57 protein-coding genes and 1 tRNA gene (2 of these 58 cut by a window edge) are annotated in these 54,931 nt (G+C 68.4%); 34 read left to right on the forward strand and 24 right to left on the reverse strand.

Going from position 1 to position 54,931, the window contains the following annotated elements; genetic code table 11:
* On the forward strand, positions 1-671 hold the 3' portion of the coding sequence (locus tag PVT71_RS11230; protein WP_353471873.1) for a PQQ-binding-like beta-propeller repeat protein. It extends 652 nt beyond the left edge of the window; the window shows 671 of its 1,323 coding nt (coding positions 653-1,323); its start codon lies beyond the left edge, outside the window; its stop codon occupies positions 669-671.
* 78 nt (positions 672-749) lie between these two features.
* Here the strand turns inward: PVT71_RS11230 and PVT71_RS11235 are convergent, their stop codons facing one another.
* The 3 genes from PVT71_RS11235 to PVT71_RS11245 form a co-directional block, all read right to left on the reverse strand.
* Positions 750-1,754, reverse strand: coding sequence for a GntR family transcriptional regulator (locus PVT71_RS11235; RefSeq protein WP_353471874.1), 1,005 nt, complete (start codon positions 1,752-1,754; stop codon positions 750-752).
* A gap of 216 nt (positions 1,755-1,970) precedes the next feature.
* Complete coding sequence (locus PVT71_RS11240; protein WP_353471875.1) at positions 1,971-3,353, reverse strand: aspartate aminotransferase family protein; 1,383 nt, start codon at positions 3,351-3,353, stop codon at positions 1,971-1,973.
* 32 nt (positions 3,354-3,385) lie between these two features.
* Complete coding sequence (locus PVT71_RS11245) at positions 3,386-4,423, reverse strand: histone deacetylase family protein (RefSeq protein ID WP_353471876.1); 1,038 nt, start codon at positions 4,421-4,423, stop codon at positions 3,386-3,388.
* A gap of 236 nt (positions 4,424-4,659) precedes the next feature.
* On the opposite strand from PVT71_RS11245, the gene PVT71_RS11250 reads away from it, so the two are divergent.
* From PVT71_RS11250 to PVT71_RS11270, 5 genes are all read left to right on the forward strand, one after another.
* Entirely contained in the window at positions 4,660-5,298 is a 639-nt protein-coding gene (locus PVT71_RS11250; RefSeq protein ID WP_353473871.1) for a paraquat-inducible protein A, read from the forward strand.
* Complete coding sequence (locus PVT71_RS11255) at positions 5,268-5,900, forward strand: paraquat-inducible protein A (RefSeq protein WP_353471877.1); 633 nt, start codon at positions 5,268-5,270, stop codon at positions 5,898-5,900. Before PVT71_RS11250 ends, PVT71_RS11255 begins: the two co-directional genes overlap by 31 nt.
* Entirely contained in the window at positions 5,897-8,002 is a 2,106-nt protein-coding gene (locus PVT71_RS11260) for an MlaD family protein (RefSeq protein WP_353471878.1), read from the forward strand. Before PVT71_RS11255 ends, PVT71_RS11260 begins: the two co-directional genes overlap by 4 nt.
* A gap of 13 nt (positions 8,003-8,015) precedes the next feature.
* Positions 8,016-8,579 (forward strand): ABC-type transport auxiliary lipoprotein family protein, encoded by a 564-nt coding sequence (locus tag PVT71_RS11265; protein WP_353471879.1) that lies wholly within the window; start codon positions 8,016-8,018, stop codon positions 8,577-8,579.
* Positions 8,580-8,751: 172 nt separating this feature from the next.
* Positions 8,752-9,837, forward strand: coding sequence for an AbrB family transcriptional regulator (locus PVT71_RS11270; RefSeq protein WP_353471880.1), 1,086 nt, complete (start codon positions 8,752-8,754; stop codon positions 9,835-9,837).
* A gap of 62 nt (positions 9,838-9,899) precedes the next feature.
* Here the strand turns inward: PVT71_RS11270 and PVT71_RS11275 are convergent, their stop codons facing one another.
* Positions 9,900-11,732 (reverse strand): ABC-F family ATP-binding cassette domain-containing protein, encoded by a 1,833-nt coding sequence (locus PVT71_RS11275; protein WP_353471881.1) that lies wholly within the window; start codon positions 11,730-11,732, stop codon positions 9,900-9,902.
* A gap of 110 nt (positions 11,733-11,842) precedes the next feature.
* On the opposite strand from PVT71_RS11275, the gene PVT71_RS11280 reads away from it, so the two are divergent.
* Positions 11,843-12,700, forward strand: coding sequence for a helix-turn-helix domain-containing protein (locus tag PVT71_RS11280; RefSeq protein WP_353471882.1), 858 nt, complete (start codon positions 11,843-11,845; stop codon positions 12,698-12,700).
* Here the strand turns inward: PVT71_RS11280 and PVT71_RS11285 are convergent.
* The 7 genes from PVT71_RS11285 to acs form a co-directional block, all read right to left on the reverse strand.
* Entirely contained in the window at positions 12,600-14,006 is a 1,407-nt protein-coding gene (locus PVT71_RS11285) for an exonuclease domain-containing protein (RefSeq protein WP_353471883.1), read from the reverse strand. The genes PVT71_RS11280 and PVT71_RS11285 overlap by 101 nt on opposite strands.
* Positions 14,003-14,509, reverse strand: a complete 507-nt coding sequence (locus PVT71_RS11290; RefSeq protein ID WP_353471884.1) for a hypothetical protein — start codon at positions 14,507-14,509, stop codon at positions 14,003-14,005. Before PVT71_RS11290 ends, PVT71_RS11285 begins: the two co-directional genes overlap by 4 nt.
* Before the next feature lie 18 nt (positions 14,510-14,527).
* Entirely contained in the window at positions 14,528-16,351 is a 1,824-nt protein-coding gene (locus tag PVT71_RS11295) for a DUF294 nucleotidyltransferase-like domain-containing protein (protein WP_353471885.1), read from the reverse strand.
* 122 nt (positions 16,352-16,473) lie between these two features.
* Positions 16,474-18,255, reverse strand: a complete 1,782-nt coding sequence (locus PVT71_RS11300; RefSeq protein WP_353471886.1) for a sodium:solute symporter family protein — start codon at positions 18,253-18,255, stop codon at positions 16,474-16,476.
* Between the two features lie 6 nt (positions 18,256-18,261).
* On the reverse strand, positions 18,262-18,549 hold the full coding sequence (locus PVT71_RS11305) for a DUF4212 domain-containing protein (protein WP_353471887.1): 288 nt from the start codon (positions 18,547-18,549) through the stop codon (positions 18,262-18,264).
* Positions 18,550-18,606: 57 nt separating this feature from the next.
* Positions 18,607-19,290: an adenylate kinase gene (locus PVT71_RS11310; RefSeq protein WP_353471888.1), complete on the reverse strand. Its 684-nt coding sequence runs from the start codon at positions 19,288-19,290 to the stop codon at positions 18,607-18,609.
* Positions 19,291-19,295: 5 nt separating this feature from the next.
* A complete protein-coding gene (gene acs, locus PVT71_RS11315) occupies positions 19,296-21,266 on the reverse strand; it encodes an acetate--CoA ligase (protein WP_353471889.1) in 1,971 nt (656 codons plus the stop codon).
* 621 nt (positions 21,267-21,887) lie between these two features.
* Between acs and PVT71_RS11320 the strand changes: the two genes are divergently transcribed.
* Together PVT71_RS11320 and PVT71_RS11325 are read left to right on the forward strand one after the other, a co-directional pair.
* Positions 21,888-22,076: a PLD nuclease N-terminal domain-containing protein gene (locus PVT71_RS11320; protein WP_353471890.1), complete on the forward strand. Its 189-nt coding sequence runs from the start codon at positions 21,888-21,890 to the stop codon at positions 22,074-22,076.
* A gap of 31 nt (positions 22,077-22,107) precedes the next feature.
* Entirely contained in the window at positions 22,108-22,272 is a 165-nt protein-coding gene (locus PVT71_RS11325) for a DUF1328 domain-containing protein (RefSeq protein ID WP_194138119.1), read from the forward strand.
* A gap of 176 nt (positions 22,273-22,448) precedes the next feature.
* On the opposite strand, the gene PVT71_RS11330 is transcribed toward PVT71_RS11325, so the two are convergent.
* Positions 22,449-23,249, reverse strand: coding sequence for a response regulator (locus tag PVT71_RS11330; RefSeq protein WP_353471891.1), 801 nt, complete (start codon positions 23,247-23,249; stop codon positions 22,449-22,451).
* Between the two features lie 122 nt (positions 23,250-23,371).
* Here PVT71_RS11330 and PVT71_RS11335 point away from each other — a divergent pair, with 122 nt between their 5' ends.
* From PVT71_RS11335 to PVT71_RS11355, 5 genes are all read left to right on the forward strand, one after another.
* On the forward strand, positions 23,372-23,554 hold the full coding sequence (locus PVT71_RS11335; RefSeq protein ID WP_353471892.1) for a NepR family anti-sigma factor: 183 nt from the start codon (positions 23,372-23,374) through the stop codon (positions 23,552-23,554).
* Complete coding sequence (locus PVT71_RS11340) at positions 23,551-24,111, forward strand: RNA polymerase sigma factor (RefSeq protein ID WP_353471893.1); 561 nt, start codon at positions 23,551-23,553, stop codon at positions 24,109-24,111. Before PVT71_RS11335 ends, PVT71_RS11340 begins: the two co-directional genes overlap by 4 nt.
* 114 nt (positions 24,112-24,225) lie before the next feature.
* Positions 24,226-26,016: a sensor histidine kinase gene (locus PVT71_RS11345; RefSeq protein ID WP_353471894.1), complete on the forward strand. Its 1,791-nt coding sequence runs from the start codon at positions 24,226-24,228 to the stop codon at positions 26,014-26,016.
* Positions 26,000-26,977, forward strand: coding sequence for an amidoligase family protein (locus PVT71_RS11350; RefSeq protein ID WP_353471895.1), 978 nt, complete (start codon positions 26,000-26,002; stop codon positions 26,975-26,977). The genes PVT71_RS11345 and PVT71_RS11350 overlap by 17 nt, the downstream gene beginning before the upstream one ends.
* Entirely contained in the window at positions 26,965-27,696 is a 732-nt protein-coding gene (locus PVT71_RS11355) for a type 1 glutamine amidotransferase (RefSeq protein WP_353471896.1), read from the forward strand. Before PVT71_RS11350 ends, PVT71_RS11355 begins: the two co-directional genes overlap by 13 nt.
* A gap of 12 nt (positions 27,697-27,708) precedes the next feature.
* Here PVT71_RS11355 and PVT71_RS11360 read toward each other — a convergent pair whose 3' ends face one another.
* The gene (locus PVT71_RS11360; protein ID WP_353471897.1) at positions 27,709-28,374 is read right to left on the reverse strand and encodes a PRC-barrel domain-containing protein; all 666 of its coding nucleotides are present in this window, start codon (positions 28,372-28,374) and stop codon (positions 27,709-27,711) included.
* A 686-nt stretch (positions 28,375-29,060) separates the two neighbouring features.
* Between PVT71_RS11360 and PVT71_RS11365 the strand changes: the two genes are divergently transcribed.
* Both PVT71_RS11365 and der read left to right on the forward strand, forming a co-directional pair.
* A complete protein-coding gene (locus tag PVT71_RS11365) occupies positions 29,061-30,587 on the forward strand; it encodes an aldehyde dehydrogenase (NADP(+)) (protein ID WP_353471898.1) in 1,527 nt (508 codons plus the stop codon).
* Between the two features lie 256 nt (positions 30,588-30,843).
* A complete protein-coding gene (gene der / locus PVT71_RS11370) occupies positions 30,844-32,322 on the forward strand; it encodes a ribosome biogenesis GTPase Der (RefSeq protein WP_353471899.1) in 1,479 nt (492 codons plus the stop codon).
* A gap of 72 nt (positions 32,323-32,394) precedes the next feature.
* On the opposite strand, the gene PVT71_RS11375 is transcribed toward der, so the two are convergent.
* The 4 genes from PVT71_RS11375 to PVT71_RS11390 form a co-directional block, all read right to left on the reverse strand.
* Positions 32,395-32,817 (reverse strand): DoxX family protein, encoded by a 423-nt coding sequence (locus tag PVT71_RS11375; RefSeq protein WP_353471900.1) that lies wholly within the window; start codon positions 32,815-32,817, stop codon positions 32,395-32,397.
* Positions 32,818-33,079: 262 nt separating this feature from the next.
* On the reverse strand, positions 33,080-33,781 hold the full coding sequence (locus tag PVT71_RS11380; protein ID WP_353471901.1) for a hypothetical protein: 702 nt from the start codon (positions 33,779-33,781) through the stop codon (positions 33,080-33,082).
* A 16-nt stretch (positions 33,782-33,797) separates the two neighbouring features.
* Positions 33,798-35,090, reverse strand: coding sequence for a serine--tRNA ligase (gene serS, locus PVT71_RS11385; RefSeq protein WP_353471902.1), 1,293 nt, complete (start codon positions 35,088-35,090; stop codon positions 33,798-33,800).
* Between the two features lie 50 nt (positions 35,091-35,140).
* Complete coding sequence (locus PVT71_RS11390; RefSeq protein WP_353471903.1) at positions 35,141-35,842, reverse strand: serine protease; 702 nt, start codon at positions 35,840-35,842, stop codon at positions 35,141-35,143.
* Between the two features lie 189 nt (positions 35,843-36,031).
* Between PVT71_RS11390 and yajC the strand changes: the two genes are divergently transcribed.
* The 11 genes from yajC (at position 36,032) to PVT71_RS11445 (ending at position 43,974) form a co-directional block, all read left to right on the forward strand.
* The gene (yajC, locus tag PVT71_RS11395) at positions 36,032-36,319 is read left to right on the forward strand and encodes a preprotein translocase subunit YajC (RefSeq protein ID WP_353471904.1); all 288 of its coding nucleotides are present in this window, start codon (positions 36,032-36,034) and stop codon (positions 36,317-36,319) included.
* Between the two features lie 25 nt (positions 36,320-36,344).
* The gene (secD, locus tag PVT71_RS11400; RefSeq protein WP_353471905.1) at positions 36,345-38,006 is read left to right on the forward strand and encodes a protein translocase subunit SecD; all 1,662 of its coding nucleotides are present in this window, start codon (positions 36,345-36,347) and stop codon (positions 38,004-38,006) included.
* A 3-nt stretch (positions 38,007-38,009) separates the two neighbouring features.
* Complete coding sequence (secF, locus tag PVT71_RS11405) at positions 38,010-38,978, forward strand: protein translocase subunit SecF (protein ID WP_353471906.1); 969 nt, start codon at positions 38,010-38,012, stop codon at positions 38,976-38,978.
* Positions 38,979-39,332: 354 nt separating this feature from the next.
* On the forward strand, positions 39,333-39,686 hold the full coding sequence (locus tag PVT71_RS11410) for an Mth938-like domain-containing protein (protein ID WP_353471907.1): 354 nt from the start codon (positions 39,333-39,335) through the stop codon (positions 39,684-39,686).
* A 151-nt stretch (positions 39,687-39,837) separates the two neighbouring features.
* Complete coding sequence (gene ccmA / locus PVT71_RS11415; protein WP_353471908.1) at positions 39,838-40,452, forward strand: heme ABC exporter ATP-binding protein CcmA; 615 nt, start codon at positions 39,838-39,840, stop codon at positions 40,450-40,452.
* Positions 40,449-41,105 carry a heme exporter protein CcmB gene (gene ccmB / locus PVT71_RS11420; protein ID WP_353471909.1) on the forward strand — a complete coding sequence of 219 codons (657 nt, stop codon included), beginning with the start codon at positions 40,449-40,451 and terminating at the stop codon, positions 41,103-41,105. The genes ccmA and ccmB overlap by 4 nt, the downstream gene beginning before the upstream one ends.
* A gap of 77 nt (positions 41,106-41,182) precedes the next feature.
* Entirely contained in the window at positions 41,183-41,911 is a 729-nt protein-coding gene (locus PVT71_RS11425) for a heme ABC transporter permease (RefSeq protein WP_353471910.1), read from the forward strand.
* On the forward strand, positions 41,908-42,066 hold the full coding sequence (ccmD, locus tag PVT71_RS11430) for a heme exporter protein CcmD (RefSeq protein WP_353471911.1): 159 nt from the start codon (positions 41,908-41,910) through the stop codon (positions 42,064-42,066). The genes PVT71_RS11425 and ccmD overlap by 4 nt, the downstream gene beginning before the upstream one ends.
* Positions 42,059-42,610 (forward strand): DsbE family thiol:disulfide interchange protein, encoded by a 552-nt coding sequence (locus PVT71_RS11435; RefSeq protein ID WP_353471912.1) that lies wholly within the window; start codon positions 42,059-42,061, stop codon positions 42,608-42,610. Before ccmD ends, PVT71_RS11435 begins: the two co-directional genes overlap by 8 nt.
* An 87-nt stretch (positions 42,611-42,697) precedes the next feature.
* Positions 42,698-43,237: an NUDIX hydrolase gene (locus tag PVT71_RS11440; RefSeq protein WP_353471913.1), complete on the forward strand. Its 540-nt coding sequence runs from the start codon at positions 42,698-42,700 to the stop codon at positions 43,235-43,237.
* A gap of 5 nt (positions 43,238-43,242) precedes the next feature.
* Entirely contained in the window at positions 43,243-43,974 is a 732-nt protein-coding gene (locus tag PVT71_RS11445) for a DUF3445 domain-containing protein (protein ID WP_353473872.1), read from the forward strand.
* Here PVT71_RS11445 and PVT71_RS11450 read toward each other — a convergent pair.
* From PVT71_RS11450 to PVT71_RS11470, 5 genes are all read right to left on the reverse strand, one after another.
* Complete coding sequence (locus PVT71_RS11450; RefSeq protein WP_353471914.1) at positions 43,971-44,693, reverse strand: hypothetical protein; 723 nt, start codon at positions 44,691-44,693, stop codon at positions 43,971-43,973. The two genes, PVT71_RS11445 and PVT71_RS11450, sit on opposite strands and share 4 nt — an antisense overlap.
* Positions 44,694-44,824: 131 nt before the next feature.
* Positions 44,825-45,631, reverse strand: a complete 807-nt coding sequence (locus PVT71_RS11455; RefSeq protein WP_353471915.1) for a lytic murein transglycosylase — start codon at positions 45,629-45,631, stop codon at positions 44,825-44,827.
* A gap of 129 nt (positions 45,632-45,760) precedes the next feature.
* A complete protein-coding gene (locus tag PVT71_RS11460; protein ID WP_353471916.1) occupies positions 45,761-45,985 on the reverse strand; it encodes a hypothetical protein in 225 nt (74 codons plus the stop codon).
* 141 nt (positions 45,986-46,126) lie between these two features.
* Entirely contained in the window at positions 46,127-47,533 is a 1,407-nt protein-coding gene (glnA, locus tag PVT71_RS11465; protein WP_353471917.1) for a type I glutamate--ammonia ligase, read from the reverse strand.
* A 101-nt stretch (positions 47,534-47,634) separates the two neighbouring features.
* The gene (locus PVT71_RS11470; protein ID WP_108965157.1) at positions 47,635-47,973 is read right to left on the reverse strand and encodes a P-II family nitrogen regulator; all 339 of its coding nucleotides are present in this window, start codon (positions 47,971-47,973) and stop codon (positions 47,635-47,637) included.
* A gap of 172 nt (positions 47,974-48,145) precedes the next feature.
* Between PVT71_RS11470 and PVT71_RS11475 the strand changes: the two genes are divergently transcribed.
* The gene (locus tag PVT71_RS11475) at positions 48,146-49,687 is read left to right on the forward strand and encodes an NAD(P)H-hydrate dehydratase (RefSeq protein WP_353471918.1); all 1,542 of its coding nucleotides are present in this window, start codon (positions 48,146-48,148) and stop codon (positions 49,685-49,687) included.
* On the opposite strand, the gene PVT71_RS11480 is transcribed toward PVT71_RS11475, so the two are convergent.
* Entirely contained in the window at positions 49,684-50,196 is a 513-nt protein-coding gene (locus tag PVT71_RS11480; RefSeq protein ID WP_353471919.1) for a Hint domain-containing protein, read from the reverse strand. The genes PVT71_RS11475 and PVT71_RS11480 overlap by 4 nt on opposite strands.
* 156 nt (positions 50,197-50,352) lie before the next feature.
* Here PVT71_RS11480 and PVT71_RS11485 point away from each other — a divergent pair.
* Positions 50,353-50,437: transfer RNA gene (locus PVT71_RS11485), tRNA-Leu, on the forward strand.
* 114 nt (positions 50,438-50,551) lie between these two features.
* On the opposite strand, the gene PVT71_RS11490 is transcribed toward PVT71_RS11485, so the two are convergent.
* Positions 50,552-50,932: a tyrosine-type recombinase/integrase gene (locus PVT71_RS11490; RefSeq protein ID WP_353471920.1), complete on the reverse strand. Its 381-nt coding sequence runs from the start codon at positions 50,930-50,932 to the stop codon at positions 50,552-50,554.
* On the opposite strand from PVT71_RS11490, the gene PVT71_RS11495 reads away from it, so the two are divergent.
* From PVT71_RS11495 to PVT71_RS11515, 5 genes are all read left to right on the forward strand, one after another.
* Complete coding sequence (locus PVT71_RS11495) at positions 50,931-51,131, forward strand: hypothetical protein (protein ID WP_353471921.1); 201 nt, start codon at positions 50,931-50,933, stop codon at positions 51,129-51,131. The genes PVT71_RS11490 and PVT71_RS11495 overlap by 2 nt on opposite strands.
* A 140-nt stretch (positions 51,132-51,271) precedes the next feature.
* Positions 51,272-51,817, forward strand: coding sequence for a YaeQ family protein (locus tag PVT71_RS11500; RefSeq protein WP_353471922.1), 546 nt, complete (start codon positions 51,272-51,274; stop codon positions 51,815-51,817).
* 1,135 nt (positions 51,818-52,952) lie between these two features.
* Positions 52,953-53,465 carry a hypothetical protein gene (locus PVT71_RS11505; protein WP_353471923.1) on the forward strand — a complete coding sequence of 171 codons (513 nt, stop codon included), beginning with the start codon at positions 52,953-52,955 and terminating at the stop codon, positions 53,463-53,465.
* A 183-nt stretch (positions 53,466-53,648) separates the two neighbouring features.
* Positions 53,649-53,849, forward strand: a complete 201-nt coding sequence (locus PVT71_RS11510; RefSeq protein ID WP_353471924.1) for a hypothetical protein — start codon at positions 53,649-53,651, stop codon at positions 53,847-53,849.
* 324 nt (positions 53,850-54,173) lie between these two features.
* Positions 54,174-54,931: the 5' portion of a hypothetical protein gene (locus PVT71_RS11515; RefSeq protein ID WP_353471925.1), read on the forward strand. It continues 277 nt past the right edge of the window; 758 of the gene's 1,035 nt are visible here — the first part of the coding sequence; it begins with the start codon at positions 54,174-54,176; its stop codon lies beyond the right edge, outside the window.

Genomic DNA, 54,931 nt, shown 5'->3' on the forward strand with positions numbered 1-54,931 from the left:
TCCGCTGGCGGATCGACTACCCCGAGGATTACAACAACGTCGCCGGCGCCCCGGCCCCCGCGACGGACGGCGAGATGGTGGTCTTCGCCTTCGGCTCGGGCGCGCTGCAGGCGGCGTTCCGGCAGGGCGGCATGCGCCGCTGGACCGCCGACGTGGCGGGCAGCCGCAACGGCCGGGCGCTGGCCAGCATCACCGACATCACCGGCGATCCGCTGATCTCGAACGGCACGGTCTATGCGGGCAACCACTCGGGCCGGGTCGTGGCGCTGGCGCTGTCGAGCGGCGAGCGGCTGTGGACGGCGCGCATGGGCGCGCTCGACGCGGTCTGGCCGGCGGGGGACTCGGTATTCCTCGTCTCCGACATCAACCAGCTCGTGCGCCTGAACGCCGCCACCGGCGAGCAGGTCTGGGCGGTCGACCTGCCGGGCTACAAGAAGGTGCGCACGCCGCAGAAGCGCCGCGACAGCGCCTACGTGAACCACGGGCCGATCCTCGCGGGCGGGCGGCTCCTCGTCGCCTCCTCGGATGGGCTGATCCGCGCCTTCGACGCGGCCTCGGGCCAGCTTGTCGGCACCACGCCGATCGCGGGCGGCGCGACCACCCGGCCGATCGTGGTGAACGGCACGCTCTACGTGGTCTCGGGCGAGGGCGTTCTGCACGCCTATCGCTGAGGCCGGGCATCACCGGAAGCTTGACGGGCGGCACCGCAAAGGGGGCCGCCCGTTTCCGTTTCCGGCGGCGGAATTCTCTCAGGCGGTGGAGGCCAGCGGCGCCTCGCGCCGGCGGCAGCGGTCGAGCAGCGGTGGCAGCGTGTTGCGCAGCTCCTGGCTGTCGGGGGTGTGTCGGTACTCGAAGGCGCTCTGTCCGGGCGCGAGCCGCGCCGCGAGGTAATCGGCGCCGGTGGCGTAGATCAGCACGTCGGCATCGGCGATGCGGGCGCGCGCCTCTTCGCTCTCGTCGCCGCGCACCACCATGCTGAGCTGGCTCAGGTGCGGCGCGTAGCGCATGACGTTGGCCTTCATCATCGACACGTAGGTCGGGAAGTAGGAATAGCCCACCACCGTCGCCTCGGGCGGGATGGCGGCCAGCGCCACCCGCGTCGCCTCGTTCGGGATGACCGTGAGGCCGAGCACCTCGGCATTCGGGAAGAGCTCGCGCGCCCGCGGCAGCAGCGTGCGCGGCGACAGGACGATGTCGAAATCCTGCGGCGGCGCGGCCTCGATCTCGTCGATCAGCCGCGGCTCGATGCTGTCGCCGGGCGCGAGGTGCGGGCGCACGTCGGCGGCATAGGCGCGGGTCGCCTCGGCGAAATTGCCCAGCATCAGCACCCGCAGCGCGCGGGCGTTGCGCGGCCGGTCCATGCCGATGCGCGTGGCAAGCTCGGCGCGGTCGATGCCGCAGTCACGGGCCAGCGAGATGAGGTTGGTGATTGCCCGCTCCAGCGCGTGGAACTTCTCGGGGTCGGCGACGGGCGCGTTCGGGCTGACATAGGTGCCGGAGCCGACGCGCCCCTCGACGTGCCCGGCACCCTGCAGAGCCGCGTAGACATTGCTGACGGTGACCGGGGACAGGTTCAGCTGCCGCGCCAGCGCGCGCACCGAGGGCAGCCGTGCGCCGATCGGCAATTCCCCGGAGGCGATGCCGAACTCGAGCGCGCCGCGCAGCTGTTGCGGGACCGGGACGGTGGCGTCGGGGTCTATCGCTTCCGCGATCCTCGAGAGGGCCTCGTCAAGTTGTGCCTGTCTGGCTGTCATGGAATGCCACTGCTGCAAAGCGCCGAGAGGAACAAGATATTGCAACATATATATTCGCGCCGGAATACATGCCAAGATGTATCATTGCACGAGAGCGAGATCAGAAGGGTGGCAGGGATACACGCCTTTTGAGGGGGGTGGGCCGGTGAGCGGCTCGCGATTAGGCGAAAAGGGCGCCCCGCGGGGCGCCCTTTCCTGTTCGGAGAATGCTGGAGTTCAGACGAGGCCCTCGGCCTGCACCCACTCCCAGCCGCGGTCGAGCGCGCGGCCGAGCCGGGCGAGGATCTGGTCGATGTCCTCCTCGGTGACGATCAGCGGCGGGCAGAGCGCCACGGTCTCGTAGACCGCGCGCAGGATCAGGCCCTCTTCGGCGCAGAACTTCACCACCTGCGGCGCGACCTTGCCCGCGGGCTCGAAGCTGAGGCGCTTGGCCTTGTCCTTGGCAAGCTCGATCCCGGCGATGAGGCCGACACCGCGCACCTCGCCGACCAGCGGATGATCGGCGAACTTGCGCAGCCCCTCCTGGAACTTCGCCTCGAGCCGGGCGGCGTTGCCCATGAGGTCCTGTTCCTCGATGATCTTGAGGTTCTCGAGCCCCACCGCGCAGGCGACCGGGTGCCCCGAGCCGGTGAAGCCGTGGCCGAAGGTGCCGAGCTTGGCGGTGTGATCGGCGATGGTGCCATAGACCTTGTCGTTCACGATGATCGCGGCCAGCGGCATGTAGGACGAGGTGAGCTGCTTCGAGGTCACCATGATGTCGGGCGTGAAGCCGTATTTCTGGCAGCCGAAGGGCGCGCCGCAGCGGCCGAAGCCGTTGATGACCTCGTCCGAGACCAGCAGGATGTCGTACTTGTCGCAGAGCGCGCGGATGCCCGGCCAGTAGCCCTCGGGCGGGGTCATTACGCCACCGGCGCCCATCACCGGCTCGCCGATGAAGGCAGCGATGGTCTCGGGGCCCTCGGCGAGGATGGTGTCCTCGGCCTCTTTCAGCAGGCGCGCGGTGAACTCGGCTTCGGTCTCGCCCTCCTCGGCCCATTTCCAGTAATGCGGGCAGGTGAGGTGGGTGACCGGGATCGCCGGCAGGTCGAAGTCCTTGTGGTTCGCCGGCAGGCCGGTCAGCGAGCCCGAGGCCACGGTGATGCCGTGGTAGCCCTTGTTGCGGGCGAGGAACTTCTTCTTGCCGGTGCGGCCGAGCGCGTTGTTGTAGAACCAGACCATCTTGATGACGGTGTCGTTCGCCTCGGAGCCGGAGTTGGTGAAGAACACCCGGTTCATGCCCTCGGGCGACATCTCGGCCAGCTTCTCGGCAAGGCGGATCGAGGGCTCATGCGCCTTGTGCGCGAAGCTGTGGTAGTAGGGCAGCTCGGCCATCTGCCGCGCGGCGGCCTCGACGAGGCGCGGCTGCGAGAAGCCGACGGCGACGGACCAGAGACCGGCGAGCCCCTCGATGTACTGCTTGCCCTCGGAATCGTAGACGTGGACGCCCTCGCCACGGGTGATGATCATCGGCCCCTGCTCCTCGTGGAGGCGCATGTTCGTGTAGGGGTGCATGCTGTGTGCGATGTCCGAGGCATGCAGCGAATTGGGGATCTTGTTCATCTGTTAACTCCGAATTCCTGTTTGACGCGCCATCAGGCTGCGCGCGGGTCCTTGCCGAGAAACCCTCCCATGAAGGAGGTCAGCGACGTGGCAAGGTCGGGGGACAGGTATCCGCCCTCCTGCACGATCACCGTGGGGTAACCCGCCGCGGCAATCCGGCGTCCCGCTTCGGCGAAACCATCGAAGCTGACCTTCATGCCGTCAAGGGGGTCATTTTCATGCGCGTCGAGCCCGAGGCTGAGCACCAGCGCGCCGGGCGCATAGGCGGCGATGCGTTCGAGCGCATGATCGAGGGCGGCGAGCCAGCCCGCGTCGGTGGTGCTGCGCGGCAGCGGCAGGTTGAGGTTGAACCCCCGTCCCGCGCCGCTGCCCGTCTCGTGGGCATAGCCGGTGTAGAAGGGGTAGTAGTCATGCGTCTCGGCATGGACCGAGACCATCAGCACGTCGGCGCGGTCGTAGAAGATCGCCTGCGTGCCGTTGCCGTGGTGCACGTCGATGTCGAGCACCGCGACGTGGCTGTGCGCCCGGCGCAGGTGCTGCGCGGCGATGGCGGTGACGTTCATCAGGCAGTGCCCGCCCGCCACGTCGGCGGTGGTGTGGTGCCCCGGCGGGCGGCAGAGCGCGTAGGCCGCGCGCTCGCCCGCCATCACCGCCTCGGCGGCGGCCACGGCGCAGTCGGCGGCGCGGCGGGTGGCCAGCCAGCTCTTCGGGCCGATCGGCGCCGAGGTGTCGGACATGTGCCAGCCGGCGCGGGCGACGATGGTCTCGGGGTAGGTGGTCACCGGCCCGCGCGGAAAGACGTTGGGCACCACCTCGGGACCGGCGTTCGGCAGCTTCTGCCACGCCTCCCAGCCGGTTTCGAGAAAGCGCAAGAACTCCGGCGTGTGCACCGCCTCGAGCGTCGCGCGCGGCGCTTCCGGCGGGCTCTCGGTGCCGAGATCGAGCCGCGAAAGCCCGTCGAGCAGCAGCATCGCGCGCTCGGCCCGCTCGGCGTTGCGCACCACCGTGCCATGGGTGAGACGGAAGCTCGGGTCGTGCCCCTCGGTCTCGGGGGCGTAGAAACATTTCATCTGGCTCGACCTCCACGTTGCTGCTTTTTCTGCCCGAAGTGGTAGCGGCTCGCCCCCCGCTTGTCGATGGAGCCGCCCCGGTCCGGCGGCGGGCGCGGCAGGATTGCCCGCTTGGCAGGCAGCGTGAAAGCTCTGGCGCGCCAGACCTTTCCTTGCCGTGCGCCGCGCTCTAGATTGGGCGCATGAGCCTCGCCGACGCCATTGCCTCCGAACTGCCGCCGCAGATTTCTCCGGCCATGCCGCCGCCCGCCTTCACCGCGGAGCAGGCCTCGCATCTCATTGCCTGCCCGCTCTGCGACACGCTGCACGAGGAGCGCGACGTGGCCACCGGCGAGACCGCCCGCTGCGCGCGCTGCCACGAGGTGCTGCAGGCGCCGCGCAGCATGGCGATGACGCGGATCATCATGCTGGCGCTCTCGGCGCTGGTGCTGATGGTGGCGGCGATCTTCTTTCCCTTCCTCGAGCTCTCGGTGGCGGGGCGGGTGCAGCGCAGCTCGCTGCTCGACACGATCCTCGCCTTCTCGAACGGGCTGACGGCGCCGCTGACCATCGCCATGGCGGCGCTGATCGTCATCCTTCCGTCGATCCGCTTCCTGTCGCTGGTCTACGTGCTGGCGCCCATGGCCTTCGGCCACCGCCCGGCCCGGCACGCGGAGTTCTTCTTCCGCCTTGCCGACCACCTGCAGCCCTGGGCCATGGCCGAGGTGTTCATCGTCGGCGTCGCGGTGGCGCTGGTCAAGGTGGCGGGGCTGGCGCACCTGTCGATCGGCCCGGCCTTCTGGGCCTTCGTGGCGCTGGTGATCGTCACCGTGCTCAAGGACAACTTCATGTGCAGGGTGACCGTATGGAAGACGCTCGAAACGCGCCGGTCCTGACCGCGCGCCGCGCCGGCATGATCGCCTGCACCGAATGCGGCAAGGTCCACGTGCCGGGCCCCGAGCGCTGCGAGCGCTGCGGCTCGCGCCTCAGCAGCCGCGACGAGACCTCGCTGCAGCGGGTCTGGGCCTGGCTGGGGGCGGGGCTGGTGGTCTACGTGCCGGCCAATGTCTACCCGATGCTGAAGACGACGCTGCTCGGCAAGACCACCGACAGCACGATCTTCGGCGGGGTGCTCGACCTCATGCACCACGGCGCCTACGGCATCGCCGGGATCGTCTTCTTCGCCTCGATCATGATCCCGATCTCCAAGTTCATCGCCATCGCCTACCTCGCGCTCAGCGTGACCCACCGGGTGAAGCTGGCGCCCGGCACGCGCCAGCACCTCTACGAGGTGGTGGAATTCGTCGGCCGCTGGTCGATGATCGACGTCTTCGTGGTGGCCATTCTTGCATCGCTCGTGCAGCTCGACTTCGCCGCGGCGATCAATCCCGGGATTGCAGCGATAAGCTTTGCACTTTCCGTTGCATTCACAATGCTTTCGGCACAGAGCTTCGACCCGAGGCTGATCTGGGATGCGAGCGAGGACCCTGAAACATGAGTGACCCGAAACCGGCATCCCTGGAGGTCGAACCGCAGCGCCGCTCGGCATGGCGCAACCTCTCGCTGGTCTGGCTGGTGCCGATCGCGGCGCTGGCGGTCACGCTCTTCGTCGCGTGGCAGAGCTTTGCCGAGCGCGGCGCCCGGATCGAGATCACCTTCGAGAACGCCGCCGGCATCACCGCCGAGGAAACCACCATCCGCTACCGCGACGTGATCGTCGGCACGGTCGAGGAGGTGGTCTTCTCGGACGACCTCGCGGAGGTGCGGGTCAGCGCCCGGATCGACCGCAACGTCGCCGACTCGCTGCCCGACGACGCCGAGTTCTGGGTGGTGCGCCCCGAGGTCTCGGCCTCGGGCATCAGCGGCCTCTCGACGGTGCTCTCGGGCGTCTACATCGAGGCCGGCTTCACCCCGGAAGAGGGCTCGCAGGCGCGCAGCTTCCGCGGCCTCGACCAGACGCCGCTGGTGCGGCCCGGCGTGAAGGGCACCCGCATCACCATCCGCGCCGAGGACGGCACGCAGCTCTCGGCCGGGGCGCCGATCTTCTACCAGGGGATCGAGGTCGGCCGGATCGAGACGCCGCGCCTGCTCGAGCGTGGCAACGGCGTGGTCGTGGATGCCTTCATCGAATCCCCGAACGACCGCCGCATCACCACCGCGACGCGGTTCTGGGACACCTCGGGCTTCTCGGTCAACATCGGCCCCTCGGGGCTCAACCTCTCGGTCGGCTCGGTCGCGGCGCTGATCCGCGGCGGCATCGCCTTCGACACGGTGGTCTCGGGCGGCAGCCCGGTGCCCGCGGGCTATGCCTTCGACCTCTACGACGACGAGGCCGCGGCGCGCGACAGCCTGTTCTCCGAGACCATCTCGAACGCGGTCGAGCTGACCGCCGAGTTCGATGAGTCGGTGCGCGGGCTCGAGGTCGGCTCGTCGGTCACCTACCGCGGCCTGCGGGTCGGACGGGTCACCGCCATCGGCGCCTTCATCGACGGCGAGGGCGAGAACCAGACCGTGCGGCTGCGCACGACGCTGTCGATCGACCCGCGCGCGCTCGGCCTCGAGGAGGACGCGCCGCAGGCCGACACCATCGCCTTCCTTGCCAACGCGGTGAAGAACGGGCTGCGCGCGCGGCTTGCCTCGCAGAACCTCTTCACCCAGTCGCTGGTGGTGGAACTGGCCGAGATCCCCGACGCCGAGCCCGCCACCTTCGGCATCTTCGCGCAGGACGCGCCGCTGATCCCGACCGTGGAATCCGACCTGCCCGACATCACCGCTACCGCCGAGGGGCTGTTCCAGCGCATCAACGACTTGCCGGTCGAGGAGCTGCTCGACCAGGCCATCGACACGCTTGCCTCGATCGAGAACTTCACCGCCAACCCGCGGCTGCGCGACGCGCCCGAGGCGGTCATCGGCCTGCTCGAGGACGCGCGCGGGCTGATCGGATCGGAGGAGATCAAGGCGATCCCCGGCGAGCTGCGCGGCACCGTCGCCGAGCTGCGCGGGGTGATCGAGGACATGCGCGCCGCCGGCGCGGTGCAGCAGCTGGTCGACGCGCTCGAGGCGGCCGAGGCCGCCGCCGAGGAGGTGAGCGGTGTCGCGGGATCCGTCGACGAGACCATGGCCGGCGTGCCCGACCTCGTCGAGGACCTGCGCGCGCTCACCCAGAAGGCCACCGCGCTCGACCTCGAGAGCTTCCTCGCCGATGCCGGGCAGTTCCTCGACGGCGCGGGCAAGTTCGTCGACCAGGACAGCACCCGCCAGCTGCCCGCCGACCTCTCGGCCATGCTGCAGGAGGCGCAGGGCGCGCTCTCCGAGCTGCGCGCCGGGGGCGTGATCGAGAACACCAATGCCACGCTTGCCTCGGCGCGCGACGCCGCCGCGGCGGTCGAGGAGGCGGCGGCGACGCTGCCCGACCTCTCGGCCCGCATCCAGCGCCTCGTCGCCGAGGCGGAATCGGTGATCTCGGGCTATGACGGCAACTCCGCCTTCAACCGCCAGACCGTCTCGGCGCTGCGCGAGGTTCAGACCGCCGCCGAGGCGCTGAACAAGCTCGCCCGCTCGATCGAACGCAACCCCAACTCGCTGCTCTTCGGCCGCTGAGAGGAGACCCCGCATGCGCCTCACGACGACCCTTCCGCTCCTGCTGCTGCCGCTGCTTGCCGCCGCCTGCGGCGACGAGCAACGCTTCCGGATGGAAAGCGCGCCGCCCGCCGCCTCCGTCCGCCTTGCCGTCGGCACGCTCGAGGTGCGCGAGGTCTCGCTGCCCGCCTATGCCGATGCCTCCGAGATCCTGCTCGAGGACCAAAGCGGCGCGATGAGCCAGGTCGAGGGCGCGCTCTGGGCCGACGATCCGCGCCGTGCCATGACCCAGGCGCTGGCCGAGCGGCTGGGGCTGATCAGCGGCGCCACCGTGGCCGCCGAGCCCTGGCCGCTGGAGGAGCCGGCGCAGGCGGCGGTGCATGTGCGCATCTCCGAGGCGGTGGCCAGCGAGAACGGGTTCTTCCGGCTCAAGGGCCAATACGCGCTCTCGTCCTACGACCGGGTGATCCGCGAGCGGGTCAGCCGCTTCGAGATCACCGTGCCGCTCGCCGCGGCGAGCGCGCAGGCCATCGCCGCCGCCGCCGGCCGCGCCACCGACCAGCTCGCCGACCGCATCGCGGGGGACCTGGCGCGCTGAGACCCCGGCGCCGCGCGGGTCCCGCCGGCACGCGGGCGTATTTGGAAAGAGAAGAAGCCGCGGGCGGTTCTTCCGGGGTCACCTGTCCCGGGGCGGGCCCGCGGGGCGGGGGGTGGCGGCGCGCATCCCGCCGCCCGTTGCACCTGCTGGCCGCTTGCGCTTATGTCCGGACATGAGTCTCTCCACCCTCTCGCTGCGGATGATCTTCACCACTGCCTGCCTGCTGCTCGCGGGCGGGGCCGGGGGCTGGATCGCCCAGCACGCGCATTTGCCGATGCCCTATATGCTGGGCTCGCTCTTCACCTCCGGCCTTGCCGTCGCGCTCTTCCAGACGCGCGGGCTGGCCGATTACGCCTACCCGATGAAGTTCCGCACGCTCTTCATCGGGCTCATCGGGGTGATGATCGGCACGCAGGTCTCGCCCGAGGTCTTCGCGCTGCTGCCCGATCTGCCGCTGACGCTCTCGGCGCTGCTGGTCTTCGTGCTGCTCTGCCAGGCGGGCAACTTCCTGATCTTCCACCGCCTCGGCGGCTATGACCGGGCCACGGCCTTCTACGCCGGCGCGCCGGGCGGGCTGATGGAGAGCCTCGTGCTTGGCGAGAAGTCGGGGGCGGATCTGCGGCTGCTGACCGCGCAGCAGTTCCTGCGCATCATCCTCGTCATCGCGATCCTGCCCTCGGCGCTGTCGCTGTGGATCGGCCACCCGGTCGGCAGCGCGGCGGGGCAGAGCGTGATGCCGACGGCCCCCGCGAGCGCGGGCGAGCTCCTGGTGGTCGTCCTTGCCACGCTGGCCGGGCTCTTCGCCGCCTCGAAGATCAAGCTGCCCGCCGGGCAGATCACCGGGCCGCTGCTGCTGTCCGCCGCGCTGACCCTGTCGGGGCTCGTCGACATGCACCTGCCGTTCTGGCTGATCGCCGCGGCGCAGGTGGTGGTGGGCAGCTCGCTCGGCGTGCGCTTCACCGGCATGACCGGGGCGATGCTGCGCCGCTCGGCGGGGCTGAGCCTGCTGTCGGTGGGCTGGATGCTGGCGCTCGGGGCAGCCTTCGCACTGGCGCTGACCGCGGCGACCGAGATCCCCTTCCTGCACCTGATGATCTCCTACGCGCCGGGCGGCGTGACGGAGATGTCGATCATCGCGCTGTCGCTGGCGGCGAACCCGGCGCTGGTCAGCCTGCACCACGTCGTGCGCATCCTGCTGACCGTGGGCATCATGGTGATTGCCGAGAAGCGCCTGCCGCTGGGCCAGCCGGGCGAATAGGGTCGGGCGGGGGGCAAGAGCCTTCGAAGGCTCCTGCCAGTCTTCTTGGAGAGTGGGCGGGCTCAGCCCGCGGCTTCCGCCTTCTCGGCCAGGTCCAGCCATTCCTCCTCGGCGGCGGCGAGCTTTTCCTGCCGCTCGGTCAGCGCCTCGGTGGCCTTCTTGAACTTCATCGGCTCGCGGGTGAAGAGCGCGGGATCGGCCAGCAGCTCCTCGAGCTTGCCGATCTCGGCGCCGAGCCGGTCGATCAGCCCGGGCAGTTCTTCCAGCCGGTGCTTGTCCTTGAAGCTGAGCCCCTTGGCCGCGGCCTTGGGCTTCGGCGCGGCGGCGGGGGCCTCCTTGCCGGGCTTTGCGGCCGGGGCCGGCTTCGGCGCGCTGCCGGCCTCTGCCTCGGCCTTCTGCGCCTGGTAGTCGCTCCAGCCACCGGCATAGGCCACGGCGCGGCCGTCGCCTTCCATGGCGATGGTCGTGCTGGCGACGCGGTCGAGGAAGTCGCGGTCGTGGCTGATCAGCAGCACCGTGCCGTCATACTCGCCGAGGAGGTCCTGCAGCAGGTCGAGCGTTTCCACGTCGAGATCGTTGGTCGGCTCGTCCAGCACCAGCATGTTGCTCTCGCCCGCCATGATCTTGGCCAGCAGCAGCCGCGCCTTCTCGCCGCCCGAGAGCGAGCGCACGGGCGCGCGCGCCTGGCGCTCGTCGAAGAGGAAGTCCTTGAGGTAGCCGACGACGTGCTTGGGCTGGCCGCGGACCAGCACCTGGTCGGCCTTGCCCGAGACGCGCATCTCGGGATCGCCGGTGAGGCTTTCCCAGAGCGTCATCTCCGGGTCGAGCCGGGCGCGGGTCTGGTCGAAGACCGCGGGCATGAGGTTGGTGCCGAGCTTGACGCTGCCCGCATCGGCGTCGATCTCGCCCATCAACATGCGGATGAGGGTGGTCTTGCCGACGCCGTTGGGCCCGACGAAGGCGACGCGGTCGCCGCGCATCACGGTCAGCGAGAAGTCCTTGACGATCTGCTTGTCGCCGAAGCCCTTGGTGAGGGCGGTCGCCTCGATCACCTTCTTGCCCGAGGTCGGGCCGGACGACAGCTCCATCGCCGCGGTGCCCTGCCGGCGGATCTGCGACGAGCGCTCGGCGCGCAGCGCCTGCAGCGCGCGCACGCGGCCCTGGTTGCGGGTGCGCCGGGCCGAGATGCCCTCGACCGCCCATTTCGCCTCGGACTTGATCTTGCGGTCGAGCTTGTGGCGGGCCTCGTCCTCCTCGGCCCAGGTCTTGTCGCGCCAGGCCTCGAAGGCGGCGAAGCCCTGTTCCTGCCGGCGCACCGCGCCGCGGTCGATCCAGAGCGTCGCGCGGGTCAGGTTCTCGAGGAAGCGGCGGTCGTGCGAGATGAGGACAAAGGCCTTGCGGGTGCGCTTCAGCTCGTCCTCGAGCCAGCCGATGGCGTTGATGTCGAGGTGGTTGGTCGGCTCGTCGAGCAGCAGCACGTCCGGGTCCTGCGCCATCAGCCTGGCGAGCGCGGCGCGGCGGCGCTCGCCGCCCGAGGCAGTGGCGACGGGGCGCGCGGGATCGAAGCCGAGCCCTTCGCCCGCCGCCTCGACCTTGTACATCTCGGCCGGGCCAAGCCCCTCGGCGGCATAGTCGCCCAGCGTCTCGAAGCCCGAGAGGTCCGGCTCCTGCTCCATGTAGCCGACCGAGATGCCCGGCGGCACGATGCGCTCGCCGCTGTCGGGTTCGACGAAGCCCGCCATGACCTTCATCAGGGTGGATTTGCCCGAGCCGTTGCGCCCGACCAGCGCGACGCGGTCGCCGGGCTGGACGTTGAGCGAGAGGCCGGAAAAGACGGGCTCGCCCCCGAAGGTGAGCGAGATGTCGGAGAGCTGGAGAAGGGGTGCCTGTGCCATGCGCAGAGCGCTAGGGCCGCGCCGGGAAAAGGTCAAGTGGGCGCGTGAGGCGCCGCGGGGCATGGCCGCGTTAACCCTGCCTTCAAGGGCTCTGCGCTATGCGAAGGGGCATGGACCAGCTCTGTCTCGCCCGTCTTGCCCTGCTCGGAAACCCGCTGCGCGTCGCGGTGCTGCGGCTGCTGGTGCGGCACCTGCCGCAGGCGGTTGCGGCGGGCGAGATCGCGCTGGCGCTGGGGGTGCCGCCCTCGACGCTTTCTACCCACTTGGCGGCGCTCTGCGGCGCGGGGCTGCTGGTGCAGCGGGCGCGCGGGCCGCTCCGGCTCTACCACGCGGTGCCGGGGGCGCTGGCGCATGTGATCGACTGGCTCGGGGCGGACGTGGCGCTCGGGCGGGCCGGGGCGGAGTGGCCGCGCGGGGGCAGGCTGCGGCTGCTGTTCCTCTGCGCGGACGGGGCGCTGCTGTCGCCGCTCGCCGCGGCGCTGGCGCGGCGGCAGCTCTGGGGGAAGGCCCGGGTCATGGCCGCGGGGGTGACGCCCGCCGCGCGGATCGACCCGCTGCTGGTGGCGGTTTTCGGGGCGCGGGGTCTTGCGCCGCCGGTGCCCGTGCCGCTCGGCGCGGAGGGGCTGCGCGCCGACATGATCGTCGCGCTCGACGGCGAGGCCGCGGCGGCGCTGCCCGCGGGAGACGCGCATTCGCCGCCGGTCTGCGCCTTCTGGCCGGTGCCGGATGCGGGTGAGGGGAAGGTGATCCCCCGCGCCATCGCGCTGCACGCGGGGCTGCGGGCGCTCGAGCCGCGGCTGGCGGCGCTGGCCCGGCTGCCGCTGGGCACCGCCCCGCGCGAGGCGGTTCAGGCGGCGCTCGACAGCCTCAGTTCAGGTCTTCCAGAAGCTGCCCGTGCTGCCGGGTCTGTTCCAGCACCGCGCCGAAGGTTGTCATCCCCTGCGCCTCGAGCATCGGCAGCATCCTGACCAGCACCTCGGCCGTCGCCTGCGCGTCGCCGAGCGCGGTGTGGCGCAGGGCGGGCGGGATGGTGACGCCGAGCCGCTGGCAGAGCGCGTCCAGCGTGTGGGTCTGGCTCGCGCCGAAGAGCACCGCCGAAAGCAGCACCGTGTCGAGGATCGGGTTGCTCCACTCGACCCCCATCCGTGCCTGGTGGCGGCGCAGGAAGGCCATGTCGAAGGGGGCGTTGTGGGCGACGATCACCGCGCCGCGGGCGAAGTGGTGAAAGCGCCGCCCGGCCTCTGCGATGTCGGGCTTGCCGCGGACCATGGCGTCGGTCACCCGGTGCACCTGCGTCGAGCTCTGCGGGATCGGCCGTCCGGGATCGACCAGCTGGTCCATCCGCTCGCCGGGCACGATCCGCCCGCCCAGCACCCGCACCGCGCCGATCTGCACCACCTCGTCCTTGTGCGGCAGCAGGCCCGTCGTCTCGGTGTCGAAGACCACGTAGGTCAACTTGCTCAGCGGCGTCTCCTCGACCGCGGCCGGGGCATGGGCCTGCAGCAGCGAGAAGTCGAAGACCATCGGCCGCTCGGCCTGCGGCGAGATCCGGGCCTCGGCATCCTCGATGATCAGCAGGTAGCCGCCCGCGTCGAGCGGCTTGATCCGGCCGCGGTAGCCCTGCGCCTCGTCCACCGAGCGCAGGGTGAGCGTGACCTCGCGGCCCGAGCGGTGCATCTCGCGCACCGCCGCCTCGACCCCGGCGGCAAGGAAATAGTCGGTGATCGGCGCGTTGAGCCGCGGCACGTGGATCTGGCTCAGCACCTCGGCGGCCTGCCCGTCATAGAGCACGATCCGCCCCTTGGGGCTGACCATGATCGTCGCCACGGGGATTTCCGAGAGCAGGGCGGTCAGCCGCGCCTTGTCCTCGGCAAGCTGCGCGGTCTCCTCGGCGACGCGCTGCGCCGTGGCAACCGCGGCGTCGGTCAGGCGGGACGAGACCGCCTCGGCCGCGTGCGCCAGATCGCCGAGGTAGCGCGCGCCGTGGGTGTCGACCCCGTTGGCGATCCCGGCATGGGCGCGCACGCGCATCTCCGAGGCGATGCGCTCGACCGGCTTGGCGATGTTCTCGTCGAAGAGCAGCCAGACCCCGGCCGCCAGCGCGACAAGGCCGAAGGTCGCGAGGATCCCGGCAAAGACGAAGCCGTTCTCCGGTGTGGTCGCAAGCGCGCGTCCGTAGCCGAGCCAGAGCGCCAGCGCCACCACCGCCGCGCCGCCGAGACCGATCAGCACGAAGAAGAGGAAGACGCGCAGGCGCAGGCTCAGCTGGGTCATGTGCGCGCCTGCCTGCAGACCGCCGCGACGATGCTGTCCTCGGCCCCGACATCGCGCCAGCGGGGCTCGCCGCCGTCGCCGCCCATCGGGTCGGCGCGCCGGCCGCCCGGGCAGTCGACCATCACCTCGACCACCTGCGTCGGCTGCCAGCGGGCGAAGAAGTAGAGATCGGCGAGGTAGAGCCCCGGCGTCTGGCTGTTCTCGCGCCGCCCGCCCGCATCGACGGCGATGAAGCGGTCGGTCATCGGGAAGGCGTAGGTCCAGGGCCGCCAGAGCGCGCGCGACGCATGGGTCTCGACCACCTCGACACCGTCGGGAAGGGAGTCGGCGGTGCTGCCGTACCAGCTGTACTCGCTGCCGATCGAGGTGATGATCATCGCCGCGCCCGCGCCCACCGGGATCAACCAGCGCGGCAGACGTCCGCCGGTTGCCTTGCTCAGCAGCATCACCACGCCGGCCCCGGCAAGCCCGGCCACCAGCACGGCGATCAATTCGTAGAACATGTCTCCCCCCTCGGATCCTTAGCCCAGCATGCCGCGCCCGTGGCCGATCGACGATTGCATCGACTTGATCACCACGAAGGCGTCACGCAGGTGGCTGCGCTCGAAGTCCGACAGGTCGGACGGCGCAAGGTAGTTGTCGGGCTTTTCGCCCCGCTTGACCAGACCCGCCTGATGTTCGAGGCGGGTTTCGGCAATCAGATCATAGGCATCGAGCAAATCCTGACCGCCCGAGCCCGAGACGGTCCCGGAGGCGATCGCCGCCTCGATGCGGGCGCGGGTGTTGACCTCAGGCAGGCGCGCCTGCAGCGCGTAGACCCGCGCGAGATCGACCACCGGCACGACGCCGTTGTGCTTGAGATCGACGGTGTTCTTGTGCTCGCCCGAGCGGATCGTGGCAAAGCCGCGCAGCAGGCCGAGCGGCGGCGTGTGCTTGAGCGAGTTCGAGATCATGTGCGCGACGAAGATCGAGTTCTTCGAGGCGAGCTCCAGCGTCTCTTCCTGCAGCTCCTCGAACAGCGACTTGGTGCCGCCGATGGGGCGCAGGTCGAACATCACCGAGGCCAGCATCTGCGCCTCGGGGACGGGCTTGTCGATCCAGCTGCGGAAGTAGCCGCGCCATTTCGACAGCGGCTGAAGCCAGCGCGGATTGGTTGCCATCATCTCGCCGGGGCAGTTGAAATAACCAACCTTGTCAAGGCCGTCGCAGACGAACTTCGCCATCTCCGCGAAGTATTCCATGTCGCGTTCGGTGGCGCTGTCGTCGAGGATCATGCAATTGTCCTGGTCCGACACGCCGGTCTGCTCCTGTCGCCCCTGCGAGCCGCAGGCCAGCCAGAGCCACGGCACCGGGGCGCTGCCGAGATCCTCTTCGGCCAGCGCCAGCAGGCGGCGGGTGACCGTGTCGGCGATGTCGGTGATCAGCCGCGTGGTGACCTCGTGGCGGTTGCCGCCGGCGACCAGCTGCGCCAGCAGCTGCGGGATGCGGGCGGTGGTCTCGGCCATCTGCTCGGGGGTGCGGGCGCGGGCGATCGCGGCCACGAGCTCGGCCGAGCTGACCGCCTGGAAACGGGTGAGGTCGGTCTGGGTGACGATGCCGACGAGCTGGCCCGCCTCGGTGATCGGCACGTGGCCGATGCCGCGCTCGACCATGGTGTGCAGCACGTCCGAGCCGATCGCCGAGGGCGGCAGGGTGACGGGCTCGTGGGTCATGATCTCGGCCACCGGGATATTGGTGTCCATGCCGCCGGCGACGACCTTGTTCGAGATGTCGCGGATGGTGACGATGCCGATCAGCGCGCCGCGGTCGGTGATGCAGAGCGACGAGACGCCCTCTTCGCGCATCATCAGCGCGGCCTGCTGGGCGGGGGTCTCGGGCGGCACGGTCAGCGGCGCGCGGGCCATCAGCGTCTCGACCCGGCTGTGCGCGAGGTCGGACTTGCGCGGCCGCGCGGCGCGCGAGCGGTCGAAGAAGCGGCGGGCGGCGGCGTGGTCGTGGACCAGCTCGCGGAAGGCATAGGCGGGCAGCAGCAGCAGCACGGTCTCGTCGAGCGCGCTGGCGGTGGTGGCGGCCAGCCCCTCGCGCATCAGCCCGCGCTCGCCGAACGAGTTGCGCGGCCCCAGCAGCGAGACGGCGACGCCGTTCTCGTCGCGGATCTCCACCTGGCCGGTGTGCACGAGGTAGAGACCCTCGAGCTGGCTGCCGACGGCATAGATCTCCTCGCCCGGCTTGTAGGTCCGGGTCAGGAATTGCGGGACGAGCACGTCGAGCGCATCGGATTCCAGCGCGTCATAGGGGTGCACCGAGGTCAGGAAACGGCGCAGGTCGTCGGGCTCAATCGGCATCGTGGCGCTCCGTGGTGCGATAAGGGGCAATCGCGGAAGAAAAAATCCCGCCCCGGCATAGCGCGGGGCGGGGCTTTTGCCTAGGGCGAGGGCGCTGTTGCGCCCCCGCGCGGGGTCACCGATCAGTGATCCTGGGCCGCGCCTGCGCCGCGCGGGATGCGCACGCTCTCGACCAGCGCCGAGATTTCCTGCGGGATGGGCTTGGTCATCGCCGAGACGGTGAAGGCCACGACGAAGTTGATCAGGGCCCCGACCGCGCCGAACGAGGTCGACTTGATGGTGCCGAGCAGCGGATCGGCGTCCGAGTAGCTCGCGGTGTCGGGGATGAAGAACCAGCCCTTGTGCAGGAAGATGTAGACCAGCGTGACCAGCAGGCCGGCGATCATGCCTGCCACGGCACCCTTGTTGTTCACCTTCGAGAAGATGCCCATCATCAGCGCCGGGAAGATCGAGGCTGCGGCAAGGCCGAAGGCCAGTGCCACGGTCTGCGCCGCGAAGCCCGGGGGGTTCATGCCGAGCCAGGTCGCGACGGCGATGGCGATGGCCATGGCGACGCGGGCCGACATCAGCTCGCCCTTTTCCGAGATGTTCGGGTTGATCTGGCCCTTGATGAGGTCATGGCTGACCGCCGAGGAGATGGCGAGCAGCAGGCCGGCCGCGGTCGAGAGCGCGGCAGCTAGGCCACCGGCGGCGACGAGGCCGATCACCCAGCCCGGAAGGTGCGCGATCTCGGGGTTGGCGAGCACGAGGATGTCGTTGTCGAACTTGGTCAGCTCGTTGCCGGCCCAGCCCTCGGCGGTCGCCTTCTCCTGCATCGCGGGGTTCTTGTCGTTGTAGTACTGGATCAGCCCGTCGCCGTTGGCGTCGTTCCAGGTCAGCAGACCGGTCTTCTGCCAGGTCTCCATCCAGTCATAGGCCGGGTCGTTCTCGATCTGCTCGAGCGAGACGGCCTTGCCGGCAGTGCCTTCCGGCCAGAACTGCTGGGTGATGTTGAGGCGTGCCATCGCGCCCACGGCCGGGGCCGTCAGGTAGAGCAGGGCGATGAAGACAAGCGCCCAGCCGGCCGACCAGCGTGCGTCCGAGACCTTGGGCACGGTGAAGAACCGCATGATCACGTGCGGCAGGCCGGCGGTGCCGATCATCAGCGACAGGGTGAAGAGCACCATGTTGAACGTGTCGCCGTTGTGGGCGGTGTATTCGCCGAAGCCGAGCTCACGCACGATCTGGTCGAGCTTGGCCAGCAGCGGCTCGCCCGATGCGACATCGGTGCCGAAGAGGCCGAGGCCCGGGATCGGGTTGCCGGTCAGCTGCAGCGAGATGAAGATCGCCGGGATGGTGTAGGCGAGGATCAGCACGATGTACTGCGCCACCTGCGTGTAGGTCACGCCCTTCATGCCGCCGAACACCGCGTAGGCGAAGACGATCACCGCGCCGATCAGCAGGCCGGTGGTGCTGTCCACCTCGAGGAAGCGGCCGAAGGCCACGCCGACGCCGGTCATCTGGCCGATCACGTAGGTGGTCGAGGCGATGATCAGGCAGATCACGGCCACGAGGCGCGCGGTCGGCGAGTAGAAGCGGTCGCCGATGAACTCGGAGACGGTGAACTTGCCGAACTTGCGCAGGTAGGGCGCAAGCAGCAGCGCCAGCAGCACGTAGCCGCCGGTCCAGCCCATCAGGTAGGCCGAGTTGTCATAGCCGGTGAAGGCGATGAGGCCCGCCATCGACAGGAACGAGGCCGCGGACATCCAGTCCGCCGCGGTGGCCATGCCGTTGGTGACCGGGTGCACGCCGCGTCCGGCGGCGTAGAATTCCGACGTGGAGCCCGCGCGGGCCCAGATCGCGATGCCGATGTAGAGCGCGAAGGACGCGCCCACGAACAGCAGGTTGATGGTGAACTGATCCATGGCGCCTTACTCCTCGTCCACGCCGTATTCACGGTCGAGCTTGTTCATCCGCCAGGCGTAGAAGAAGATCAGCGCCAGGAAGACGATGATGCTGCCCTGCTGCGCGAACCAGAAGCCGAGGTCGGACCCGCCGACCTTGATCCCCGAGAGCATCGGGCGCAGCAGGATGCCGAAGCCGAAGCTGCACAGCGCCCAGATGACCAGGCTGATGTAGATGAGACGCAAGTTGGCCGCCCAGTAGGCCTTGCCGGCCTCCTCGGCGCCATGCGCATGGTGCGTAGATTGATCCGCCATGGCGGCTCCTCCTCCTCTGAAAGACCACCGTTCCTCCTTCGAACGGCCGCCGACGGGTCAGCCCGTCGCTTTCTCCACGATCGCGCCGAGCCCGGCGGCGATCTCCTCGATGGCGCCCATCGCATCGATGCGGCTGAGGGCGCCCTTGCCTTCGTAGTACCCGATGAGCGGGGCGGTCTGGGCGTGGTAGGCCTCGAGCCGCGACGCCACCGTCTCCGCCTTGTCGTCGGCGCGGCGTTTCATCTCCGTCCCGCCGCATGTGTCGCAGGTGCCGCTCTCCTTCGGCATCTTGAACCTGTCGTGGTAACCCTCGCCGCAGGCGGCGCAGGTGTAGCGGCCCGAGATCCGGTCCACCATGGCGGCGTCATCCACCTCGAGGCTGATCGCCGCGTTGATCTTCTGCCCGCTCTCGGCGAGCAGCGTGTCGAGCGCCTCGGCCTGCACCGTGGTGCGCGGGAAGCCGTCGAGGATCACCCCGCGCGCGCAGTCGGGCTCGGCGATCCGGTCGCGCAGGATCGCGATGACGATCTCGTCGCTGACCAGCTGGCCGGCCTCCATCACCGCCTTCGCGGCCTTGCCGGCCTCGGTGCCCTGGGCCACGGCGGCGCGCAGCAGGTCGCCGGTGGACAGCTGCACGAGGCCGAACGTCTCCTCGAGCTTGCGGGCCTGGGTGCCTTTCCCGGCCCCCGGAGGGCCGAGAAGGATCAGCACGGGGGCGCGGGTCACGGTTGTCGCATCCATCTCGCTCACCCCTTGTTCGCGCGGTTCTCGATGAGGTCGTCGACGACGGAGGGGTCGGCGAGGGTGGAGGTGTCGCCGAGGGCGCCGTAGTCGTTCTCGGCGATCTTGCGCAGGATGCGGCGCATGATCTTGCCCGAGCGGGTCTTCGGCAGGCCGGGGGCCCACTGGATGAGATCGGGCGAGGCGATCGGGCCGATCTCGGTGCGGACCCAGGCGCGGAGCTCCTTCTTGAGGTCCTCCGAGGGCTCGACGTCGTTCATCAGCGTCACGTAGCAGTAGATGCCCTGGCCCTTGACCGCGTGCGGGTAGCCGACGACGGCGGCCTCGGCGACCTTGGCATGGGCGACGAGCGCGCTCTCGACCTCGGCGGTGCCCATGCGGTGGCCCGAGACGTTGATCACGTCGTCGACCCGGCCGGTGATCCAGTAGTCGCCATCCTCGTCGGCGCGGCAGCCGTCGCCCGAGAAGTAGTAGCCCTTGTACTGCTGGAAATAGGTCTGCTCGAAGCGCTCGTGGTCGCCCCAGACGGTGCGCATCTGCCCCGGCCAGCTGTCCTTGATGGCAAGCACGCCCTCGGTCGGGCGCTCGGTGATCTCGACGCCCGAGGTCGGCTCGAGCACCACCGGCAGGATGCCGAAGAAGGGCTTCATCGCCGCGCCCGGCTTGGTCGCGTGGGCGCCGGGCAGCGGGGTCATCAGGTGGCCACCGGTCTCGGTCTGCCACCAGGTGTCGACGATCGGGCATTTTCCCTTGCCGATCTTGTCGTTGTACCAGTTCCAGGCCTCGGGGTTGATCGGCTCGCCGACGGTGCCGAGCAGCTTCAGCGAGGACAGGTCGCAGCCGTCGACGAAGGTGTCGCCCTGGCCCATCAGCGCGCGGATCGCGGTGGGGGCGGTGTAGAACTGGTTCACCTTGTGCTTCTCGCAGACCTGCCAGAAGCGCGAGGCGTCGGGCCAGGTCGGCACGCCCTCGAACATCAGCGTTGTGGCGCCGTTGGCCAGCGGGCCGTAGACGATGTAGCTGTGGCCGGTGACCCAGCCGACGTCGGCGCTGCACCAGTAGATGTCGCCCTCGTGGTAGTCGAAGACCACCTCGTGGGTGAGGGCGGCGTAAACCAGATATCCACCACTCGAATGTACAACCCCCTTGGGTTTGCCGGTCGAGCCCGAGGTGTAAAGGATGAACAGGGGGTCTTCGGCATTCATCGGCCGCGGCGGGCAGTCGGGGCCGGCGGTCTCCATCAGCGCCTTGACGTCGACGTCGCGCCCGTCGATCCAGCTGGTCTGGTCGCCGGTGTGCTTGACGACGAGGCAGCGCACCTTGTCCGAGCAGTGCAGGAGGGCTGCGTCGGTGTTGGACTTGAGCGCGGTGCGGCGGCCGCCGCGCGGCGCGGTGTCGGCGGTGATGACGATCTTGGCGCCGCAGTCGTTGATGCGGTTGGCGAGCGCGTCGGGCGAGAAGCCGGCGAAGACGATGGAATGGATCGCGCCGATGCGCGCGCAGGCGAGCATGGCATAGGCCGCCTCGGGGATCATCGGCAGGTAGATGACGACGCGGTCGCCGCGCATGACGCCCTGCGAAAGCAGGACGTTGGCCATGCGGTTCACCTTGTCGTAGAGCTCGGCATAGGTGATATGCCGCGCCGGATCCTCGGGATTGTCGGGCTCGAAGATGATCGCGGTCTGGCCCGCGCGGGCGGGCAGGTGGCGGTCGATGCAGTTGTAGGCGACGTTCAGCACGCCGTCCTCGAACCACTTGATCGAGACCTTGCCGAGCTCGAAGCTGGTGTCCTTGATGCGCGTCGGCCGCGCCATCCAGTCGAGCCGCTGCGCCTGCTCGGCCCAGAACCCGTCCGGATCGGCGATCGAGCGCGCGTACATCTCCTCGTAGCGCGCCGCGTCAACATGCGCGGTCGCGACGAAATCCTCGGACGGGGCATAGGTCCCGGTGATCGCGGTCTGGGCGTCGTCTTTCATGATGTCCTCCCTGGGTCTCCCGGATCTGCCCCCCGGGGCGCGATCCTTGAAAGCTCTGTTTTCTCCGAAGTCGCACGGCGACCATGTCCATCCCTGGATTGATCATACCCCAGATCGCAAAGATTTAAATAAGCTACGGTAAACTAAGATTTTATTTGTAAAACATTTGCCCCGCACTGCAGCATTTTGTAAATAACTTTGCTTACGTAACGGAAATGCGATGCATTCCAAAGTCCTGAGCCCCGTGGAAACCACCCCTGCCGCGGGGTGGTCCGGGCTCATCCGGTCCGGGGGGTGGGTGCGACGGATTGATGCAGTATGCGCGGGCATACCGCCTCCGGGCCCGCTGCGGGCCGTCGGAGCCAGGCCTCGGCGACTCGGTTGCACCCCGCCGCAAAGGCCTTTGCAAGGGCCTGAAGATCGCGGCAGTTTGACCGCGCGGAACCTTTTTCCACATCGCGTGTTCTTGACATGAGACGGAACGGCGAGGCGCGGCGCGCGGAACCGGACCTGACATCATCAAACTGGACGGATCGCGCGGGAGCCTTCCCGCGGCGCCGGCGGTCCTTGCCGCCGCGCCGGGAAGATGCGCCTTCCGACCGCCACCAAGGAGAGTTCGCCATGGAATTTGCAGGGATCGGGGGATTCATCGTCCTCGTGCTCGACATCTGGGCCATCGTCTCGGTGCTCGGCTCGGGCGCCAGCACCGGGTCCAAGGTGCTCTGGACGCTGCTCATCATCGTGCTGCCGGTGCTGGGCTTCATCATCTGGCTGATCGCCGGGCCGAAATCGTCCCGCGCCACCATCTGACCTGAAAGTTGCATTCTTAGGAGGAACGACAATGCTTTACTGGGCACTTCTGTTTTTCGTCGTGGCCATCGTGGCCGCCATCTTCGGCTTCGGCGGCATCGCGTCCGCCTCGGCAGGCATCGCGCAGGTGCTGTTCTTCATCTTCCTGGTGCTGTTCGTGGTGACGCTCATCATGCGGTTCGTCCGCAAGGTCTGAGCCGGGTCCGCCACGGGGGGGCGGCCCGCCGGGCCGCTCCGCCGCGGTATCTCAGACAGGACCCCGGGTGTACATGTTAACGAGTTGACCAAATTGGAAAACCCCGCCGGATCGGCGGGGTTTTCTCTGGACGGTCAGGGATTTTGCAGAACGCGGGCGCTCAGGCCCCGAGCGTCTCAGGCCTTGAGCGTCTCGGTCGAGGAGAAGAACATCGCCTGGCTCACCGCCGAGCGGACCTGCTCCTCGGAATAGGGCTTCGAGATCAGGAAGGCCGGCTCCGGGCGCTCGCCGGTCAGCAGCCGCTCGGGGAAGGCGGTGATGAAGATCACCGGCCGGTCGCCGAGGGCGCCGAGGATGTCGTTGACCGCGTCGATGCCCGAGGAATTGTCGGCAAGCTGGATGTCGGCCAGCACGAGGTCCGGGGTTTCCTTGTTGGCCAGATCGACGGCGCCGGCGCGGGTGCGGGCCACGCCGGTCACCCGGTGGCCCAGATCGGCGACGATGCTCTCGAGGTCCATGGCGATGATCGCCTCGTCCTCGATGATGAGCACGCGGCCGGTGACCGCATCGGCCATCTCGCGGCGGGCGAGGGAGACGAGCTGCTCGGCCTCGGTTTCGGAGATCTGCATGATCTCGGCCACCTCGGAGAGCGAGAATTCCTCGATCGTGTGGAGGAGAAGCGCTTCGCGGCTGTTGGCGGTGAGGCTTGAGAGCCGGGCCTGCGCCTTGGCGCGGGGGCCTTCGTCCTCTTCGGTGACCGGCGCGCCGGTGCTGGCCCAGATGCCGTGGAAGACGTGGAACAGGCCCACCTTGGGCGAGCTGGCCCCGGTGAGACCGCCACGGTCGGCGAGGATCGCTTCGAGGGTCGCCGCCGCGTAGTTGTCGCCCGATGTCTGACTGCCTGTCAGCGCGCGCGCGTAACGGCGAAGGTAGGGAAGGACTGCGCCAATGGTCTGGCCCAAATCACCCTGTGTCATGAATACGTCCTTTTTTTCGCTTTTCTCGGGAACCAAACGCGGCACCTCGGCATTGGTTCCCCGATGCGACAAAGATAGATGCAGAATTTACGCACTGCAAAGGCAAGGATCTACTGGCAGCAATGGTACAATCGCGGCGGAATTCAAAAGAGTCAGAAGCCATCGACGAGAACCTTCGGCGTGTCTACCAGGACATGCTCGAAGAACAGGTTCCCGACCGCTTCCTCGACCTGATCGCGCAGCTGCGCGCCCAGGACGAGCAGGGCAGTGCAGGCGGAGACGACAAGGGCGGGGCAGGTGCATGAGTTCCGATCCCCGTGACGAGATCGTCACCCATCTTCCCGCCCTGCGGGCCTTTGCCTTCTCGCTGACGCGCAATTTCGCGCTGGCCGACGACATGGTTCAGGACACGCTCGTCAAGGCCTGGACCAAGATCAACACGTTCGAGCAGGGCACCAACATGCGCGCCTGGCTCTTCACCATCCTGCGCAACACCTATTACTCGAACCGCCGCAAGGCCGGGCGCGAGGTGTCCGACGCCGAGGGCGTGTTCACCGAGAGCCTGTCGGAGAAGCCGGCGCATGACGGCCGGTTGCAGATGAACGACTTCCGCCGGGCCTTCGTGCAGTTGACCGACGAACAGCGCGAGGCGCTGATCCTCGTCGGCGCGCAGGGCTTCTCCTACGAGGAGGCGGCCGAGACCTGCGGCGTCGCGGTGGGCACGATCAAGAGCCGGGTCAACCGGGCCCGCGCGCGGCTTGTCGAGCTTCTCGAGCTCGACGAGGATGACAAGCTCGAGATGACCGACCAGGCCACCATGGCGGTGGTGACGGGCGCGCGTCCGAGCGGCGCGCTGGGGTAGGGCCGGCACGGCCGAAGAGACGTCGGCGCCCCTCGGGGCGCCGTGAAGGAGCCGGGACACGGCAGGGCGCGGACCCTGCCGGTCCGGTGGGCGGGCAGAGCGGATAGAGGTGTCATGAAACCAGTCGCAGGCGTTTGGCGGCACAGGCCGACCGGACTGGCCGCCCGGATCATCCTGTTCCTGTCGCTGGCCCTCGTCCCGATCGGGGTGGTCGCCTATTTCCAGACAAGCAAGTTGGCGGAGGAAACCCGCCTGCGCTCGCAGCTGAGCCTCGTCGCGCTGACCGAGGCCGCCGCGCTCGGCGAGCGGGAGACGGTGCTGCGCGCGCAGGGCGGGGCGCAGGCCATCGGCGCGACGCTGGGCCAGAACATCGGCGATCCGCAGACATGCTCCGACCAGCTGGCCGGCTACCTCGGCGCCTCGCCGGGCTACAGCTTTGCCGGCATCATGACGCTCGATGGCGACGTCTCCTGCAATTCGCGCGGGGTCGAGATGAACGCGCGCGACTATCCGCGCCTGCTGCACATCGTCGACCAGCCCGGCGCGACCGCCTGGCTCAACACCTACGGGCCGATCAGCCAGCGCTCGGTCATCGTGGTGGCGCAACCCTATTTCGTCGGCGGCGAGCTTGCCGGCCACGTGCTGCTCTCGGTGCCCGCCGTGCTGCTGCCGCGCGGCCATGACGCGCCGGGGCCGAACGATTTCCACGACCTCATCACGATCAACGAGCAGGGCGAGATCCTGACCTCGCGCACCGACATCGACAAGGTCGCCAGCATCCTGCCCGCCGATCTCGACCTGCAGAGCCTCGTCGGCGCGAAGTCGCAGAGCTTCGCCGCCCGCAGCGTCGATGGCGAGACCCGCGTCTATGCCGCCGCGCCGCTGGTGCCCGGGATGATCCACGCCGTCGGCATCTGGAGCCGCGAGAACGCCGAGGCGCAGGCGATCAGCGTCAACGGCCTTGCCTTCGTGGCGGCGGCGCTGCCGTTCTTGATGTGGGCGGCCTCGGTGATCGTCGCCTTCCTCGCGGTGAACCGGCTGGTGATCCGCCACATCAAGCGCCTGTCGCGGCGGATGCGCGCCTTTGCCCTGTCGCGCCGGGTTCCGGCGCTGCGCGACGAGGCGATGCCGGCGGAACTGGCGGACATGGAGGACGATTTCCTCGACATGGCCGACGCGATCCTGCGCGACGAGGCGCAGCAGGAGAACGCGCTGCGCGAGAAGACCATCCTGCTGAAGGAGGTCCACCACCGGGTGAAGAACAACCTCCAGCTGATCTCCTCGATCATGAACATGCAGATCCGCCAGTCGCGCAGCGACGAGACCCGCGCCATCCTGCAGCGCCTGCAGGACCGGGTGCGCAGCCTCGCCACGATCCACCGAAACCTCTACCAGACCGAGGACCTCGGCCACGTCAACGCCGGGCACCTGCTGAAGGACCTCGTCGGGCAGATGGAACAGATGTCCGAGGTGAGCGGGCGGCGGGTCAACCTGACCATCGCCGCCGACGACATCGAGGCGGTGCCCGACCAGGCGGTGCCGCTGTCGCTGCTCACCGCCGAGGCGATGACCAACGCGATGAAATACGCGGGGCCCGGGCCCGACGGGGTGACCCGGGTCTCGATCCGCCTCGCGCGCCTGCCGGGCGGCCGCGCCGAGCTCGAGGTGATCAACTCGGCCCGCAACCAGGACGCGCCCGAGGCCTCGCCCGAGCAGCGCCAGCCCGGAGAGATCGCCGGGCTCGGCTCCAAGCTCATGCAGGCCTTCGCCACCCAGCTCGGCGGCCCGCTCGAGCAGGGCTGGACCGAGAACGGCGACTACCGCGTCAGCATCAGCTTCGCGCTGGTCGAGTTCACCCCCGACCCGACGATCCCGCAGGGCATGCCGAATGTCCCGGACTTCTGACCTCGCCAGCCCGCTGCCCCTGCCGCGCCCCGACACCGCCGAGGGCAGGCCGCGCCGCGTCGGGGTCGAGCTCGAATTCTCCGGCCTCACCGAGGCGCAGGTCGCACGCATCCTCGTGCGCCAGCTTGGCGGCTCCGCCCGCGAGGAGCGGCGCGGGCACTGGAAGGTCTCGGGCGGCGGCATGGGGGCCTTCGAGGTCTACCTCGACAGCCGCCCGCTCGAACGGCTCGAGCATGACGGGGTCGGCGGGCAGATCCGCGACCTTGCCCGCGCCGTGGTGCCGGTCGAGATCGTCTCGGACCCGCTCGAGGTCGCGCAGATCGCCGAGTTCGACCGCGCCATCGTCGCGCTGCGCGAGGCCGGGGCCGAGGGCACCGGCTCGGGCGTGCTTTCCGCCTTCGGCCTGCATTTCAACCCCGAGGTCGTCTCGACCGCCTATGCGGACGTGATGCCCGTGGTGACCGCCCATGCGCTGCTCGAGGATTACCTCAAGCGCATCGCCGGCACCGATTTTACCCGCCGCGTGATGACCTGGGTCGCCCCCTATCCGCGCGCGCTGGTCGACCGGCTGGCGGCCGAGGACCCGCCCGCCACGATGACCGAGCTCATCGACACCTATCTTTCGCTGGCGCCGTCGCGCAACCACGGGCTCGACATGCTCTGCCTCTTCGCGCTGATCGACGAGCCGCGCGTGGCGGCGGCGGTGGACATGGAGCTGGTCTCGCCCCGGCCGACCTTCCACTGGCGCCTGCCCGATTGCCGCATCGACGAGCCCGGCTGGACGCTGGCGCAGGAATGGAACCGCTGGGTGCTGGTCGAGACGGTGGCGGCGGACGAGGCGCTGCTGCAGAGCCTCTGTGCCGCCTGGCGCGACCACCGCGAGTCGCTCACCTCGATCCGCATGGACTGGTCGTTCCGGGTTGAGCACCTGCTGCAGGGGGCGGGCCTGTGCGACCCCTGATCGGCGTGACCGTGTCGCGCCGTTCGGGCTGGCGCGTCTTTCCCTTCATGGCCTTCGCCGTCTGGCTGGCCGGGGGCAGGGCGCTGCGCTGGCAGACCGGACGGCGCGAGGTCGATCTCGACGCGGTGCACGGCGTGGTCATCGGCGGCGGCGACGACATCCAGCCGGCGCTCTACGGCGGCGAGCTGACCCTTGACGTGCGGCTCGATCCCGCCCGCGACGCGCTCGAGCAGCGGGTGCTGCGCGGCGCCTTCGCGCGCAACCTGCCGATCCTCGGCATCTGCCGCGGCGCGCAGATGCTCAACGTGGTGCTGGGTGGGTCCCTCCACGGCGACGCCTACGCGGTGCACCCCTCGCGCCGTTTCCGCACCGTGCTGCCGCGCAAGAAGGTCGACGTGATCGCGGGGACGCTGCTCTCGCACACGGCGCGCGCGCCCTGCCTCAGGGTCAACGCGCTGCATTCGCAGGCGGTAGACCGGGTGGGCGAGGGGCTGCGCGTGGCCGGACGCGACGATGGCGGCATGGTGCAGGCGGTCGAGCGGCTGAGTGATCCTTTCGCCCTTGGCGTGCAGTGGCACCCCGAGTACCTCGTCTACCGCCGCGCCCACCGCCAGCTCTTCCGCGCGCTGGTGGCCGCCGCGCGAGCTAGGCGCGACGCCAGCTGCCAGCTCGACGCCGCCGAGGCAGAGGCCGCGCTCGGGCCTTTTGCTGACCGCTAGGGCCGGCCCGGATCAGGCGGCAACCATGTCCGCCACCCGCGGCGCGGCCTCGATCTGCGCCAGCGAGAGGTCCATCACGATATGCCCGCCATGGGCGTGATCGGCGTGGGTCTGCATCTCGAAGAGCGGCACCACCCGCCGCTCGTGGCCGAAGAAGCGGCCATTGTCGACGACGATATGGCTGAGCCGGTCGCGCGCGGCATCGTAGAGCAGGTCGCTGACGCTGCCCGCCTCGCCGTCGCGGGCAAAGACCGGCTTGCCGATCCAGTCGGCAAGGCTCTCGTAGCGCTCGAGCGCCGCCTGCCAGCGCGGGTCGGCCTCGGCCTCCGGGGCATCGGCGAGCGGCAGCGGCGCGTGCGGCGAGCCGAAGGGGCCGACCACCAGCGGCGGCATGGTCGCCATCAGCGCCAGCATGTCCTCGCGCCCGCCCTGCATGTGCGGCGCGCGCTGCAGTTCGTCCTCGCTGACGTGCAGCGGCAGGCTGCGCTCCCCCGCCTCGGGCAGGCCGAGCGACGAGGCGGCGACCAGCAACCGCTCGGCGGCGGCAAAGCCGGCGGGGGCGACGATGGCCCAGGCCAGTTTCCGCCCGTCCGGATCGAAGAGCAGGTCCTGCAGGACAAAGTCCCTCTCGCCCCCGGTGAGCCGCCAGGTGAGAAGGTCCGAGAGCGAGATGAGCATGATGCCGCCTTTCCTCTGCTTGCCCGAGATTAACACGGATCTGCGACATTCTGTTCCGGAACCGCCCCCGCGCTGCCGCGTTCCAGATGCAAGCACAGCAGGAGACAGCCATGACCATCGATATCTTTATCGTCGGGTTGGCCGCTCTCATCGTCATCGCGGTCCTGATCCTCGCCCTCACGGATGCGAAGGAGGACGACAGGAACTCGCGCTAGCCAGAGAGACCCGATCCGGCCGGTGCCGCGGGCCCAGACAAGACTCGTCCCGCGACCCGAGGCATGACCGGGGACGCGGCGCCCCGTCCGGGCGCTGCGTCCCGCGGATCATGGCCATCCTTCCCTTCCAACCGACCTCCCAATGATGCTGCAAGACTTCGTATCGCGTGCCGCGCGTCAGGCTGCGCCGAACTTACTCTTGCGATGCGCCCGTCGCACGGAGGCGGCAGGCATGGGCTGCGCGACCCCGATCCGCGCAGCAATGGCAACCGTCCTTCCGGACCGCGCTCTCGCAGGATCGCCTTCGCAAGGTCGGTACCGGCGCAGGCATCGACCCACGGCACCTCATCAGCCTTGCCGGGACCGGCTTGCGGCAAGCCGCGCTTGACGCCCCTCGGCCCGATGCTGGTATACCAAGTGCGATTCCAAGCGGAGCCCGATCCGGGCGACGACAGCCGAAAGGACATTTCGATGCTCGACAAATCCGTCTTCACCCCGCACGGCAAGCACCTGATCGCGGGCGAGTGGGTGGCCGGCGAGACCACATTCACCTCCGAGCCGGCGCACGGGCCGAGCCATGACTTCTCGGTCGGCACCCCGGCGCTGGTCGACGCGGCCTGCAAGGCCGCCGAGGAGGCCTTCTGGACCTATGGCTACACCACCCGCGCCGCCCGCGCCGAGTTCCTGAACGCCATCGCCGACGAGATCGAGGCCCGCGCCGAGGCGATCACCGAGATCGGCACGCAGGAGACCGGCCTGCCCGAGGCGCGGCTCCAGGGCGAGCGCGGCCGCACCACCGGCCAGCTGCGGCTCTTCGCCAGCCACATCCTCAAGGGCGACTACCTCGACCGCCGCCACGACGAGGCGCTGCCCGAGCGCAAGCCGCTGCCGCGCCCCGACATCAGGATGGTGATGCGCCCGATCGGCCCGGTCGCCGTGTTTGGCGCCTCGAACTTCCCGCTCGCCTTCTCCACCGCCGGCGGCGATACCGCCGCGGCGCTGGCCGCGGGCTGCCCGGTGGTCGTGAAGGGCCATGGCGCGCACCCCGGCACCGGCGAGATCGTCGCGGAAGCCATCCTCGCCGCCATCATCAAGTGCGGCATGCCCAAGGGCGTCTTCTCCCTCGTTCAGGGCGGCAAGCGCGACGTCGGCCAGGCGCTGGTGCAGCATCCGCTGATCAATGCGGTGGGCTTCACCGGCTCGCTCGGCGGCGGTCGTGCCCTGTTTGACCTCTGCGCGCAGCGCGAGGTGCCGATCCCCTTCTTCGGCGAGCTTGGCTCTGTCAACCCGATGTTCCTCCTTCCCGAGGCCGTGAAAGCGCGCGGCGCCGAGATCGGCACCGGCTGGGCCGGATCGCTCACCATGGGCGCCGGCCAGTTCTGCACCAACCCCGGCATCGCCGTGGTGGAGACGGGCCCCGAGGGCGACGCATTCGTCGCCGCCGCCGCCGAGGCGTTGAAGAGCGTGTCCGCCCAATGCATGCTCACCGACGGTATCGCGAAAGCGTATAAGGACGGTAAATCCCGCTTCGACGGGCGCAATGCCGTCAAGCCGGTGCTGACCACAGACAGCGAGGGGCGCAGCGCGCTGCCCAACCTCTTCGAGACGGATGCTGAGAATTACCTGCAGGATCATGCGCTTGGCGAGGAAGTCTTCGGCCCGCTCGGGCTCGTGGTGCGGGTCTCCGGCGCCGAGGAAATGCAGGAGCTCGCCAAGGGCTTCGAGGGCCAGCTGACCGCGACGATCCACATGGACGAAGGCGACACGGCCCTCGCACAGCGGCTGATGCCGGTGCTCGAGCGCAAGGCCGGCCGGGTGCTGGTCAACGGCTTCCCGACCGGGGTCGAGGTCTCCGAGGCGATGGTCCACGGCGGGCCTTACCCCGCGAGCACCAACTTCGGCGCCACCTCCGTGGGCACCCTCTCGATCCGCCGCTTCCTGCGCCCGGTCAGCTACCAGAACCTGCCGGACGCCCTGCTGCCGGACGATCTGAAGTAAGCCGCCAGGCCGAAACGCGCCCGCGCCGCCCCGACGGGTGGCGCGGGCGTTTGCGTTCGAATTTGCGTATTTGGAAAGAGAAGAAGACCAGGTCGCCGCGCCCCGTCTTCCATATGTTCCAAATATCCCGGGGGAGCCCGAAGGGCGGGGGCGGAGCCCCCATCCGCGCCCGCCGCACCGGAAGGGCCGATGATCCCTTTCTCCCGCCGACGCTTTGCGGTAAAGGCGGGGTTTGAATCCGCAAGAGGTGCGTGCCATGACATTCTCCCTCGCCATCGTCGGCCGCCCCAACGTTGGCAAGTCCACCCTGTTCAACCGCCTGGTCGGCAAGCGGCTGGCGCTGGTCGACGACCAGCCCGGCGTCACGCGCGACCTGCGCGAGGGCGAGGGCAAGCTGGGCGACCTGCGCTTCACCGTGATCGACACGGCCGGCCTCGAGGAGGCCACCGACGAGTCGCTGCAGGGCCGCATGCGCAAGCTGACCGAGCGCGCCGTGGACATGGCCGACGTCTGCCTCTTCATGATCGACGCCCGCGTCGGCGTGACCCCGACCGACGAGGTCTTCGCCGAGATCCTGCGCAAGCGTTCCGCCCACGTGATCCTCGCCGCCAACAAGGGCGAAGGCTCGGCCGCCGATGCCGGCGTGATCGAGGCCTACAGCCTCGGCCTCGGCGAGCCGATCCGGCTCTCAGCCGAGCATGGCGAGGGCCTGCCCGAGCTCTATTCCGCGCTGATGCCGCTGGCCGACGCCTTTGCCGAGCGCGCCGCCGAGGAAGCGCCCGAGACCGAGCTCGACCTCGAGGAGGAGGAGTTCGACGACGAGGACGGCGAGGGCAAGCTGGTCATGCCGACCGCGACCAAGCCGCTGCAGATCGCCGTGGTGGGCCGCCCGAACGCCGGCAAGTCGACGCTGATCAACAAGATCCTCGGCGAGGAGCGGCTGCTGACCGGCCCCGAGGCCGGGATCACCCGCGATGCCATCTCGGTCCGGATGGACTGGGAGGGCGTGCCGATGCGCATCTTCGACACCGCCGGCATGCGCAAGCGCGCCAAGGTGCAGGAAAAGCTCGAGAAACTCTCGGTTTCCGACGGTCTGCGCGCGGTGAAGTTCGCCGAGGTCGTGGTGGTGCTGCTCGACGCCGCCATCCCCTTCGAGCAGCAGGACCTGCGCATCGCCGACCTCGCCGAACGCGAGGGCCGCGCGGTGGTCGTCGCCGTCAACAAGTGGGACTTCGAGGAGCACAAGCAGGAGAAGCTGGCCGCGCTCAAGGAGGCCTTCGACCGGCTGCTGCCGCAGCTGCGCGGCGCGCCGCTGGTGACCGTCTCGGCCAAGACCGGGCGCGGGCTCGACCGGCTCAACGCCGCGATCATGAAGGCCTGGACCACCTGGAACCGCCGCGTCTCGACCGGCCAGCTGAACCGCTGGCTCGAGGGCATGGTCTCCTCGCACCCGCCGCCCGCGCCGCAGGGCCGCCGCATCAAGCTGCGCTACATGACCCAGGCCAAGACCCGCCCGCCGGGATTCGTCGTCATGTGCTCGCGGCCGCAGGACATGCCCGAGAGCTACACGCGCTACCTGGTGAACGGTCTGCGCGAGGCCTTCGACATGCCCGGCACGCCGATCCGCCTGACGCTGCGCGGGCAGGGCGACAAGAACCCCTACAAGGGCCGCCGGGAACGGAATGCTGGAGCGCTCAAGAAGCACCTCGGCAAGCTCCCGAAGCAGAAAGGCTGAGGCCCTCTTCGCGGGACATGAAAAGGCGCCGGGGCTTCCGCTCCGGCGCCTTTTCTTTTCGAGGGGAAGGTCTCAACCCCGGGTGACGGCCAGCAGCCCGCCGCCGAGAAGCGCCTGCACCAGCAGCGCGACGGCCCAGAAGGCTGGATATTCCCAGCCGCCGTTGGCGTTGGTGAACCAGAAGCCGTTCGGCCCGTGGGCGAGGATGGCGGCGCCGAGCAGCACGGGGATCAGCAGCAGCGACACGAGGCTGGTCTGGACGCCGAGGATCAGCGCAAGCCCGCCCAGCACCTCGGCGGCGATGGTGAGATAGGCGACGAAGCCCGGCACGCCGAGCGAGGCGAAATACTGCGCGGCACCCGCCGGGGTGAAGACGAAGACCTTCAGCCAGGCGTGGGCGAGGAACAGGGCGCCCAGCGTCACGCGCAGGATAAAGGCGGCGGTCTGGATGGAATTGGCCGAGCCGAAGCCCAGCGATTGCAGGATGTTGGTCATTGGGTCTCTCCGGTCCGGGCGCCGCACCGCGCGGCGCCCCGTGTGATGCGCCAGAGATAGCCCCAGAAGACTGTCGCGATAATGTGGGAAGTCATTGGAACATTTCCCACGCCATGTTCGGAATGGCGCGGGCAGGATATTGCGTATTTTCAAAAGAGAAGAAGCAGGGAACGGCGCTCCGCCCCTGCTTCTTCTCTTTTCAAATACGCCCGCCGGAGGCGGTCCGGCGGCGGCGCCGGGCGCGGCGCGGGTCTGGCGCGCCTTACTCCGTGTCGGTGCCGCGCAGCGCGAGGATCGCGAAGATGCCTGCGGCGGCGAGCCCCGCGACCGCGAAATTGAGCGGGCTTGCGTTGGCGACGATCACCCCGACCAGCGCCCAGATCACCGTGATGCCGTAGAGCGGCGCGCGGTGCAGCCGGTATTGCACGACCACCGAGATCGCCAGCGCCAGCGCCAGCGCGAGCAGGGCCGAGGGCGTCTCGGGCAGCAGGCCGTAGCCGGCAAGCAGGATGCCGATCGAGACGCAGGAAGCGGCGGTGAGCCAGCCCGCGTAGAGCGCGATCGGCGCGATCTGCCACCAGCGGTCCATGTCGCCGGTGCGGAAGAGGGCGACCAGCGCGGTGGCCAGCATCACCCAGATCATCGCGGTGGAGGCCAGCGGCGAGACCTGTGCGACCGGCAGCCAGAAGATGCCCACCGCGAGGCTGACCAGCAGCGGCTCGCGGTGCGACATCCAGTCGTAGTCGTCGGAGCGCCGGAACAGGCCGAAGCCGGTGCCGGCGACCAGCCAGATGTAGATCAGCCCCCAGATGGCGAAGGCATAGCCAGCCGGCTGCACCGGCGGGTCGATCTGCGGCACCGGAAAGGCGTCGGGCGCGAAGCCGTTGAATCCGGGAAAGACCAGCGGCGAGGCCGCGAACCCCAGCGCCGCGAGGAACAGCAGGAGCGGCCGGACCCAGATCATCTCGGACCCCGCCCCCTCAGACCAGCGTGCCGTCGGCGGCGATGCGGGTCTTGCCGCGCAGCCAGGGGTGCAGCGCCTCGGGCAGGACGACCGAGCCGTCCTCCTGCTGGCCGTTCTCGAGCACCGCGATCAGGCAGCGCCCGACGGCGAGGCCGGAGCCGTTCAGCGTGTGCAGGAACTCCGGCTTGCCGCCTTCCGACGGCTTGAAGCGGGCGTTCATCCGGCGCGCCTGGAAATCGCCGCAGACCGAGACCGAGCTGATCTCGCGGTACTGGTTCTGGCCGGGCAGCCAGACCTCGATGTCATGGGTGCGGCGCGCACCGAAGCCCATGTCGCCGGTGCAGAGCGCCACGGTGCGATAGGGCAGGCCGAGCTTCTCGAGGATGCCCTCGGCGCATCTGGTCATCCGGTCGAGCTCGTCGCGCGAGGTCTCGGGATGGGTGATCGAGACCATCTCGACCTTCTCGAACTGGTGCTGGCGCAGCATGCCGGCGGTGTCACGCCCGGCCGAGCCCGCCTCGGAGCGGAAGCACTGGGTGTGGGCGACGTAGCGGCGCGGCAGGCTGGCCTCGTCGACGGTCAGGCCGTTGACGATGTTGGTCAGCGTCACCTCGGCGGTCGGCACCAGCCACCAGCCCTCGCGGGTCTGGTAGCTGTCCTCGCCGAATTTCGGCAGCTGGCCGGTGCCCAGCATCATCTCCTCGCGCACCAGCACGGGGGTCCAGGTCTCGGACAGGCCGTTCTCCTCGACATGGGTGTCGAGCATGAACTGCGCCAGTGCGCGGTGGACGCGGGCGATGGCGCCGGTCAGCACCACGAAGCGCGCGCCCGAGAGCTTGGCGGCGGTCTCGAAATCCATGCCGGGGATCACGGCGGGCAGCTCGTAATGCTCCTTCGGCGCGAAGTCGAAGGACTTCGGCGTGCCCCAGCGGCGGATCTCGACGTTGTCGCTCTCGTCTTCGCCGTCCGGCGTGTCCTCGAACGGCAGGTTGGGGATGCCCATCAGCACGTCGGCAAGCTGCGCGTCGAGTTCCTTGGCGCGGGCCTGCATCTCGGCGACCTCGGCCTTCTTCTCGGCGACCAGCGCGCGCAGGCGCTCGAACTCGGCTTCGTCGCCGCTGGCCTTGGCCTTGCCCACGTCCTTCGATGCGGCGTTCTGCGCGGCCTGCGCGGTCTCGGCGGCGTGGATCGCGGCGCGGCGCTCCTCGTCGAGCGCGAGCAGGGGAGACGAGGCATTCTCCACACCCCGGCGCGAGAGCGCCGCGTCGAAGGCGGCGGGGTTTTCGCGAATGGCGCGGATGTCATGCATCGGTCTCGTCCTCTTTGTCTGCGACTCGCGCGGGTTATGCCCTGTTTCGCTCAGGGAGTGTAGGGGGAGCCGCGCGTAAGACGAGCCCTGAGCCACTCATCCACCGGCACGGCGAGGCTGGTTTGCGCATTCGTCGCGCTCACGACGCCGATGACCCGCCAGTCGCCGCCCTCGCGCACCAGCACCGGCCCGCCCGAGTTTCCGGGCCGCACCGGGCAGTCGAGGCGCAGCAGCGCATGGTCGCGCGCGCCGGTGCAGTCGAAGCGCGCCGAGAGCCGGTTGGGCCGCAGGTCATGGTAGCCGACGAGGGCGAAGGGCGGCGCGGGCGCGGCGCCGAGCGTAAGCGGTGGCACTTCGAGCGGGCGGGCGAGCGTGAGCAGGGCGACGTCGTGCTCGATGTCGAGCGTGTGGGTCCTGTAGGCGCCGGGGTGGACCTCGTAGGAGGCGACCTCGGAATGGTCGGCATAGTTGCCGCCGAACCAGCCGGCGACGAAATGCAGCCGTTCGGGCGCGACCGGATCGCCCTCTGGCCCGGCGACGCAATGCGCGGCGGTGAGCACGAGATCGGGGGCGATGAGCGTGCCCGAGCACATGCCGCGCCGGTTGTAGCCGCGGGTGTTGACCCGGCCGATGGCGTGCCAGGCGGCGTGATCCGCGGGCGGCAGCGGCGGCAGGTCGTCCGCCGCGGCGGGCAGGACGATCAGCAGCGCAAAGAGGCGGGGCAGATGCGCGGCGAGGCTTCGAAATGTCATGCCGTCCGACCTTTCCCTGCCAGGCGCAGGACAGTCTAGGGCGCGGGGCGGTGTGCGTCCACCGTGCCGCGGGAGGCGCATGCGGGCTGCCGCAGCGCCATCGCGCCTTGCATCGGCGGAGGATCGCACATAGGTTCCGGCCAAATTTTGCGGGGGGGAGCCCCCATAGACACAAAGAGGAGCCCGCCCATGGATGGCAGCGCAGTCGCCCAGTTCGTCCCCCTGATCCTGATCTTCGGCATCATGTACTTCCTGCTGATCCGTCCCCAGCAGAAGAAGGTCAAGGAGCACCAGAAGATGGTCGGCGCCCTGCGCCGCGGCGACCAGATCGTCACCCAGGGCGGTCTGATCGGCAAGGTCGTGAAGGTCAAGGAAGGCGGCGAGGTCGAGGTCGAGATCGCCGAGGGCGTCAAGGTCCGCGTGATCCAGAGCACCGTCGCGCAGGTCCTGTCGAAGACCGAGCCCGCCGAATCCTGATCCCAACGGGAAAGCGCTCCAGACAATGCTTCAGATCGATCTTTGGAAACGCCTGACAATCTGGGCGCTCGTGATCGTAGGGCTGGCCTTGGCCAGCCCTAACCTCTTCTACAGCCGTGTAGAATCTCACAACGACGCCGTTGCCGCGATCGAGAAATCGGGCGCCACGCCCGAGCGCGAGGCGGCCGCCGCCGGCTGGCCGAGCTGGCTGCCCTCGGGGCTGGTCAACCTTGGCCTCGACCTGCGCGGCGGCGCGCACCTGCTCGCCGAGGTGAAGGTCGCCGACGTCTACGCCTCGCGCCTCGAGGCGCTCTGGCCCGACGTGCGCGACATCCTGCGCCCCGAGCGCGAGACCGTCGGCACCATCCGCCTGCAGCCGGCCACCCCCGGCGAGCTGCGCGTGCGCATCTCCAACCCCGAGGGCATGACCCGGGCGCTGGAGCTGGTGCGCGGCCTCGCGCGGCCGGTGACCACGCTGACCGGCGCGGGCTCGAACGACCTGCAGGTCTCGGGGCAGGGCGACGAGATCGTCGTGACCCTCTCGGACGCCGAGAAGCAGGCCACCGACGAGCGCACCATGCAGCAGTCGCTCGAGATCATCCGCCGCCGCATCGACGAGGTCGGCACGCGCGAGCCGACGATCCAGCGGCAGGGCAACGACCGCATCCTCATCCAGGTGCCGGGCATCGGCTCGGCCGCCGAGCTGAAGGACATCATCGGCACCACCGCGCAGCTGACCTTCCAGCCGGTCGTCAGCCGCACCACCAACGCCGACACCACCCCCGGCGTCGGCAACGAGCTGCTGCCGGCGATGGACGAGCAGGGCGTCTTCTACGTGCTCGAGCAGGCCCCCGTCGTCACCGGCGAGGAGCTGACCGACAGCCAGCCCAGCTTCGACCAGAACGGCCGTCCGGCGGTGACCTTCCGCTTCAACCCCACCGGCGCGCGCAAGTTCGGCGACTACACCGCCGCCAACATCGGCTCGCCCTTCGCCATCGTGCTCGATGACGAGGTGATCTCGGCCCCGGTGATCCAGAGCCACATCCCCGGCGGCTCGGGCATCATCACCGGCAACTTCACCGTCGAGGAATCGACCAATCTCGCCGTGCTGCTGCGCGCGGGCGCGCTGCCCGCCGGGCTCGACTTCCTCGAGGAACGGACCATCGGCCCGGAACTTGGGCAGGACAGCATCGACGCGGGCAAGCTGGCGACCGGCGTGGCCTTCGTCGCGGTGCTCGGCTTCATGTGGGCGAGCTACGGTCTCTTCGGGGTCTTCGCCAATATCGCGCTGATCGTGAACATCGGCCTGATCTTCGGCCTGCTGTCGCTCATCGGCGCGACGCTCACGCTGCCCGGCATCGCCGGCATCGTGCTGACCGTCGGCATGGCGGTCGACGCCAACGTGCTGATCTTCGAGCGCATCCGCGAGGAGCTGAAGACCGCGCGCGGCCCGGCCCGGGCGATCGAGCTCGGCTACGAGAAGGCGCTGTCGGCGATCATCGACGCCAACCTGACCACCATCATCACGGCGATCATCCTCTATGTCATGGGCTCGGGTCCGGTGCGCGGTTTCGCCATCACCCTCGGCCTCGGCATCGTCACCTCGGTCTTCACCGCGATCTTCGTCACCCGGCTGCTGATCGCGATCTGGTACGACCGCCGCCGTCCCAAAACCATCGAGGTCTGAGCCATGCGTCTTCGAGTCATTCCCGACAACACCAGCTTCGACTTCTTCAAGCGCTGGAAGCTGTGGCTGGGCATCTCCGGGCTCATGCTGGTGCTCGCCATGGCGAGCTTCGGCATCCGCGGCCTGAACTACGGCATCGACTTCCGCGGCGGCACCACGATCCGCACGCAGAGCGCCGAGCCGGTGGACGTGGGCGCCTACCGCGACGCGCTCGGCGCGCTGGGGCTGGGCGATGTGGTCATCTCCGAGGTGTTCGACCCGGCCTTCGGGCCGGACCAGAACGTCGCCATGGTGCGCATCCAGGCGCAGGACGAGGCCGAGGCGGTCACCCCCGAAACCATCAGCGCGGTCGAGGCGGCGCTGCAGGGCGTCTCGCCGGACATCGAGTTCGTCTCGGTGGAATCGGTGGGGCCCAAGGTCTCGGGCGAGCTGATCTGGACCGCGGTCGAGGCCGTGGTCCTGTCGATCGCCGCGGTGCTGATCTACATCTGGCTGCGCTTCGAGTGGCAGTTCGCCGTCGGCGCGGTGCTGGCGCTGGTGCATGACGTGATCCTGACGATCGGCGTCTTCTCCGAGCTGCAGATGAAGTTCGACCTGACCACCATCGCGGCGCTGCTGACCATCGTCGGCTACTCGCTCAACGATACCGTGGTGGTCTTCGACCGGGTGCGCGAGAACCTGATCAAGTACAAGAAGACGGACCTGAAGGAGGTGCTGAACCTCTCGATCAACGAGACGCTCAGCCGGACCTTCATGACCTCCTTCACCACGCTGCTCGCGCTCTTCGCGCTCTTCGCGCTTGGTGGGGACGTGATCCGCGGCTTCGTCTTCGCGATGATCTGGGGTGTCTTCGTCGGCACCTACTCCTCGGTCTTCGTCGCCTCGTCGATCCTGCTCTGGCTGGGCGTCAAGCGCGACTGGTCCAAGCCCGAGGCCGAGGTCGAGGCCCGGAAGAACGGCAGCAGCGTCTGACGCGGGGCGGGGCCGGGCTCCCGGCCCCGGTTTCTGCCGCGTCCCGCGGGGGACGTGCCGGATTTTTACGCTACGTTCACAGCAGAGCCCTAGACTTTGGTCTAGGGCTTTACTGCTTTCGCAGTTCGACGTTAGCCTGAACGCCCTCTGCAGACCCCTGTCGCCCCCGTCGGGCGGCGGGCATTTGGTACGCGGGTCAAATAGCTTTTGATTTTTCCTCGGGGTGGCCTATGCTGCCGCGCAGCGAAGCCATGTGAGGCACGGCGTTTTGGGGGCGCTCTGCGGCTTGGGTTCGCGCCGTCGTATGGAACGCGGCCCGGTCCGGGCCGCCTGTATGGGACCAGGGGAAGAACCATGCGGATGAACGAAATCAACTTCAGCGATGCCATGCCCGTCGAGGGCTACGGCCCGGGCTTCTTCCGCGTCGGCGGACGGCCCGTGGACGGCGGCGTCTGCATCTCGCCCGAGGGCATGCGCCCCTGGGCGGGCCTCTCGGACGAAGAGACGCTGGTCGCGCTCGCGGGCAAGATCGACGTGCTGTTCGTCGGCACGGGCGGCGACATCGCACTGCTGCCGAAAACGCTCACCTCGCGGCTCGAAGAAGCCGGCGTGGGTGTCGAGGTGATGAACTCTCCCTCGGCCTGCCGCACCTACAACGTGCTGCTGGGCGAGGGGCGCCGGGTTGCCCTGGCGGCGATGCCGGTCTGATCCGGCGCGCCGGGACGACCCCAGCCAGTCCGGCCCGCGGCCGAAGGCCCTGAGCCGGACCAGCCATATCCCTGCAACAGCTTGTCGCGGCGCGGCTTTCGCGCTTCCCCGGACCTTCCGGCTGGGGTAAGCCGATGGCATGAACCAGCCCATGACCCTTACTGTTCGCGATCTGGCCGTGGCCCGGGGAGGAGTGCCGGTGCTGGAGGGGCTGAGCTTCACGCTCGCCCCCGGACGCGCGCTCGTGCTGCGCGGGCCGAACGGTTCGGGCAAGACCACGCTGCTGCGCACCATCGCCGGGCTGCAACCGGCCTTTGGCGGAGAAATCGACGGCGCGGGCGAGCGCATTGCCTATGCCGCCCATTCCGACGGGCTGAAATCCATGCTGACGGTGACCGAGAACCTGCGCTTCTGGGCGCAGGTCTTCGCGCAATCCGACATCGAGCCGGCGCTCGACGCCTTCGATCTGCGCGGGCTCGAGGATCGGCCCGCCGGCACGCTCTCGGCCGGGCAGAAGCGGAGGCTGGGCCTTGCCCGGCTGATGGTCACCGGCCGCCCGGTCTGGGTGCTGGACGAGCCCACGGTCTCGCTGGATGCGGCCTCGGTCGCGCGCTTTGCCGAGGCGGTGCGCGGGCACCTCGCGGCGGGTGGCTCGGCGCTGCTGGCGACCCACATCGACCTTGGCCTCGATGAGGCCGAGGTGCTCGACGTGACCCCGTTCAAGGCCGCGCCACGGGTCTCGCTAGAGGATGAGGCCTTCCTGTGATCGCGCTTCTTTTCAGGGACTTGCGGCTCGCAGTTCGCGCGGGTGGGGGCTTCGGCCTCGGGCTTGCCTTCTTCCTCATCGTCACCGTGCTCATCCCCTTCGGCGTCGGGCCCGAGACCGGCCTGCTGAGCCGCATCGCACCCGGCGTGCTGTGGATCGGCGCGCTGCTCGCGTGCCTGCTGTCGCTCGACCGGATTTTCGCGCTCGACTGGGAGGACGGCTCGCTCGACCTCTTGGCCACCGCGCCGCTGCCGATGGAGGGGATCGTCACGATCAAGGCGCTGGCGCACTGGATCACCACCGGCCTGCCGCTGGTGCTGGCCGCGCCGGCGCTTGGCGTGCTGCTGAGCCTGCCGCCCTCGGGCTATCTCTGGGTGCTGGTCTCGCTGGCGCTCGGCACGCCGGCGCTGTCGGTCATCGGCACCTTCGGCGCGGCGCTGACCGTGGGGCTGAAGCGCGGCGGGCTGCTGCTTTCGATCCTCGTGCTGCCGCTCTACGTGCCGACGCTGATCTTCGGCGCCGAGGTGGCGCGGCGCGGCGCCGAGGGGCTGGCGGTGCAGACGCCACTCTTGATGCTGGCGGGGATCAGCTTCGGCACGCTGGCGCTGCTGCCCTTCGCCAGCGCGGCGGTGCTGCGCATCAACCTGCGCTGAGCGCGATGGCGGGGCAGAGATTGCTCCTGCCGATTATTTGAAGTGTAAAGAGCCGCGAGCTGGGCTAGGGGAGCCGCATGTCGATCTGGGAATACGCCAATCCGGTGAAGTTCATCCGCACCACCGACCGCATCCTGCCATGGGTCTCGGTCGCGGCGGTGCTTTGCCTCGTGACAGGGCTTGTCTGGGGGTATTTCTTCACCCCCGACGACTACCGGCAGGGGGCCACGGTCAAGATCATCTACCTGCACGTGCCCTCGGCGCTGATGGCGATCAACGCCTGGATCATGATGCTGGTCGCCTCGCTGATCTGGATCGTCCGCCGCCACCACGTCTCGGCGCTGGCCGCCCGTGCCGCCGCCCCCGTCGGCGCGACCTTCACGGTGATCGCTCTGGCGACCGGCGCGCTCTGGGGCCAGCCGATGTGGGGCACCTGGTGGGCCTGGGACCCGCGGCTGACCTCGTTCCTGATCCTGTTCCTCTTCTACCTCGGTTACATGGCGCTCTGGTCGGCGATCGAGAATGATGACACGGCGGCCGATCTCACCTCGATCCTCTGCCTCGTCGGCTCGGTCTTCGCGCTGCTGTCGCGTTACGCGGTGCTGTTCTGGAACCAGGGGCTGCACCAGGGCGCGTCGCTGTCGCTCGACAAGGAAGAGAACGTCGCCGACGTCTTCTGGTATCCGCTTCTGGTCTGCATCGCGGGCTTCGTGCTGCTCTTCGTGGCGCTGGTCTTCCTGCGCACCCAGACCGAGATCCGCGCCCGCCGCACGCGCGCGCTGCTGGCACGGGAGGGCCGGACATGATGCCCGATCTGGGGAAATACGCCTTCGCCGTGCTGGCCTCCTACGCGGTGAGCCTTGCGCTGATCGTCGCGCTGGTGGGGCTCAGCATCGCCCGTGCCCGGCGCATCCGGGCCGAGCTGGAAAAGGTCGAGGAAAGGGTGAAGCGCAATGGCTAAGGTCTCGCCGCTGATGGTGATCCCGCCGCTGGTCTTCGCCGCCTTCGCGGTGATGGCCTATTTCGGCATGCAGCGCGGCGATCCCAACACGCTGCCCTCGACCTTCATCGGCAAGCCCGCCCCGGCGCTGCCGGACGAGACGCTCGAGGGCTACCCCGCGGCCTCCGACGCCGACCTGCGCACCGGCGAGGTGACGGTGGTGAACTTCTGGGCGAGCTGGTGCCCGCCCTGCCGCGCCGAGCACCCGGTGCTGCTGCACCTGCAGGAGCAGGGCGTGCGCATCGTCGGGGTGAACTACAAGGACAAGGCGGGCGCGGCCTCGGGCTACCTTGCCGAGGACGGCTCGCCCTTCCTTGCCGTGCCCTACGACCCGCAGGGCCGCGCGGCGATCGAGTGGGGCGTCACCGGCCCGCCCGAGACCTTCATCCTCGGCGGCGACGGAACCGTGCTCTTCAAGCATGTCGGCCCGCTCGCCGGAACGCTTTATACCCAGGATTTCGTGCCGGCGCTGGAGAAGGCGCTGGGGCGCGACATCGATCCCTGAGCCGGTGGAGAGCGGGGAGATGAGTATTTGTGGAAAGATGAAAGGGCCGGGAGCATCGCTTCCGGCCTTTGCACGGGGGGAGAGGGCATGAGCGAGCTGCCATGGCAGATGGCGCTGCGCGACGCGCGGGATCATGAGAACTGGGCCGCGCTCGGGGCGCTGCTGGCGCGGGTGCCGGAGCCCTACGGGCGCGATCCGCGCGAGGATCACGTCACCGGCTCGGGCTTCGTCGTCTCGCCCTGCAGGCGGCGCACGCTGCTCATCCACCACGCCAAGCTGGACCGCTGGCTGCAGCCGGGCGGGCATTGCGACGGCAATCCCGACGTGGCGGCGGTGGCGGCGCGGGAGATCGCCGAGGAGACCGGGCTGCACGTGAGGCTGCTGTCGGAGGCGCTTTTCGACATCGACATCCACCGCATCCCCGCACGCGGCGAGGCGCCTGCACATTTTCACTACGATCTGCGCTTTCTCTTCGAGGGTGACCCAGAGAACCCCTTGCTCGGAAACGAGGAATCACACGACCTTCGCTGGGTGGCCCTGGACGGGCTGCCGCGCTACGCGCCGCAGCGATCGGTCTGCGTGCTGCGCGAGAAGCTGCCCCTTTGGCAGGCCGAGAACGGAGAGTGACGACGATGATCCTGCAGGCGCGGATTCCCTACGACCTGTCCCAGATGAAACCCCTGCCGGGAATTGCGCCGCTCGACCCGGCGGACTGGCTGAAGGTCGACGATGCCTATGCCGAGCAGATGGCCGAGCGCGAGCGCCTGCTGGCCACCCGGCGCGAGGCGGTGCTGGCGATCGAGCTCGAGGCGATGCCGGCGGCGCGGGAACTCCTCGACGTGGTGCTGGCGCATCTGCCGGCCAGCTACGCGCGCGTGGGCGAGCAGGTGACCCGGCCGGATGGCGTGGTGGTGACGCTCGACCGCAGCGATCCCATGGGCACGCTCGGGGTGCTGGTGCAGGAGGACCTGTGCCTTTTGCAGAAGCGCGGCGACGAGCACGTGCTGACCGGGGCGGTGCTCTGCTTTCCCTCGGGCTGGCGGCTGGCCGACAAGGTCTCGCGCCCGCTCAGCATCATCCACGTGCCGATCCCCGAATATGACGACAACATCGGGCGGCGCGTGCAGCGGCTCTTCGACGGGGTGCAGGTGGGGCGTCCGCTGATGCGGGTGAACCGGCTCTACCACGACAATCCCGCGCTGTTCCAGCCGGGGCCGCGGCTGAGCAATTCCGACCGCGCGAACCCGGCGACCGCGCCCTACCTGCGCTCGGAGCGGCAGTGCCTGACGCGCCTGCCCGAGACCCAGGCCGTGGTCTTCTCGATCCACACCTATGTCATCGAGCGCGGGCCCGACACGCCCTAGAGCGGCAGGTGCAGCAGCCCGGCGTTGCGCAGCGAGGCGCCGAGCACGGTGAGGGTCAGGACCTGCGTGGCAAGGCGGAAATCCATGCCGCGCCGCAGCCCCACCAGCGCGAGCACCAGCGCGACGGGAAAGGAGATCATCGCGGCCAGCGCGGTCATCGCCCAGCCCGCCTGCGCGAGGCGTTTCTGCGCGGGATCGGGCTGCACGACGGGCAGCGTCTGCGGCACGCGGCGCTCGGGCAGCGAGAGGGTCGCGGCCATGGCGTCGCGGATGCCCGCGGCAAGCAGCGCCTCGGCCTCGGCGTCGATCGGGGCGAGCCGCTTGCGCGGCGGGCGGGTCAGCTGGTCGGGCAGGGTCTCGGGGGCAAGGCGCGTGCGGGGCGAGAGCCACTCGATCTCGGTCGCGGCGCAGAGCGGCGAGAGCCGCCTCACCGCCTCGAGCAGCAGGGCGATGGCGCGCGGGCCGCTGGCAAGGCCGCCCTCGCGGCTCAGGACCCGCAGCACGATCCGCGGCGTGCCGCGCCGTCCGTCGAAATGGGTGAGGCAGAGCCCCATGCGGTCGCCCATCAGCGCATGGCGCCGGCGCGAGACCAGCAGCGGGCGGCCGGAGTGGTTGTCATGGGCAAGCAGCGTCTTGCCGGCGGTCTTCAGCAGCTCGACAAGGTCCGGCGTCGCGGCATCGGGCAGGTAGAGGGCCGCGTAGGGGGCTTTGCCCGTCATGCTCAGATTCCTTCCGAAACATCTTTGACGTTGTTTTTGCGCGTCAATTGAGGAGGAACTTTGTCGCAAACGGGCCCCGGAGCGGGCGATCTTCAATAAAGATCGACCACCCCGGGTTGCATGAATATCGCTTATCCGACTTTCTGGGCCACCAGCGCGATGGCCTGCTGGTAGACGGTGGCGGCGTTCCATTCGTTCAGCACGCGGAAGTTCGCGGTGCCCTCGCCGAAGGGCTGGCCGGGCTGCCAGCCCATCTGCCGCAGGTAGTTCGCGGTCGAGGCCAGCGCGTCGAACTGGTTGTAGAAATCGACCCGCCCGTCGCCGTTGCCGTCGACCCCGTAGCGCAGCGCGTTGCCGGGCAGGAACTGGGTGTGGCCAAGCTCGCCATGGGCCGCGCCCTGCTGGCCGGGCGAGAGCATGCCGAGATCGACCATCTTCAGCGCGGCGATCGCGTGCGGGGCAAAGAAGGACGAGCGGCGGCAGTCATAGGCCACGGTGCTGATCGACGAGATCACCGGCACGTTGCCCATGGTGCGGCCGAAGCCGGTCTCCATGCCGTGGATCGCCAGCAGGATCCCGGCGGGCACGCCGTAGCGCTGCTCGATGGCGTTGAAGAACTGCGGGTTCTGGTCGCGCCGCTTGCGGGCCTGCGCGGCAAAGCCGTCGACCGACCCGAGGCGGATCCGGATGAACTCGTCGAGCGGGTACTTCACGCCCTTCTGGCTGCGGTCCACCTTGATCGTGTAGCTCGAGTAGGGCGCGCTCATCAGCGCGTCGATCCCCCTCTGGCCCACGCCGGCCCGCTGGGCCTCGGCGGCGAACTCGCGCTTCCAGGCGTCGAAGCCGGAGGCCGTGTTGCCGCAGCTGGCGGCGACGGCGGCCCCGGCCGACAGGGACAGCGCGGCTGCTGCGAGGAATTTCGTGAAGGTGCGACGCATCGTGTGACTCCGAACAAACCTATTTGACGCAGCAAGGTAGTGCGCGGCCCGCGGGGCGGAAAGGGAGAGCGCGGGGACGCCGTGTCGCAAGGCGGGAGTTCGCCACATGACGCAGCGACCGGACAGGTCTCAGAGCGAGGCGATTTCCATGGCGCGGGTGATGATCATTCCGGCCAGCGAGAACAGCGTGACGATGCTGAGCCCCAGCAGGACGAGCCGCTGCGTCCGCCGGCGCCGTTCGCGGTTCTCGGGGGGTGTTTCGGCCGGCAGGTCGTCCCGTGCCGCAGCGGACAGGTGCTGCGCCTGCGCCTGCCGCGACCCCTTCCGAGGGCGTCCGGCGAAATTCCTGTTCATGCTGAAATTCCTCTGTGTCGCGTGAGATAAAAATTCTCTCGGCGTCCAAGGTCAGGGGGCATTCTGGAAAATGAAGGGCGGAATTCCGGCATGAAAAAGGCGCCCCGGAGGGCGCCTTTCCGTGCTGTCCGCGAAGCGGGATCAGCAGCTGTAGTACATCGCGAATTCGACCGGGTGCGGCGTCATTTCGTAGGCTTCGAGCTCTTCCATCTTCAGAGCGATGTAGCCTTCGATCTGCGACTTGGTGAACACGTCGCCGGCCAGCAGGAAGTCCATGTCGGCCTGCAGCTCGGTAAGCGCTTCACGCAGCGAACCGCAAACGGTCGGGATCTCTGCGAGCTCTTCCGGCGGAAGGTCGTAGAGGTTCTTGTCCATGGCTTCGCCCGGATCGATCTTGTTCTTGATGCCGTCGAGGCCGGCCATCAGGAGCGCAGCGAAGCACAGGTAGGGGTTTGCCGAGGGGTCGGGGAAGCGGGCTTCCACACGCTTTGCCTTCGGCGATTCGGTCCACGGAATACGGACGCAGCCAGAGCGGTTGCGTGCCGAGTAGGCGCGCAGGACGGGCGCTTCGTAGCCCGGAACCAGACGCTTGTACGAGTTGGTCGCCGGGTTGGTGAAGGCGTTCAGCGCCTTGGCGTGCTTCAGGATGCCGCCGATGAAGTACAGCGCTTCCTGCGACAGGTCCGCGTACTTGTCACCTGCGAAGAGCGGCTTGCCGTCCTTCCAGATCGACATGTTCACGTGCATGCCCGAGCCGTTGTCGCCCTTGATCGGCTTCGGCATGAAGGTTGCCGAGCGGCCGTAGGCCTGTGCGACGTTGTGGATGACGTACTTGTACTTCTGCAGCTCGTCGGCCTGCTTGGTCAGCGTGCCGAAGATCAGGCCCAGCTCGTGCTGCGAGGTCGCAACTTCGTGGTGGTGCTTGTCGACCTTCATGCCGAGGCGCTTCATGGTCGAGAGCATCTCGGACCGGATGTCCTGGCCGTCGTCCATCGGGTTCACCGGGAAGTAGCCGCCCTTGTAGGTCGGACGGTGGCCCAGGTTGCCCATCTCGAACTCGGCGTCGGTGTTCCACGCTGCGTGGTCGGCGTCGACCTCGTAGGAGACCTTGTGCGGGGTGACCGCGTATTTCACGTCGTCGAACAGGAAGAATTCAGCTTCCGGGCCGAAGTAGGCCGAGTCGCCGATGCCCGAGGACTTCAGGTACGCTTCGGCCTTGACGGCGGTGCCGCGCGGGTCGCGGTCATAGGCTTCGCCGGTGTCGGGCTCCACCACCGAGCAATGGATGCAGAGCGTCTTCTCGGCGTAGAACGGGTCGATGTAGACGCTTTCCGTGTCGGGCATGAGTTTCATGTCGGAAGCTTCGATCGACTTCCAGCCGGCAATGGACGAGCCGTCGAACATGAAGCCTTCGTCGAGGAAGTCTTCGTCGACCAGGTCGGCGATGACGGTCACGTGCTGAAGCTTGCCGCGCGGGTCAGTGAAGCGGATGTCGACGTAAGCGACGTCCTCATCCTTGATAAGCTTGAGAACTGCGTCCTTGCTCATTCCCTTCTTCCCTTTCTGTACTTGGGTCCGGTGTGTTCTGGTCTTTGCCCCGGCCAAGCGCCATCACGGCGCGCGGCGAGGGCGGCGCAGGGCGGTTTGGCTCAGAGCGCGTCGGAGCCGGATTCGCCGGTGCGGATACGGATGGCCTGCTCGATGGGGCTGACGAAGATCTTGCCGTCGCCGATCTTGTCGGTCTTGGCGGCAGAGATGATCGCCTCGATCGCGGCGTCGACCTGGTCGTCGTCAAGGACGACTTCGATCTTCACCTTCGGAAGAAAATCAACCACATACTCCGCGCCCCGGTAGAGCTCGGTGTGGCCTTTCTGGCGACCGAAGCCTTTCACTTCGAGCACGGAAAGGCCCTGAATGCCTGCGTCCTGCAGAGCTTCCTTCACCTCGTCCAGCTTGAACGGCTTGATGATCGCCTCGACCTTCTTCATGGCCCTGTCTCCTCGTGTTCCCGTGTCGGACCCTGCCAGACCACTTCTCATCGGCGACGACAATCGGATAGGGTTTCCTGGCGGGGAAATATGAGGCGATTTTTGGCATGTGGTTATTTTGTATGCAGGTAGCACGCGAAATGGGCAGAATTGAATCGCGGAACTCCGCCGCATGACCCGGCTCCTGACCGCGGCGCAGATGCGCGCGGCCGAGCAGGCGGCCATGGCGGGCGGCTCGGTCAGCGGCGCCGAACTCATGGAGCGGGCCGGGCAGGGAGTCGTCTCGGCGCTGGTCCAGAAGTGGGGGCGGTCCGGGGCCTCGGCGCGGCGTGCCATCGTGCTCTGCGGGCCGGGCAACAACGGCGGTGACGGCTTCGTCGTCGCGCGTCTGCTGCACGGGCTCGGCTGGGAGGTCGAGGCCTTCCTGCTGGGCGATCCCGGCCGCCTGCCGCCCGATGCGCGGCTCAATCACGACCGCTGGTGCGGGCTCGGAACGGTCGGGCAGCTGCCCTTCGAGGCGGCGCCGCGGCTGGCGGACGGCGAGGGCGTGCTGGTCGACGCGCTCTTCGGCACCGGGCTGACGCGTGGGCTGGGGCCCGAAGTGGCGCAGGTGCTGGCCCGCTTCGAGGCGCCGGACTACGCAGGCTGGTACCGCGTGGCGGTCGATCTGCCCTCGGGGCTCTGCGCCGACTCGGGGCGGAGGATCGTCGCGGGCGGGCAGGCACCTGCTTTCCGCGCCGACCTGACGGTCAGCTTCCACGCGCCGAAACTCGGGCACTACCTTGCCGAGGGGCCGGAACTCTGCGGTACGCTCGAGGTCGCGGACATCGGGCTTTCCGCCGCGCCGGACCCCGGGGCCGTCCGGCTGGTCGAGGCGCCGGGTGTGCCGCTCGCCAAGCGTGGCGGGCACAAGTTCGGCCATGGCCATGCGCTGGTCCTGAGCGGCGGATTCGGGCGGACCGGCGCCGCGCGGCTGGCGGCGCGGGCGGCGCTGCGGATCGGCGCGGGGCTGGTGACGCTCGGCGTGCCGGGCGCGGCGCAGATGGAGGTGGCGGCGCAGATCACCGCCCTGATGATGCGCCGGGTGGAGACGGCGGCGGATCTCGCGGAGCTGCTCGCGGACGCGCGGCTCAACGCACTCTGCCTCGGGCCGGGGCTCGGGCTCGACCGGGCGCGGGATCTGGTGCCCGTGGCGCTGGCGGCCCGGCGGCCGACGGTGCTGGACGCCGACGCGCTGAGCGCCTTTTCGGTATCTCCCGAAATGCTCTTCGGCGCGCTGCACGACGGCTGCGTGCTCACGCCGCATGATGGCGAGTTCGCGCGGCTCTTCCCGGACCTCGCGAGGGCGCTTGCCGAGCCGGCGCAGCAAGGGCCCGCCTTCTCCCGCGTCGATGCGGTGCGGGCGGCGGCGTCCCGCGCGGGGTGCACGGTGCTGCTGAAGGGGCCGGACACGGTGATCGCGGCCCCGGATGGCGAAACCTCGGTTCATGGCGCGGCCTACGCGCGCGCCGCGCCTTGGCTCGCGACGGCTGGGGCCGGCGATGTGCTGGCGGGGATCCTTTGCGGCCTCATGGCGCGCGGCGCGGCGCCGATGCACGCGGCCGAGACCGCGGCCTTCGTACATGTCGAGGCCGCGCGCCATGTCGGCCCGGGGCTCATCGCCGAAGACCTGCCCGAGGCGCTTCCGGCGGTGCTGCGCGGGCTCGGCGCCTAGCGCCTGCCGGCCTCGCGCGGGGTCGCTGAGGCCAGTTCGAGCCCGTCGGCATAGAGAATGTGCGGCGCCTCGAAGCAGAGCGCCACGAGCGGCACGAGGCGCGGCCCGACCCGGCTGACGAAATGCCCGTCGATGATCCGGCTGAGCGGAACCAGCGCGCGGCGCGCGCCGAAGAGCGCGCTGGCCCGCCAGCCGCGCAGCAGGATTTCCTGCCGTTCGGGCAGCAGCAGGTCGCCCTCGGGGCGGGAGTTCCCCATGCAGCCGGCGCGGATCGCCACCAGCGGCACGGTCCGGGTGAAGCGCTGGAGCGCGGTGACCGCCACGGCGCCGCAATCGCGGGTGATCACCCGATCGCCGGGCGAGAGGACCTCGACCGGCAGGGCGCCGTCGAGCGTGAGCACCGTGGTTCCGGCGACAAGCGCATTGAGAGGGGCGGGGTGCCCGCCGAGAGACTCGAGATGGCGCGCGGGAAGCATCCCGTCGTCGCGCCGGACCGTTTTCGGTTCCATGGGCGCCGTCCTGCTGTGTCACTGCCTCGTTTTATGCGACCTTACGTCACCGGGGGATTAATGTCGCGGCTTTTCTCGGCGACGATTTTTCCTCTCGCCTCGCCCCGGGCACTTTGTTAGAGATCCGGCCGATCCGGGTGCCTTGCGCGCCCGCGTGCGGGTGTGGCGAAATTGGTAGACGCACCAGATTTAGGTTCTGGCGCCGCAAGGCGTGGGGGTTCAAGTCCCTTCACCCGCACCACTTTGATATCAAGAGAAAATATCGCGATTTCCGGGCCTCGTTCAGCGAGGCGCTGAGCAGAGTTTCGTAATTTGTTTCGCACTTCCTAGTTCTGTGCTTCTTCCGGTCTCCCCCTCAGGAATCCCGCACCTGCTGGGCGCGCTTCGACTGCCGTTTCTGATCGGCTCGGGCCCAATATTTCTGAACCATGGCGAGCGCTCTGTTGCCGGTCACGGCCTGAACTAGCGCGTCGCTGCAGCCCGCCTCGGCCAGCTGCACGGCGGCGGTGTAGCGCCGTCCATGAGGCACGAGACGCTTGGCGCCGCGCATCACGCCGATGCGTTCTCTGACGGTTTCGATCGCGGTCTGGTCAGGTCCGACCTTGTAGTCAGCGGTCCCAGATCGGCAGTCCTGCGCCGAAAGCCAAGCCCATGTCTCGCGGTCGCGGTCGATCTTCGCTACCGGTGGGGTTCTGCGCTTCCGGCGCTGGCTCTCTGACTTGAAAGACCCATTCATGAAATTGCTCGACCTTGCCGTCGTACTAGCCTTCTTCGTGTCCCTGGTCGCGCTAGCCGTGGCCGCTTACTTCGTGCCGCGCTACGCCCTGCCGGGCCTCGGGATCATTTTCGTGGTCTTTGGCGGTCTGGTGCTCCTGATCCGCCGGGCAAACAGGCCAAGCTCAGCCCGTATCGCGGCGATGCGCATCAAGCGCTGACCCTTCTTCCCTCTGCAATGGGCCGCCGGGGAGGGCGGCACCCGTTTGCCCGCCTTTTGTTCGAAGATCTCGTCCAATCTGCTTTCATAAGTTCGGAAGACCGATTAGGCAGCGCCATCTTCGCGAGTGAGGGACCTGTCATGGCGCAAAAATCCACCATCTACAAAGTCGAGCTTTCCGTCTCCGACATGGATCGTCACTACTACGAGACCCACAAGCTGACCGTCGCCAAGCATCCCTCGGAGACGGACGAGAGGCTGATGGTGCGCCTGCTGGCCTTTGCGCTGAATGCCGATGAGCAACTGGAACTCACCAAGGGCCTCTCGACGGATGACGAGCCCGACATCTGGCAAAAGAGCCTGAGCGGCGAGCTGGACCTGTGGGTGGCGTTGGGGCTTCCGAGCGACAAGGTCGTGCGTCAGTCCTGTGGCAAGGCCGGCAAGGTCGTCGTCTACTCCTACGGCGGCAGGCCCGCCGAAGTCTGGTGGGACAAGATCAAGGGCAGCACGACCCGGTTCGACAATCTCCAGGTCATGAACATCTCGGAAGAGGCGACCCGTGATCTGGCAGAGCTCGCGAGCCGCACGATGAAACTGCAGGTCAACATCCAGGACGGCGACGTCATGGTCAGCGCCGACGATCGCATCGTCTACGTGACCCCGGTCAAATGGAAGGACGCCGCGTAGGGGGTGACCTGCTCCCCCGAAGTGTTCTCGTTTTGAGGTGGCAACCATCACCGACCCCTCACGAGCCTCGCCTGGCTCCCCCTGTGGGAGTATCACGAACGGTCGAAAGAATACGAAACCCTGAACAGGGCTAATCTATACGTGCGGACGCCAAGGGGAGTTGGTCAAAATCCCTGCATGATGGCATGACCGGAGAACACCTCCATTCGAAGATTGATGCCTTCGCCAGGACGCATTGCATCGCACCAGCCACCGTGACCAGTCGCGCCGTTGGGAAGGCCAGCGGGTTCCTTAGCCTTGACGTCAGCGCCGCCTTGGTTGCCGCGGCGGTGGTCATCTGAGGTCTGGTTTCGGGCGGCACCTTGGCCTGGTCGCGCTGGGTCAAGGCGCTTGGCGGGAAGAGATGACTGGGGCGCGGCTAGCGTTCGGCAATACAAGACCAGATCGCGTAACTATTCTCAATTGCCCGGCTCTGTGGCGGGCACTCCTTCGTCCTGAGCAGAGGACTATAACTGTCGAGCCAATTTTTGGCCTTTATCTTGCAGCGGCTCATCCCAAGGAGGGCCTTCAGCTTGCGGCAAGGGACGGCGAATCGGACACGATGGCGGGTGTGGCTGGAGCCGAATCTGGCGGGGCGCGGTGTCTCGAAGAGACGAATTCGAGGGTCTGGGTGCTCTTCAATAGATCGATTGACGGAAAATTTTATCCCGGTCCGTGCGATCGCGTGAATTGGATCGGGGAATATATAAGGGCGGTATGAGGGCCCAACCGCGTCAAGAATTGGGCAGATCAGCACGTCGGTCGTTATAATCTATGACATAGAATGAGATGATCGCGACGACCGCTTGTACGTACGAAATCTCTGGGTTCCGTGACGAATAAAATCGGCAGATGTCGGATACACGGGCGCCATAGGGCAGCGCTTCATGTCGCTGGTTGCGGCGTGAGTCCGTGTCATTCCTTCGCTGTGACCTTAGATGCCCCATTTGGGACATATTTTGTTCACGCGCGATCTACATATAGTAGAAATAGCATTTGTAAATCAATTAGTTGACATCATCCATCGGTGCAGCGTCTGTCGGCCCCAACGTAACTTAACGAATTGTTAAGGAAGGTGTTCGGGAGAGGATTGTCGATGAAAATGCACCCACTAGAAATCGTGTGTCCGGAGTGTGGTGGTCTGGCGCAGTTTCACGAACCCTTCAGGTTTGTCCGTGTCCGAAAGTTCGGCTCGACTTCCAGGCGGGCGCATATGTGGGGGCGGCTTGCGGTCGAGGAGCTCTTCCCGAAGGAATTCCCCTGGGAGCAGCCTTCCAGCGACACACCGTCCTTCCGATACGATCCCAAGGAGCCCGGGGATGGATATCTCTTCAATCATCGCGGCATGCTGGAATGCTCGAAATGCCGCAAGATTGCGCCGACCAAAATCATTTGGCCGGACTCGGCCTATTGGCGATGGATCGCGGAGGGAGAACTCCTCGTGGCGCGCAATCGTGACCACGCGAATGAGATTTACGAGTTTCTGGTGGGGGCCTTGCGCAGTCCCAATCGCAGGCCTTCGCTGCGCCATATCCCTTCCGTGATGTTGACGAACAAGGTCTCGTCGCAACTTGCCAAGAAGATCCTCCGCGACCTCGTGGCGAGCTAGCGGGGTCCAGGGGCGAGGGAGTGGACTGGGCGGCCGGTGGGTTGGTGCCCTGGTCCTCCATCCTGCGCTCCGGCGTTTTCGAAGATTGGTTGATGGTGTCCCCCGGCGTCAGGTGCCGGGAAGTGGTGTGTGACCGCCATTCCGGCTCGTCAGGTCCGGAGATGGGGAACTGGGTGGGTGTGAATGCTGAGTGGGCGCATCGTGTTCGTGAAGGCAACTGAGATCTCCGCGGCGATCCATGCGGAGATGCTTGCGCGAAGCTTCAATCAATATGCCGCCGCCATGGAGGCTGCGCTCCGCTTGGAAATCGTCTGCGGCGCCGAAGCAGAGAGCCGTATTGAAGATATCCTGACCTGGAAGGCACGGCAAAGGACCGGCAAGTGATGCGCGATCGCGCGCAACGGCCCCTCGTTTCGAAGGGCCGTTTGATTGGGCCGCCTGCCGAGGCGCACCGTGTCTCGTCGCCAACTTCCAGCCCTGAGCTGTCGAAGGGACTTACGAAGCCTCCGCCCCATGATGACCTTCGCCGTTCACCCCCAAGCGGCTTCTGACCTTGCTCGCCACCCATGCGTTGCCGCTCGCTGACAGGCATCGCGACAAAGGGTCCATGGTGCTCGGATTGGATGTTAAACTTCCGGTCTTGCCGATGCCGGGCGGAACGCAGCGCGGAATTGCCGCGTTGAGCGTCCAAATGGAAAGGCGTTTGACATGAAGAGTTTTCTTATCGGCAGCGCCTTGGCGCTCGCCTTGTCTTCGACATCCCTCTCTGCTGCCCCGATCCACACCACGGCCGATGTCACGGGCGTGGGGGGCGCCGAGCAAGTCTGGCTCGCCAAGGGTAACGGCAATGGCAATGGTCACGGTGGCAATGCCAGGAAGCTGCTCAAGAAGGGCCATGGCAAGGCTGGAAAGGGCAATTCCGGTCACGGCAACGGCCAGGCAGGAAACGGACATGCCAAACCCGGGAAGGGCAATGCGCAAGCTGGCAACGGCAAGCCCGAACATGCAGGGGGGCCGCAGCTGGGAGCGAAAGGCAACGGTGCCCGGGGCCGACACGCCTTCACTGCGACAGAGCGAGAAGACATCGTGCGCCGCATCGTTTCGACACCGGCTCCCGCAGGTCGCGACATGATGCCCCTGGTGGGGGCAACCGCGCTCGCCCTGGCGACCCCGCACCTGCTGGTGGCGGACATTCCCGAAGATGAGCTCATTGCCTACAGCAATTGCCCGCCGGGTCTCGCCAAGAAGGACCCCCCATGCGTGCCGCCCGGTCTGGCGAAGAACGGGGTGACCTACGACGAGTGGACGTCCTACGACCAGGACGGATATGACGAGCTCTGGCTCGAGCATCGCAATGACTGGCTCGGTTCCGATTACGGTCGCGATCCGGACCCCGAGCTTCTCCTGCTTCAGTCGGACCAGATCGCGACCCTCTTCGGCCTCGACCCCGCGCCGCGTGGCCAGCG

The organism is Salipiger sp. H15 (assembly GCF_040409955.1).
Classification (GTDB): Bacteria; Pseudomonadota; Alphaproteobacteria; order Rhodobacterales; family Rhodobacteraceae; genus Salipiger.

Coding starts and splice junctions, on each gene's coding strand:
- PVT71_RS11450 (WP_353471914.1), bottom strand. CDS start 44,693: ATGACGGGCAAAGCCCCCTACGCGGCCCTCTACCTGCCCGATGCCGCG.
- PVT71_RS11500 (WP_353471922.1), top strand. CDS start 51,272: ATGGCGCAAAAATCCACCATCTACAAAGTCGAGCTTTCCGTCTCCGAC.
- der (WP_353471899.1), top strand. CDS start 30,844: ATGACATTCTCCCTCGCCATCGTCGGCCGCCCCAACGTTGGCAAGTCC.
- yajC (WP_353471904.1), top strand. CDS start 36,032: ATGGATGGCAGCGCAGTCGCCCAGTTCGTCCCCCTGATCCTGATCTTC.
- PVT71_RS11510 (WP_353471924.1), top strand. CDS start 53,649: ATGCTGAGTGGGCGCATCGTGTTCGTGAAGGCAACTGAGATCTCCGCG.
- PVT71_RS11275 (WP_353471881.1), bottom strand. CDS start 11,732: ATGGCACAGGCACCCCTTCTCCAGCTCTCCGACATCTCGCTCACCTTC.
- PVT71_RS11440 (WP_353471913.1), top strand. CDS start 42,698: ATGAGCGAGCTGCCATGGCAGATGGCGCTGCGCGACGCGCGGGATCAT.
- PVT71_RS11245 (WP_353471876.1), bottom strand. CDS start 4,423: ATGAAATGTTTCTACGCCCCCGAGACCGAGGGGCACGACCCGAGCTTC.
- PVT71_RS11335 (WP_353471892.1), top strand. CDS start 23,372: ATGGTACAATCGCGGCGGAATTCAAAAGAGTCAGAAGCCATCGACGAG.
- PVT71_RS11490 (WP_353471920.1), bottom strand. CDS start 50,932: ATGAATGGGTCTTTCAAGTCAGAGAGCCAGCGCCGGAAGCGCAGAACC.
- PVT71_RS11390 (WP_353471903.1), bottom strand. CDS start 35,842: ATGACATTTCGAAGCCTCGCCGCGCATCTGCCCCGCCTCTTTGCGCTG.
- PVT71_RS11470 (WP_108965157.1), bottom strand. CDS start 47,973: ATGAAGAAGGTCGAGGCGATCATCAAGCCGTTCAAGCTGGACGAGGTG.
- acs (WP_353471889.1), bottom strand. CDS start 21,266: ATGAAAGACGACGCCCAGACCGCGATCACCGGGACCTATGCCCCGTCC.
- PVT71_RS11250 (WP_353473871.1), top strand. CDS start 4,660: ATGCCGCCGCCCGCCTTCACCGCGGAGCAGGCCTCGCATCTCATTGCC.
- PVT71_RS11475 (WP_353471918.1), top strand. CDS start 48,146: ATGACCCGGCTCCTGACCGCGGCGCAGATGCGCGCGGCCGAGCAGGCG.
- PVT71_RS11295 (WP_353471885.1), bottom strand. CDS start 16,351: ATGCCGATTGAGCCCGACGACCTGCGCCGTTTCCTGACCTCGGTGCAC.
- PVT71_RS11345 (WP_353471894.1), top strand. CDS start 24,226: ATGAAACCAGTCGCAGGCGTTTGGCGGCACAGGCCGACCGGACTGGCC.
- PVT71_RS11425 (WP_353471910.1), top strand. CDS start 41,183: ATGTCGATCTGGGAATACGCCAATCCGGTGAAGTTCATCCGCACCACC.
- PVT71_RS11375 (WP_353471900.1), bottom strand. CDS start 32,817: ATGACCAACATCCTGCAATCGCTGGGCTTCGGCTCGGCCAATTCCATC.
- PVT71_RS11255 (WP_353471877.1), top strand. CDS start 5,268: ATGGAAGACGCTCGAAACGCGCCGGTCCTGACCGCGCGCCGCGCCGGC.
- PVT71_RS11305 (WP_353471887.1), bottom strand. CDS start 18,549: ATGGCGGATCAATCTACGCACCATGCGCATGGCGCCGAGGAGGCCGGC.
- PVT71_RS11320 (WP_353471890.1), top strand. CDS start 21,888: ATGGAATTTGCAGGGATCGGGGGATTCATCGTCCTCGTGCTCGACATC.
- PVT71_RS11350 (WP_353471895.1), top strand. CDS start 26,000: ATGTCCCGGACTTCTGACCTCGCCAGCCCGCTGCCCCTGCCGCGCCCC.
- PVT71_RS11270 (WP_353471880.1), top strand. CDS start 8,752: ATGAGTCTCTCCACCCTCTCGCTGCGGATGATCTTCACCACTGCCTGC.
- PVT71_RS11360 (WP_353471897.1), bottom strand. CDS start 28,374: ATGCTCATCTCGCTCTCGGACCTTCTCACCTGGCGGCTCACCGGGGGC.
- PVT71_RS11495 (WP_353471921.1), top strand. CDS start 50,931: ATGAAATTGCTCGACCTTGCCGTCGTACTAGCCTTCTTCGTGTCCCTG.
- secF (WP_353471906.1), top strand. CDS start 38,010: ATGCGTCTTCGAGTCATTCCCGACAACACCAGCTTCGACTTCTTCAAG.
- ccmD (WP_353471911.1), top strand. CDS start 41,908: ATGATGCCCGATCTGGGGAAATACGCCTTCGCCGTGCTGGCCTCCTAC.
- PVT71_RS11300 (WP_353471886.1), bottom strand. CDS start 18,255: ATGGATCAGTTCACCATCAACCTGCTGTTCGTGGGCGCGTCCTTCGCG.
- PVT71_RS11480 (WP_353471919.1), bottom strand. CDS start 50,196: ATGGAACCGAAAACGGTCCGGCGCGACGACGGGATGCTTCCCGCGCGC.
- PVT71_RS11235 (WP_353471874.1), bottom strand. CDS start 1,754: ATGACAGCCAGACAGGCACAACTTGACGAGGCCCTCTCGAGGATCGCG.
- PVT71_RS11380 (WP_353471901.1), bottom strand. CDS start 33,781: ATGATCTGGGTCCGGCCGCTCCTGCTGTTCCTCGCGGCGCTGGGGTTC.
- ccmA (WP_353471908.1), top strand. CDS start 39,838: ATGACCCTTACTGTTCGCGATCTGGCCGTGGCCCGGGGAGGAGTGCCG.
- serS (WP_353471902.1), bottom strand. CDS start 35,090: ATGCATGACATCCGCGCCATTCGCGAAAACCCCGCCGCCTTCGACGCG.
- PVT71_RS11365 (WP_353471898.1), top strand. CDS start 29,061: ATGCTCGACAAATCCGTCTTCACCCCGCACGGCAAGCACCTGATCGCG.
- PVT71_RS11290 (WP_353471884.1), bottom strand. CDS start 14,509: ATGTTCTACGAATTGATCGCCGTGCTGGTGGCCGGGCTTGCCGGGGCC.
- PVT71_RS11460 (WP_353471916.1), bottom strand. CDS start 45,985: ATGAACAGGAATTTCGCCGGACGCCCTCGGAAGGGGTCGCGGCAGGCG.
- PVT71_RS11455 (WP_353471915.1), bottom strand. CDS start 45,631: ATGCGTCGCACCTTCACGAAATTCCTCGCAGCAGCCGCGCTGTCCCTG.
- PVT71_RS11435 (WP_353471912.1), top strand. CDS start 42,059: ATGGCTAAGGTCTCGCCGCTGATGGTGATCCCGCCGCTGGTCTTCGCC.
- PVT71_RS11410 (WP_353471907.1), top strand. CDS start 39,333: ATGCGGATGAACGAAATCAACTTCAGCGATGCCATGCCCGTCGAGGGC.
- PVT71_RS11340 (WP_353471893.1), top strand. CDS start 23,551: ATGAGTTCCGATCCCCGTGACGAGATCGTCACCCATCTTCCCGCCCTG.
- PVT71_RS11330 (WP_353471891.1), bottom strand. CDS start 23,249: ATGACACAGGGTGATTTGGGCCAGACCATTGGCGCAGTCCTTCCCTAC.
- PVT71_RS11285 (WP_353471883.1), bottom strand. CDS start 14,006: ATGACCCAGCTGAGCCTGCGCCTGCGCGTCTTCCTCTTCTTCGTGCTG.
- PVT71_RS11325 (WP_194138119.1), top strand. CDS start 22,108: ATGCTTTACTGGGCACTTCTGTTTTTCGTCGTGGCCATCGTGGCCGCC.
- PVT71_RS11280 (WP_353471882.1), top strand. CDS start 11,843: ATGGACCAGCTCTGTCTCGCCCGTCTTGCCCTGCTCGGAAACCCGCTG.
- PVT71_RS11445 (WP_353473872.1), top strand. CDS start 43,243: ATGATCCTGCAGGCGCGGATTCCCTACGACCTGTCCCAGATGAAACCC.
- PVT71_RS11310 (WP_353471888.1), bottom strand. CDS start 19,290: ATGGATGCGACAACCGTGACCCGCGCCCCCGTGCTGATCCTTCTCGGC.
- secD (WP_353471905.1), top strand. CDS start 36,345: ATGCTTCAGATCGATCTTTGGAAACGCCTGACAATCTGGGCGCTCGTG.
- glnA (WP_353471917.1), bottom strand. CDS start 47,533: ATGAGCAAGGACGCAGTTCTCAAGCTTATCAAGGATGAGGACGTCGCT.
- PVT71_RS11260 (WP_353471878.1), top strand. CDS start 5,897: ATGAGTGACCCGAAACCGGCATCCCTGGAGGTCGAACCGCAGCGCCGC.
- PVT71_RS11240 (WP_353471875.1), bottom strand. CDS start 3,353: ATGAACAAGATCCCCAATTCGCTGCATGCCTCGGACATCGCACACAGC.
- PVT71_RS11265 (WP_353471879.1), top strand. CDS start 8,016: ATGCGCCTCACGACGACCCTTCCGCTCCTGCTGCTGCCGCTGCTTGCC.
- PVT71_RS11505 (WP_353471923.1), top strand. CDS start 52,953: ATGAAAATGCACCCACTAGAAATCGTGTGTCCGGAGTGTGGTGGTCTG.